Source organism: Streptomyces sp. NPDC030862 (genome assembly GCF_055571835.1).
Genome location: NZ_JBVIEN010000010.1, coordinates 225,974 through 271,633, shown reverse-complemented (window position 1 = coordinate 271,633; position 45,660 = coordinate 225,974). Strand labels below are relative to the sequence as shown.

Annotated in this window: 57 protein-coding genes (1 of these 57 running past the window's edge); 42 read left to right on the top strand and 15 right to left on the bottom strand. The window is 69.4% G+C overall.

The features are described 5' to 3' along the window. Nucleotides 1–130: 130 nt before the first annotated feature. Together ACZ42X_RS26700 and ACZ42X_RS26695 are read right to left on the bottom strand one after the other, a co-directional pair. On the bottom strand, nucleotides 131–934 hold the full coding sequence (locus tag ACZ42X_RS26700) for a hypothetical protein (RefSeq protein WP_468294977.1): 804 nt from the start codon (nucleotides 932–934) through the stop codon (nucleotides 131–133). A gap of 204 nt (nucleotides 935–1,138) precedes the next feature. Then, entirely contained in the window at nucleotides 1,139–1,618 is a 480-nt protein-coding gene (locus ACZ42X_RS26695; protein ID WP_468294975.1) for a hypothetical protein, read from the bottom strand. 520 nt (nucleotides 1,619–2,138) lie between these two features. Between ACZ42X_RS26695 and rpsJ the strand changes: the two genes are divergently transcribed. From rpsJ to truA, 31 genes are all read left to right on the top strand, one after another. Next, nucleotides 2,139–2,447, top strand: coding sequence for a 30S ribosomal protein S10 (gene rpsJ, locus ACZ42X_RS26690; RefSeq protein WP_003948644.1), 309 nt, complete (start codon nucleotides 2,139–2,141; stop codon nucleotides 2,445–2,447). A 13-nt stretch (nucleotides 2,448–2,460) separates the two neighbouring features. Continuing rightward, on the top strand, nucleotides 2,461–3,105 hold the full coding sequence (gene rplC, locus ACZ42X_RS26685) for a 50S ribosomal protein L3 (RefSeq protein WP_361421414.1): 645 nt from the start codon (nucleotides 2,461–2,463) through the stop codon (nucleotides 3,103–3,105). Between the two features lie 8 nt (nucleotides 3,106–3,113). Next, entirely contained in the window at nucleotides 3,114–3,764 is a 651-nt protein-coding gene (gene rplD / locus ACZ42X_RS26680) for a 50S ribosomal protein L4 (RefSeq protein WP_355353904.1), read from the top strand. Further along, a complete protein-coding gene (gene rplW, locus ACZ42X_RS26675; RefSeq protein ID WP_361421410.1) occupies nucleotides 3,764–4,078 on the top strand; it encodes a 50S ribosomal protein L23 in 315 nt (104 codons plus the stop codon). The genes rplD and rplW overlap by 1 nt, the downstream gene beginning before the upstream one ends. A gap of 39 nt (nucleotides 4,079–4,117) precedes the next feature. Next, nucleotides 4,118–4,954 carry a 50S ribosomal protein L2 gene (gene rplB / locus ACZ42X_RS26670; RefSeq protein ID WP_355353910.1) on the top strand — a complete coding sequence of 279 codons (837 nt, stop codon included), beginning with the start codon at nucleotides 4,118–4,120 and terminating at the stop codon, nucleotides 4,952–4,954. Between the two features lie 12 nt (nucleotides 4,955–4,966). Continuing rightward, nucleotides 4,967–5,248, top strand: a complete 282-nt coding sequence (gene rpsS, locus ACZ42X_RS26665; protein WP_041665437.1) for a 30S ribosomal protein S19 — start codon at nucleotides 4,967–4,969, stop codon at nucleotides 5,246–5,248. A 51-nt stretch (nucleotides 5,249–5,299) separates the two neighbouring features. Then, the gene (rplV, locus tag ACZ42X_RS26660; protein ID WP_030685471.1) at nucleotides 5,300–5,647 is read left to right on the top strand and encodes a 50S ribosomal protein L22; all 348 of its coding nucleotides are present in this window, start codon (nucleotides 5,300–5,302) and stop codon (nucleotides 5,645–5,647) included. Next, the gene (rpsC, locus tag ACZ42X_RS26655; protein WP_355353915.1) at nucleotides 5,647–6,477 is read left to right on the top strand and encodes a 30S ribosomal protein S3; all 831 of its coding nucleotides are present in this window, start codon (nucleotides 5,647–5,649) and stop codon (nucleotides 6,475–6,477) included. Before rplV ends, rpsC begins: the two co-directional genes overlap by 1 nt. A 5-nt stretch (nucleotides 6,478–6,482) precedes the next feature. Further along, nucleotides 6,483–6,902 carry a 50S ribosomal protein L16 gene (rplP, locus tag ACZ42X_RS26650; RefSeq protein WP_030494257.1) on the top strand — a complete coding sequence of 140 codons (420 nt, stop codon included), beginning with the start codon at nucleotides 6,483–6,485 and terminating at the stop codon, nucleotides 6,900–6,902. Further along, nucleotides 6,902–7,126, top strand: a complete 225-nt coding sequence (gene rpmC / locus ACZ42X_RS26645) for a 50S ribosomal protein L29 (RefSeq protein ID WP_015035581.1) — start codon at nucleotides 6,902–6,904, stop codon at nucleotides 7,124–7,126. Before rplP ends, rpmC begins: the two co-directional genes overlap by 1 nt. Beyond that, complete coding sequence (gene rpsQ / locus ACZ42X_RS26640) at nucleotides 7,126–7,410, top strand: 30S ribosomal protein S17 (RefSeq protein WP_039656223.1); 285 nt, start codon at nucleotides 7,126–7,128, stop codon at nucleotides 7,408–7,410. The genes rpmC and rpsQ overlap by 1 nt, the downstream gene beginning before the upstream one ends. Before the next feature lie 143 nt (nucleotides 7,411–7,553). Continuing rightward, entirely contained in the window at nucleotides 7,554–7,922 is a 369-nt protein-coding gene (rplN, locus tag ACZ42X_RS26635) for a 50S ribosomal protein L14 (protein WP_003956455.1), read from the top strand. A gap of 2 nt (nucleotides 7,923–7,924) precedes the next feature. After that, a complete protein-coding gene (rplX, locus tag ACZ42X_RS26630; protein ID WP_468294970.1) occupies nucleotides 7,925–8,248 on the top strand; it encodes a 50S ribosomal protein L24 in 324 nt (107 codons plus the stop codon). Then, nucleotides 8,248–8,805 carry a 50S ribosomal protein L5 gene (gene rplE / locus ACZ42X_RS26625; RefSeq protein ID WP_004984522.1) on the top strand — a complete coding sequence of 186 codons (558 nt, stop codon included), beginning with the start codon at nucleotides 8,248–8,250 and terminating at the stop codon, nucleotides 8,803–8,805. The genes rplX and rplE overlap by 1 nt, the downstream gene beginning before the upstream one ends. Nucleotides 8,806–8,810: 5 nt before the next feature. Beyond that, on the top strand, nucleotides 8,811–8,996 hold the full coding sequence (locus ACZ42X_RS26620) for a type Z 30S ribosomal protein S14 (protein WP_003956452.1): 186 nt from the start codon (nucleotides 8,811–8,813) through the stop codon (nucleotides 8,994–8,996). 208 nt (nucleotides 8,997–9,204) lie between these two features. Further along, nucleotides 9,205–9,603: a 30S ribosomal protein S8 gene (gene rpsH / locus ACZ42X_RS26615; RefSeq protein WP_010473942.1), complete on the top strand. Its 399-nt coding sequence runs from the start codon at nucleotides 9,205–9,207 to the stop codon at nucleotides 9,601–9,603. A 21-nt stretch (nucleotides 9,604–9,624) separates the two neighbouring features. Further along, nucleotides 9,625–10,164, top strand: coding sequence for a 50S ribosomal protein L6 (gene rplF, locus ACZ42X_RS26610; protein WP_010473939.1), 540 nt, complete (start codon nucleotides 9,625–9,627; stop codon nucleotides 10,162–10,164). Nucleotides 10,165–10,167: 3 nt separating this feature from the next. Beyond that, a complete protein-coding gene (gene rplR / locus ACZ42X_RS26605; protein WP_355353926.1) occupies nucleotides 10,168–10,551 on the top strand; it encodes a 50S ribosomal protein L18 in 384 nt (127 codons plus the stop codon). A gap of 39 nt (nucleotides 10,552–10,590) precedes the next feature. Continuing rightward, entirely contained in the window at nucleotides 10,591–11,196 is a 606-nt protein-coding gene (rpsE, locus tag ACZ42X_RS26600) for a 30S ribosomal protein S5 (protein WP_030201551.1), read from the top strand. Continuing rightward, nucleotides 11,196–11,378, top strand: coding sequence for a 50S ribosomal protein L30 (gene rpmD, locus ACZ42X_RS26595; RefSeq protein WP_010473936.1), 183 nt, complete (start codon nucleotides 11,196–11,198; stop codon nucleotides 11,376–11,378). The genes rpsE and rpmD overlap by 1 nt, the downstream gene beginning before the upstream one ends. A 1-nt stretch (nucleotide 11,379) precedes the next feature. After that, nucleotides 11,380–11,835 (top strand): 50S ribosomal protein L15, encoded by a 456-nt coding sequence (rplO, locus tag ACZ42X_RS26590; protein WP_355353932.1) that lies wholly within the window; start codon nucleotides 11,380–11,382, stop codon nucleotides 11,833–11,835. 260 nt (nucleotides 11,836–12,095) lie between these two features. After that, the gene (gene secY, locus ACZ42X_RS26585; protein ID WP_468294965.1) at nucleotides 12,096–13,415 is read left to right on the top strand and encodes a preprotein translocase subunit SecY; all 1,320 of its coding nucleotides are present in this window, start codon (nucleotides 12,096–12,098) and stop codon (nucleotides 13,413–13,415) included. Beyond that, nucleotides 13,415–14,080, top strand: a complete 666-nt coding sequence (locus ACZ42X_RS26580) for an adenylate kinase (RefSeq protein WP_468294962.1) — start codon at nucleotides 13,415–13,417, stop codon at nucleotides 14,078–14,080. Before secY ends, ACZ42X_RS26580 begins: the two co-directional genes overlap by 1 nt. Before the next feature lie 118 nt (nucleotides 14,081–14,198). Beyond that, nucleotides 14,199–15,035 (top strand): type I methionyl aminopeptidase, encoded by an 837-nt coding sequence (gene map, locus ACZ42X_RS26575; protein WP_355353941.1) that lies wholly within the window; start codon nucleotides 14,199–14,201, stop codon nucleotides 15,033–15,035. A gap of 340 nt (nucleotides 15,036–15,375) precedes the next feature. After that, nucleotides 15,376–15,597 (top strand): translation initiation factor IF-1, encoded by a 222-nt coding sequence (gene infA / locus ACZ42X_RS26570; RefSeq protein WP_003956442.1) that lies wholly within the window; start codon nucleotides 15,376–15,378, stop codon nucleotides 15,595–15,597. A 69-nt stretch (nucleotides 15,598–15,666) separates the two neighbouring features. Further along, on the top strand, nucleotides 15,667–15,780 hold the full coding sequence (gene rpmJ / locus ACZ42X_RS26565) for a 50S ribosomal protein L36 (protein ID WP_003956441.1): 114 nt from the start codon (nucleotides 15,667–15,669) through the stop codon (nucleotides 15,778–15,780). 203 nt (nucleotides 15,781–15,983) lie between these two features. Next, complete coding sequence (rpsM, locus tag ACZ42X_RS26560) at nucleotides 15,984–16,364, top strand: 30S ribosomal protein S13 (RefSeq protein WP_064069941.1); 381 nt, start codon at nucleotides 15,984–15,986, stop codon at nucleotides 16,362–16,364. A 64-nt stretch (nucleotides 16,365–16,428) separates the two neighbouring features. Next, a complete protein-coding gene (gene rpsK, locus ACZ42X_RS26555; RefSeq protein WP_003956432.1) occupies nucleotides 16,429–16,833 on the top strand; it encodes a 30S ribosomal protein S11 in 405 nt (134 codons plus the stop codon). Nucleotides 16,834–16,960: 127 nt separating this feature from the next. Continuing rightward, nucleotides 16,961–17,983 (top strand): DNA-directed RNA polymerase subunit alpha, encoded by a 1,023-nt coding sequence (locus ACZ42X_RS26550; RefSeq protein ID WP_023587013.1) that lies wholly within the window; start codon nucleotides 16,961–16,963, stop codon nucleotides 17,981–17,983. A gap of 80 nt (nucleotides 17,984–18,063) precedes the next feature. Continuing rightward, nucleotides 18,064–18,582, top strand: coding sequence for a 50S ribosomal protein L17 (gene rplQ, locus ACZ42X_RS26545; protein WP_468294958.1), 519 nt, complete (start codon nucleotides 18,064–18,066; stop codon nucleotides 18,580–18,582). Nucleotides 18,583–18,675: 93 nt separating this feature from the next. Further along, complete coding sequence (truA, locus tag ACZ42X_RS26540) at nucleotides 18,676–19,557, top strand: tRNA pseudouridine(38-40) synthase TruA (protein WP_361421382.1); 882 nt, start codon at nucleotides 18,676–18,678, stop codon at nucleotides 19,555–19,557. Here the strand turns inward: truA and ACZ42X_RS26535 are convergent. Further along, complete coding sequence (locus tag ACZ42X_RS26535; RefSeq protein WP_468294955.1) at nucleotides 19,522–20,424, bottom strand: hypothetical protein; 903 nt, start codon at nucleotides 20,422–20,424, stop codon at nucleotides 19,522–19,524. The genes truA and ACZ42X_RS26535 overlap by 36 nt on opposite strands. Before the next feature lie 47 nt (nucleotides 20,425–20,471). Here ACZ42X_RS26535 and ACZ42X_RS26530 point away from each other — a divergent pair, with 47 nt between their 5' ends. Continuing rightward, entirely contained in the window at nucleotides 20,472–22,100 is a 1,629-nt protein-coding gene (locus ACZ42X_RS26530; protein WP_468294952.1) for an ATP-binding cassette domain-containing protein, read from the top strand. A 34-nt stretch (nucleotides 22,101–22,134) separates the two neighbouring features. Here the strand turns inward: ACZ42X_RS26530 and ACZ42X_RS26525 are convergent, their stop codons facing one another. The 10 genes from ACZ42X_RS26525 to ACZ42X_RS26480 all read right to left on the bottom strand — a co-directional run bounded on the left by ACZ42X_RS26525 (nucleotide 22,135) and on the right by ACZ42X_RS26480 (nucleotide 32,431). Further along, the gene (locus tag ACZ42X_RS26525; protein ID WP_468294949.1) at nucleotides 22,135–22,989 is read right to left on the bottom strand and encodes a fumarylacetoacetate hydrolase family protein; all 855 of its coding nucleotides are present in this window, start codon (nucleotides 22,987–22,989) and stop codon (nucleotides 22,135–22,137) included. After that, a complete protein-coding gene (locus ACZ42X_RS26520; RefSeq protein WP_468294946.1) occupies nucleotides 22,986–24,191 on the bottom strand; it encodes an enolase C-terminal domain-like protein in 1,206 nt (401 codons plus the stop codon). The genes ACZ42X_RS26525 and ACZ42X_RS26520 overlap by 4 nt, the downstream gene beginning before the upstream one ends. Beyond that, a complete protein-coding gene (locus ACZ42X_RS26515) occupies nucleotides 24,184–25,080 on the bottom strand; it encodes an alpha/beta fold hydrolase (RefSeq protein WP_468294943.1) in 897 nt (298 codons plus the stop codon). The genes ACZ42X_RS26520 and ACZ42X_RS26515 overlap by 8 nt, the downstream gene beginning before the upstream one ends. Further along, nucleotides 25,077–26,774, bottom strand: coding sequence for a GH3 family acyl-acid amido synthetase (locus tag ACZ42X_RS26510; RefSeq protein WP_468294940.1), 1,698 nt, complete (start codon nucleotides 26,772–26,774; stop codon nucleotides 25,077–25,079). Before ACZ42X_RS26510 ends, ACZ42X_RS26515 begins: the two co-directional genes overlap by 4 nt. 115 nt (nucleotides 26,775–26,889) lie before the next feature. Next, nucleotides 26,890–27,411, bottom strand: a complete 522-nt coding sequence (locus ACZ42X_RS26505) for a flavin reductase family protein (protein WP_468294937.1) — start codon at nucleotides 27,409–27,411, stop codon at nucleotides 26,890–26,892. Between the two features lie 130 nt (nucleotides 27,412–27,541). Then, nucleotides 27,542–28,654, bottom strand: coding sequence for an LLM class flavin-dependent oxidoreductase (locus ACZ42X_RS26500; RefSeq protein WP_361421358.1), 1,113 nt, complete (start codon nucleotides 28,652–28,654; stop codon nucleotides 27,542–27,544). A gap of 54 nt (nucleotides 28,655–28,708) precedes the next feature. Continuing rightward, on the bottom strand, nucleotides 28,709–29,992 hold the full coding sequence (locus ACZ42X_RS26495; RefSeq protein ID WP_468294934.1) for an ATP-grasp domain-containing protein: 1,284 nt from the start codon (nucleotides 29,990–29,992) through the stop codon (nucleotides 28,709–28,711). Next, nucleotides 29,989–31,311, bottom strand: coding sequence for an aminotransferase-like domain-containing protein (locus tag ACZ42X_RS26490; protein WP_468294931.1), 1,323 nt, complete (start codon nucleotides 31,309–31,311; stop codon nucleotides 29,989–29,991). Before ACZ42X_RS26490 ends, ACZ42X_RS26495 begins: the two co-directional genes overlap by 4 nt. Before the next feature lie 2 nt (nucleotides 31,312–31,313). Next, nucleotides 31,314–31,640 carry a YciI family protein gene (locus tag ACZ42X_RS26485; protein ID WP_468294928.1) on the bottom strand — a complete coding sequence of 109 codons (327 nt, stop codon included), beginning with the start codon at nucleotides 31,638–31,640 and terminating at the stop codon, nucleotides 31,314–31,316. A gap of 44 nt (nucleotides 31,641–31,684) precedes the next feature. Further along, nucleotides 31,685–32,431 (bottom strand): SDR family NAD(P)-dependent oxidoreductase, encoded by a 747-nt coding sequence (locus tag ACZ42X_RS26480; RefSeq protein ID WP_468294925.1) that lies wholly within the window; start codon nucleotides 32,429–32,431, stop codon nucleotides 31,685–31,687. A 549-nt stretch (nucleotides 32,432–32,980) separates the two neighbouring features. Between ACZ42X_RS26480 and ACZ42X_RS26475 the strand changes: the two genes are divergently transcribed. The 9 genes from ACZ42X_RS26475 to glmM all read left to right on the top strand — a co-directional run bounded on the left by ACZ42X_RS26475 (nucleotide 32,981) and on the right by glmM (nucleotide 42,720). Beyond that, the gene (locus tag ACZ42X_RS26475; RefSeq protein WP_468294922.1) at nucleotides 32,981–34,309 is read left to right on the top strand and encodes an MFS transporter; all 1,329 of its coding nucleotides are present in this window, start codon (nucleotides 32,981–32,983) and stop codon (nucleotides 34,307–34,309) included. Nucleotides 34,310–34,569: 260 nt separating this feature from the next. Beyond that, on the top strand, nucleotides 34,570–35,718 hold the full coding sequence (locus tag ACZ42X_RS26470) for a fatty acid desaturase (RefSeq protein WP_468294919.1): 1,149 nt from the start codon (nucleotides 34,570–34,572) through the stop codon (nucleotides 35,716–35,718). A gap of 102 nt (nucleotides 35,719–35,820) precedes the next feature. After that, nucleotides 35,821–36,258 carry a cobalamin-dependent protein gene (locus tag ACZ42X_RS26465; RefSeq protein WP_468294916.1) on the top strand — a complete coding sequence of 146 codons (438 nt, stop codon included), beginning with the start codon at nucleotides 35,821–35,823 and terminating at the stop codon, nucleotides 36,256–36,258. Next, nucleotides 36,255–37,631 carry a methylaspartate mutase gene (locus ACZ42X_RS26460; protein WP_468294913.1) on the top strand — a complete coding sequence of 459 codons (1,377 nt, stop codon included), beginning with the start codon at nucleotides 36,255–36,257 and terminating at the stop codon, nucleotides 37,629–37,631. Before ACZ42X_RS26465 ends, ACZ42X_RS26460 begins: the two co-directional genes overlap by 4 nt. A gap of 54 nt (nucleotides 37,632–37,685) precedes the next feature. After that, complete coding sequence (locus tag ACZ42X_RS26455; RefSeq protein WP_468294910.1) at nucleotides 37,686–38,648, top strand: quinone oxidoreductase family protein; 963 nt, start codon at nucleotides 37,686–37,688, stop codon at nucleotides 38,646–38,648. A gap of 62 nt (nucleotides 38,649–38,710) precedes the next feature. Further along, a complete protein-coding gene (locus ACZ42X_RS26450; RefSeq protein ID WP_468294907.1) occupies nucleotides 38,711–40,006 on the top strand; it encodes an ATP-grasp domain-containing protein in 1,296 nt (431 codons plus the stop codon). A 238-nt stretch (nucleotides 40,007–40,244) separates the two neighbouring features. Beyond that, the gene (gene rplM / locus ACZ42X_RS26445; RefSeq protein ID WP_064069935.1) at nucleotides 40,245–40,688 is read left to right on the top strand and encodes a 50S ribosomal protein L13; all 444 of its coding nucleotides are present in this window, start codon (nucleotides 40,245–40,247) and stop codon (nucleotides 40,686–40,688) included. A gap of 42 nt (nucleotides 40,689–40,730) precedes the next feature. Then, nucleotides 40,731–41,249, top strand: coding sequence for a 30S ribosomal protein S9 (rpsI, locus tag ACZ42X_RS26440; RefSeq protein ID WP_031076704.1), 519 nt, complete (start codon nucleotides 40,731–40,733; stop codon nucleotides 41,247–41,249). A gap of 112 nt (nucleotides 41,250–41,361) precedes the next feature. Further along, nucleotides 41,362–42,720 carry a phosphoglucosamine mutase gene (gene glmM, locus ACZ42X_RS26435; RefSeq protein WP_468294904.1) on the top strand — a complete coding sequence of 453 codons (1,359 nt, stop codon included), beginning with the start codon at nucleotides 41,362–41,364 and terminating at the stop codon, nucleotides 42,718–42,720. A 64-nt stretch (nucleotides 42,721–42,784) separates the two neighbouring features. On the opposite strand, the gene ACZ42X_RS26430 is transcribed toward glmM, so the two are convergent. Next, entirely contained in the window at nucleotides 42,785–43,732 is a 948-nt protein-coding gene (locus ACZ42X_RS26430; protein WP_468294901.1) for a DUF389 domain-containing protein, read from the bottom strand. A 15-nt stretch (nucleotides 43,733–43,747) separates the two neighbouring features. After that, the gene (gene coaA, locus ACZ42X_RS26425; protein ID WP_468294898.1) at nucleotides 43,748–44,758 is read right to left on the bottom strand and encodes a type I pantothenate kinase; all 1,011 of its coding nucleotides are present in this window, start codon (nucleotides 44,756–44,758) and stop codon (nucleotides 43,748–43,750) included. 468 nt (nucleotides 44,759–45,226) lie between these two features. On the opposite strand from coaA, the gene ACZ42X_RS26420 reads away from it, so the two are divergent. Beyond that, on the top strand, nucleotides 45,227–45,660 hold the beginning of the coding sequence (locus ACZ42X_RS26420; protein ID WP_468294895.1) for a polymorphic toxin type 27 domain-containing protein. Its footprint extends 6,832 nt past the window's final position; the window shows 434 of its 7,266 coding nt (coding positions 1–434); the start codon lies at nucleotides 45,227–45,229; its stop codon lies beyond the right edge, outside the window.

Below are 45,660 nucleotides of genomic sequence, written 5' to 3'. Positions count from 1 at the left end.
CTCTCGGGGTTCTTCTTTTCCCCCTCTCCCCCCCTTTCCCTCCCTATGCTCCCCCCCCCTCTCCCCCCCCCTCCCCCCCCCCCCCACACCCCCCCCCCCCCCCCCCCCCCGACCCGCGGTCACGCGTGGATCACCTGGTGGTGTCGCAGTAGTCGACGCGGTTGCCCCGGAAATTCACGTTCGGGTGGACCCGGCTCAGCTCGTCCGCGACGCGATTGGTGTCGTCACCCCCGTAGTACTGCGGGTGGTCGAGCATGTAGAGCAGTTCGGGATCGTCCGGCGCGAGCTCCAGGCCGGCGTTGACACCGGCTGTCGTCTTCGTGGGCCTTTCGCCGGGGAACATGTCGCTGTACGTGTCGGTGGTGGCGTACGCGGCGGGCCATGCCTGCGGGTGGTTGCGCCAGTAACCCGGCGAGCACCACTCCTCCGGCATTTCTTGGCCGCCGCTCGTGCCGCTGGAGCCGCTCGCGCCGCTTGAGCCACTGGAACCGCTCGTGCCGCTGCTCGCGCCGCTTGAGCCGCTCGTGCCGCTGCTCGCGCCGCTGGAACCGCTCGTGCCGCTGGAGCCGCTGCTCGCGCCGCTTGAGCCGCTGGTTCCGTTCACGCCGTTGGTGCCGTTCGTACCGCCACCGATGAGGCCGACGAGTCCGCCATTGCCGATCAGGCCGATCGGGCCGAGCAGGCTCTGCTCGAGGGCGACATTCTGCTTGCAGTAACCGAACGTCTTGCCCTTGCAACTGTCGTCGAGGTATTCCGACTTCTTGACGTGCGTCTTCGCCGTCTCCTTGTCGTCGGTCCCCTTGGCCGACTCGCCGTGTCCGGACCGCGTCTCGGCGCCTGGGTGGTGCCAGCTGATCGCCTCGGACATCGTGGCCGTGCCCAACGACAGGGCAGCCACGGAAATCGCGACGACGAGGGCTCGAATGGGCCGCATGAATTTCCCTCCTTCTCGGGTAAAAGGGAAATTACGACCTTCGCGAGGCGCGAACGAAAAACGACGCGATGGGTTACGCGAATACCTGCGCCGAATGGGCCACTTTCCGGGCCTTTTCCATCGACTGGCGCCCATTCGTAGGATTTAACGCCTCGCGCCCCGCGCTCGGCCACGGCCGAGTGCGGGGCGCGTGTGCGGAGGGTGCTACTTCAGCTTGTACGAGCAGGGCGCGGCGACCGCCCCGTCACCGTTGTCCGCCACCTTCTTGCCGTCCACCGTGATCGTGCACCCGGCCGCCTTCAGCATGCCGTCCTCGCCCTGCGAGTGGCCCGGCGTGACGATCACGAGTCGGCCGACCTGCTTCTCCGCGCCCTCCGGGGTGATGGTGGCCGTCTTCTTCCAGGGCAGCGTCACCGTCTCGGTCTTCGACTCGTCGAGGGTGTACATGATCATCGTCTGACCCTTGCCGGTCACCTCGATGGTCACCTCGTGCGCCGCGCCACCCCCGGCCGCGGGCTGCTCCGCGGGCTTCCCTGCCGACTGCTCCGCCGTCGGCGTCTTCCCGGCACCCGCGTCGCCCTTGCCGGCGCCGCCGCCCTCGTCCGCGCCACCGCAGCCCGTCAGCAGTGCCGCCGCCAGGGCCAGCGCCACGGCCGTCGTCGTCTTGCGCACGATTTCCCCCATGATCCATCCGGTTTCCGGGCGGTGGACCCGCCCGGGACGGCCAGTGATCATAGTGGCGGTGGTGGGGCGGCGCCCGGCGCGGCCGGACCGCGCGCTTCCGCGTGCCGCGGTTTGACAGGCAACCCCGGCGGGGTAATCTCTTCGGCTCGATTGGCGTCGGCCGCGCCCGGTGTGGCAGACTGTCCGGGTTGCTCGGTTGAGTGCCGATGCTGCGCGCCTCCCGCCGGGAGGACCGGAAGCGAGTCCCACAGTACTCGTCGCCTCTGATCAGGGGCGGACGTACGGGAATCTTCCGGGAAGTGTCAGCGGGGCGCCGACCAGGCACCCGGTGGCCAGACGCGTCCATACGTCGATCCCCGGTCTCGCGGTCCACGGGACCGCACCCCCTCGGTTGGGAAATCCTTCGGGATATCTGCGTAGAGGGAGTGCGACACGCCCGACCGCGGGGGTCGGAGATCAGGACAGGGCGCGGACCCACCAGGTACCAGAGCGTTACGAGAGACAGGACTACTGAGTAGCCATGGCGGGACAGAAGATCCGCATCCGGCTCAAGGCCTACGACCACGAGGTCATCGACTCTTCGGCGAAGAAGATCGTCGAGACGGTGACCCGTACCGGTGCGTCGGTCGCGGGCCCGGTGCCGCTGCCCACTGAGAAGAACGTGTACTGCGTCATCAAGTCGCCGCACAAGTACAAGGACTCGCGCGAGCACTTCGAGATGCGCACGCACAAGCGCCTCATCGACATCCTCGACCCCACGCCGAAGACGGTTGACTCGCTCATGCGCCTCGACCTGCCGGCCGGCGTCGACATCGAGATCAAGCTCTGAGGTGACGCGCGAGATGGCTAAGAACATTAAGGGCGTCCTGGGCGAGAAGCTCGGCATGACCCAGGTCTGGGACGAGAACAACCGGGTCGTCCCGGTGACCGTCGTCAAGGCCGGGCCCTGCGTCGTCACCCAGGTCCGCACGAACGACATCGACGGCTACGAGTCGGTCCAGATCGCCTTCGGCGAGATCGACCCGCGCAAGGTGAACAAGCCCCTCAAGGGTCACTTCGCCAAGGCCGACGTCACCCCGCGCCGCCACCTGGTGGAGATCCGCACCGCTGACGCCTCCGAGTACACGCTCGGCCAGGAGATCACCGCTGAGGTCTTCGAGGCGGGCGTCAAGGTCGACGTCACCGGCAAGAGCAAGGGCAAGGGCTTCGCCGGTGTCATGAAGCGCCACAACTTCCGTGGCCTGGGCGCCGGACACGGCACCCAGCGCAAGCACCGCTCGCCCGGTTCCATCGGTGGCTGCGCCACCCCGGGCCGTGTGTTCAAGGGCCTCCGCATGGCGGGCCGCATGGGCAACGAGCGGGTCACCACCCAGAACCTGACCGTCCACGCCGTTGACGCGGAGAAGGGCCTGCTCCTGATCAAGGGTGCGGTTCCTGGTCCGAACGGCGGCCTCGTCCTGGTCCGTACCGCGGCCAAGGGGGCCTGAGGTAACCGATGAGCACCATTGACATCCTTTCGCCGGCAGGCGACAAGGCCGGGACCGTCGAGCTCCCCGCGGAGATCTTCGACGCGAAGACCAGCGTTCCGCTGATCCACCAGGTCGTCGTCGCACAGCTGGCCGCTGCCCGCCAGGGCACGCACAAGACCAAGACCCGTGGCGAAGTCCGCGGCGGTGGCAAGAAGCCGTACCGCCAGAAGGGCACCGGCCGCGCCCGTCAGGGCTCGACCCGCGCCCCGCAGTTCGCCGGCGGTGGCGTCGTCCACGGCCCCGTGCCGCGTGACTACTCGCAGCGCACCCCGAAGAAGATGAAGGCCGCCGCCCTCCGCGGTGCCCTCTCGGACCGGGCGCGTCACTCCCGCATCCACGTCGTCTCCGGCGTGGTCGAGGGCGAGATCTCCACCAAGGCCGCCAAGACGCTGTTCGGCAAGATCTCGGAGCGCAAGAACCTGCTCCTGGTCGCCGAGCGCTCGGACGAGGCCGCGTGGCTGTCCGCCCGCAACCTGCCCCAGGTGCACATCCTGGAGCCGGGCCAGCTGAACACGTACGACGTGCTCGTCTCCGACGACGTGGTCTTCACCAAGGCCGCCTTCGAGTCCTTCGTGTCTGGCCCCAAGGCCGCTGACAACGAGGGGAGCGAGGCCTGATGGCCGAGATCACCAGCAAGACCTTCACGGACCCGCGCGACATTCTCGTCAAGCCGGTTGTCTCCGAGAAGAGCTACGCGCTGCTGGACGAGAACAAGTACACGTTCATCGTCGACCCGCGCGCGAACAAGACCCAGATCAAGCAGGCCGTCGAGGCGGTCTTCTCGGTCAAGGTCGCCGGGGTCAACACGATCAACCGCCAGGGCAAGCGCAAGCGCACCCGCACCGGTTTCGGCAAGCGCGCCAACACGAAGCGCGCCATCGTGACCCTTGCCGAGGGCAGCCGAATCGACATCTTCGGCCAGGCCTCCTAACGGAGTGCCCTGGTCCGAATATCGGACGAGGACTGAGAAATGGGTATCCGCAAGTACAAGCCGACGACTCCGGGCCGTCGTGGCTCCAGCGTCGCCGACTTCGTCGAGATCACGCGGTCCACGCCGGAGAAGTCGCTGGTCCGCCCCCTGCACAGCAAGGGCGGCCGTAACAACACCGGTCGTGTGACCGTCCGTCACCAGGGCGGTGGCCACAAGCGCGCCTACCGCGTGATCGACTTCCGTCGTCACGACAAGGACGGCGTGCCGGCGAAGGTCGCTCACATCGAGTACGACCCCAACCGCACCGCTCGCATCGCGCTGCTCCACTACGCGGACGGCGAGAAGCGCTACATCATCGCTCCGCGTGGCCTGAACCAGGGCGACCGGATCGAGAACGGCCCCGCGGCCGACATCAAGCCGGGCAACAACCTGGCCCTGCGCAACATCCCGGTCGGTACCACGATCCACGCGATCGAGCTCCGTCCCGGTGGCGGCGCCAAGTTCGCCCGCTCCGCCGGTGCCTCCGTGCAGCTGCTCGCGAAGGAGGGCTCGATGGCCCACCTCCGCATGCCGTCCGGTGAGATCCGTCTGGTCGACGTCCGCTGCCGCGCCACCATCGGCGAGGTCGGCAACGCCGAGCAGTCGAACATCAACTGGGGCAAGGCCGGCCGTAAGCGCTGGCTGGGCGTTCGCCCGACCGTCCGTGGTGTCGCCATGAACCCGGTCGACCACCCGCACGGTGGTGGTGAGGGCAAGACCTCCGGTGGTCGCCACCCGGTTTCCCCGTGGGGTCAGAAGGAGGGTCGTACTCGTTCTCCCAAGAAGGCGAGCAACAAGTACATCGTCCGCCGCCGCAAGACGAACAAGAAGCGCTAGGAGCGGGTTTAGATGCCGCGTAGTCTCAAGAAGGGGCCCTTCGTCGACGACCACCTGATCAAGAAGGTGGATTCTCAGAACGAAGCCGGCACCAAGAACGTCATCAAGACCTGGTCCCGTCGCTCGATGATCGTCCCGGCCATGCTCGGCCACACGATCGCGGTGCACAACGGCAAGACCCACATCCCGGTGTTCGTCACCGAGTCGATGGTCGGCCACAAGCTCGGCGAGTTCTCGCCGACGCGCACCTTCCGGGGTCACGTCAAGGAAGACCGGAAGTCGAAGCGCCGCTAACCAGCGGGGTGAAAGACCATGACGAACGTGTCAGACACTGAAGGGACAACCATGGAAGCCAGGGCCCAGGCGCGGTACATCCGCGTCACGCCCATGAAGGCCCGCCGCGTGGTGGACCTCATCCGTGGCATGGACGCCACGGAGGCTCAGGCGGTCCTGCGTTTCGCCCCGCAGGCCGCGAGCGTGCCGGTGGGCAAGGTGCTGGACAGCGCCATTGCCAACGCCGCGCACAACTACGACCACACGGACGCCTCTTCGCTGTACATCAGCGAGGCGTACGTTGACGAGGGCCCGACCCTGAAGCGGTTCCGTCCGCGCGCCCAGGGCCGTGCCTACCGGATCCGCAAGCGGACCAGCCACATCACCGTGGTCGTCAGCAGCAAGGAAGGAACCCGGTAATGGGCCAGAAGGTAAACCCGCACGGGTTCCGGCTCGGCATCACCACCGACTTCAAGTCGCGCTGGTACGCCGACAAGCTGTACAAGGACTACGTCAAGGAAGACGTCGCCATCCGTCGGATGATGACGTCCGGCATGGAGCGCGCCGGCATCTCGAAGGTGGAGATCGAGCGCACCCGTGACCGTGTCCGCGTGGACATCCACACCGCGCGTCCGGGCATCGTCATCGGCCGCCGTGGCGCCGAGGCCGACCGCATCCGCGGTGACCTCGAGAAGCTCACGGGCAAGCAGGTCCAGCTGAACATCCTCGAGGTCAAGAACCCCGAGGTCGACGCTCAGCTCGTGGCCCAGGCCGTTGCCGAGCAGCTGTCCTCCCGCGTCTCCTTCCGCCGCGCCATGCGCAAGAGCATGCAGTCGGCGATGAAGGCGGGCGCCAAGGGCATCAAGATCCAGTGTGGCGGCCGTCTCGGCGGCGCCGAGATGTCCCGCTCGGAGTTCTACCGCGAGGGCCGTGTGCCGCTGCACACGCTCCGCGCGAACGTCGAGTACGGCTTCTTCGAGGCCAAGACGACCTTCGGCCGCATCGGCGTGAAGGTCTGGATCTACAAGGGCGACGTCAAGAACATCGCCGAGGTCCGCGCCGAGAACGCCGCTGCCCGCGCCGGCAACCGCCCGGCCCGTGGTGGCGCTGACCGCCCCGCCGGCCGTGGTGGCCGCGGTGGCGAGCGTGGCGGTCGCGGTCGCAAGCCGCAGCAGAACGCCGGCGCCGAGGCCCCCAAGGCCGAGGCTGCCGCCGCTGCTCCGGCTGAGAGCACCGGAACGGAGGCCTGACCGACATGCTGATCCCCCGTAGGGTCAAGCACCGCAAGCAGCACCACCCGAAGCGCAACGGTATGTCCAAGGGTGGCACGCAGGTTGCGTTCGGCGAGTACGGCATTCAGGCCCTCACCCCGGCCTACGTGACCAACCGCCAGATCGAGGCCGCGCGTATCGCGATGACCCGCCACATCAAGCGTGGCGGCAAGGTCTGGATCAACATCTACCCGGACCGTCCGCTCACGAAGAAGCCTGCCGAGACCCGCATGGGTTCCGGTAAGGGTTCGCCGGAGTGGTGGATCGCGAACGTCAAGCCTGGTCGGGTGATGTTCGAGCTGTCCTACCCGAACGAGAAGATCGCGCGTGAGGCCCTGACTCGTGCCGCCCACAAGCTGCCGATGAAGTGCAAGATCGTCAAGCGCGAGGCAGGTGAGCTGTGATGTCGGCCGGTACCAAGGCGTCCGAGCTGCGCGAGCTGGGCAACGAGGAGCTTCTCAACAAGCTCCGCGAGGCCAAGGAAGAGCTGTTCAACCTCCGCTTCCAGGCGGCGACCGGGCAGCTCGAGAACCACGGTCGGCTCAAGTCCGTCCGTAAGGACATCGCCCGGATCTACACCCTGATGCGTGAGCGCGAGCTGGGCATCGAGACGGTGGAGAGCGCCTGATGAGCGAGAGCAACGTGACTGAGAACAAGGAAGCGCGCGGTTTCCGTAAGACCCGTGAGGGTCTGGTCGTCAGCGACAAGATGGACAAGACCGTCGTCGTCGCCGTCGAGGACCGCGTCAAGCACGCGCTGTACGGCAAGGTCATCCGCCGTACGAACAAGCTCAAGGCGCACGACGAGCAGAACGCCGCGGGCGTCGGCGACCGCGTCCTCCTCATGGAGACCCGGCCGCTGTCCGCGACGAAGCGCTGGCGCGTCGTCGAGATCCTCGAGAAGGCCAAGTAATTTTGCGGCGGACTCTCCCCTCGCCGGGAGAGTCCCCGCATGCCCCTCGCTGAGGCGTCACTGCCCCAGCATTTAGTTCCGCCAGGCTCGGCAGGGCCTTTTCCAGGCCCTGCCGGGAACCGGCAGACGATCAGGAGATAGACGTGATCCAGCAGGAGTCGCGACTGCGTGTCGCCGACAACACTGGTGCCAAGGAGATCCTTTGCATCCGTGTTCTCGGTGGCTCCGGTCGCCGCTACGCGGGCATCGGTGACGTCATCGTCGCCACCGTCAAGGACGCGATCCCCGGTGGCAACGTGAAGAAGGGTGACGTCGTCAAGGCGGTCATCGTTCGCACCGTCAAGGAGCGCCGCCGCCAGGACGGCTCGTACATCCGCTTCGACGAGAACGCCGCCGTCATTCTGAAGAACGACGGCGACCCTCGCGGCACCCGTATCTTCGGCCCCGTGGGCCGTGAGCTGCGCGAGAAGAAGTTCATGAAGATCATCTCGCTCGCGCCGGAGGTGCTGTAAGCATGAAGATCAAGAAGGGCGACCTGGTCCAGGTCATCACCGGTAAGGACAAGGGCAAGCAGGGCAAGGTCATCGCGGCCTTCCCCCGCGAGGACCGCGTCCTGGTCGAGGGTGTCAACCGGGTCAAGAAGCACACCAAGGCCGGTCAGACCGCTCGCGGCTCGCAGACCGGTGGGATCATCACCACCGAGGCCCCCATTCACGTGAGCAACGTTCAGCTCGTCGTGGAGAAGGACGGTCAGAAGGTCGTGACCCGCGTCGGTTACCGCTTCGACGACGAGGGCAACAAGATCCGCGTTGCCAAGCGGACGGGTGAGGACATCTGATGGCTACCACCACCACTCCGCGTCTGAAGACGAAGTACCGCGAGGAGATCGCGGGCAAGCTGCGTGAGGAGTTCTCGTACGAGAACGTCATGCAGGTCCCGGGCCTCGTCAAGATCGTGGTCAACATGGGTGTGGGCGACGCCGCCCGCGACTCCAAGCTGATCGAGGGCGCCATCCGCGACCTCACCACGATCACCGGTCAGAAGCCGGCCGTCACCAAGGCCCGCAAGTCCATCGCGCAGTTCAAGCTGCGTGAGGGCCAGCCGATCGGTGCCCACGTCACGCTCCGTGGCGACCGCATGTGGGAGTTCCTGGACCGCACCCTGTCGCTCGCGCTGCCGCGCATCCGCGACTTCCGCGGCCTGTCCCCCAAGCAGTTCGACGGCCGTGGCAACTACACCTTCGGTCTCACGGAGCAGGTCATGTTCCACGAGATCGACCAGGACAAGATCGACCGTGTCCGGGGTATGGACATCACCGTGGTGACCACGGCGACCAACGACGAAGAGGGCCGCGCGCTCCTCCGTCACCTCGGCTTCCCCTTCAAGGAGGCGTAAGCGAGATGGCGAAGAAGGCTCTCATCGCGAAGGCTGCTCGCAAGCCCAAGTTCGGCGTGCGCGCGTACACCCGCTGCCAGCGCTGCGGTCGTCCGCACTCCGTCTACCGCAAGTTCGGCCTGTGCCGCGTGTGCCTCCGTGAGATGGCTCACCGTGGCGAGCTGCCGGGCGTGACCAAGAGCTCCTGGTAATCCCTCACTTGGGATGACCGGAGTCTCTCGGTAAGCATCTGGTCGGCAGGAGCCCTTCCCCGCATGCCGTAGGCTTGTGGGGTTGGGCGCCTGCCGCCCGTACGACTTACTACGCCGTAGGTCCCCGCACCGCACCCGTCCCGCCCATGAGTGGGGAGAGGGATGGCGCACATAGGAAACCCCGGCGAGAGAGGCCGAAGGCCAATTCATGACCATGACTGATCCGATCGCAGACATGCTTACGCGTCTGCGGAACGCGAACTCGGCGTACCACGACACCGTGACGATGCCGCACAGCAAGATCAAGTCTCACATCGCGGAGATCCTCAAGCAGGAGGGCTTCATCACGGGCTGGAAGGTCGAGGACGCCGAGGTCGGCAAGAACCTCGTCCTCGAGCTCAAGTTCGGCCCGAACCGTGAGCGCTCCATCGCGGGCATCAAGCGGATCTCGAAGCCCGGTCTCCGGGTTTACGCGAAGTCCACCAACCTGCCGAAGGTCCTCGGCGGCCTGGGCGTGGCGATCATCTCCACGTCCCACGGTCTCCTGACCGGCCAGCAGGCGCAGAAGAAGGGCGTGGGTGGGGAAGTCCTCGCCTACGTCTGGTAGTCGGGAACGGAGGAAAAGCCAATGTCGCGTATCGGCAAGCTCCCCATCACGGTTCCCGCCGGTGTGGACGTCACCATCGATGGCCGCACGGTCGAGGTGAAGGGCCCCAAGGGCACCCTCACCCACACCGTCGCCGCCCCGATCGAGATCGTCAAGGGTGAGGACGGCGTTCTGAACGTCACCCGCCCGAACGATGAGCGTCAGAACAAGGCCCTCCACGGCCTGTCCCGCACGCTGGTGGCCAACATGATCACCGGTGTGACCCAGGGGTACACGAAGGCGCTCGAGATCAGCGGTGTCGGTTACCGCGTCGCCGCGAAGGGCTCCAACCTGGAGTTCCAGCTCGGTTACAGCCACCCGATCCTGGTGGAGGCCCCCGAGGGGATCTCCTTCAAGGTCGAGTCGCCGACCAAGTTCTCGGTCGAGGGCATCGACAAGCAGAAGGTCGGCGAGGTCGCCGCGAACATCCGCAAGCTGCGCAAGCCCGACCCGTACAAGGCCAAGGGCGTGAAGTACGCGGGCGAGGTCATCCGCCGCAAGGTCGGAAAGGCTGGTAAGTAAGCCATGGCATACGGTACGAAGATCGCCAAGGGCGACGCTTACAAGCGCGCTGCTAAGGCGCGTCGCCACATCCGTATCCGCAAGAACGTCTCGGGTACGCCGGAGCGTCCGCGCCTCGTCGTCACCCGGTCCAACCGCGGCATCACCGCTCAGGTCATCGACGACATCGCGGGTCACACCCTGGCGTCGGCGTCCACCCTGGACGCGTCCATCCGCGGCGGCGAAGGCGACAAGTCGGCGAAGGCGAAGCAGGTCGGCCAGCTCGTGGCCGAGCGTGCCAAGGCCGCCGGCGTCGAAGCTGTCGTGTTCGACCGTGGCGGCAACCGCTACGCCGGGCGCATCGCCGCCCTGGCGGATGCCGCCCGTGAAGCCGGCCTGAAGTTCTGAGCCGGTTCCGCACGTAGGAAGACTAGGAAGGAAAGTCCAATGGCTGGACCCCAGCGCCGCGGAAGCGGTGCCGGTGGCGGCGAGCGGCGGGACCGGAAGGGCCGTGACGGCGGCGCTGCTGCCGCCGAGAAGACCGCGTACGTTGAGCGCGTCGTCGCGATCAACCGCGTCGCCAAGGTTGTGAAGGGTGGTCGTCGCTTCAGCTTCACCGCGCTGGTCGTGGTGGGCGACGGTGACGGCACCGTGGGTGTCGGTTACGGCAAGGCCAAGGAGGTGCCGGCCGCCATCGCCAAGGGTGTGGAGGAGGCCAAGAAGCACTTCTTCAAGGTCCCCCGTATCCAGGGCACCATCCCGCACCCCATCCAGGGTGAGAAGGCGGCGGGCGTCGTCCTGCTCAAGCCGGCGTCCCCCGGTACCGGCGTTATCGCCGGTGGCCCGGTGCGTGCCGTGCTCGAGTGCGCCGGCGTTCACGACATCCTGTCGAAGTCGCTCGGCTCCGACAACGCGATCAACATCGTGCACGCGACCGTGGAGGCCCTGAAGGGCCTGCAGCGTCCCGAGGAGATCGCGGCCCGCCGTGGTCTGCCCCTCGAGGACGTCGCCCCCGCGGCTCTCCTCCGTGCGCGTGCCGGGGCGGGTGCGTAATGGCTCGCCTCAAGATCACGCAGACGAAGTCGTACATCGGCAGCAAGCAGAACCACCGCGACACCCTGCGTTCCCTTGGTCTCAAGGGCATCAACACGCAGGTCGTCAAGGAGGACCGCCCCGAGTTCCGCGGCATGGTGCACACCGTCCGCCACCTCGTGACGGTCGAGGAGGTCGACTGACATGGCGGAGCAGAACCCGCTGAAGGTCCACAACCTCCGTCCCGCCCCGGGCGCCAAGACCGCCAAGACCCGTGTGGGTCGTGGTGAGGCGTCGAAGGGTAAGACGGCCGGTCGTGGTACGAAGGGCACGAAGGCCCGCTACCAGGTTCCGGAGAGCTTCGAGGGTGGCCAGATGCCGCTCCACATGCGTCTCCCGAAGCTGAAGGGCTTCAAGAACCCCTTCAAGACCGAGTACCAGGTCGTGAACCTGGACAAGCTGGCCGCGCTCTACCCCGAGGGTGGCGAGGTCACCGTTGCCGACCTGGTCGCCAAGGGTGCCGTGCGCAAGAACCAGCTCGTCAAGGTCCTGGGCCAGGGCGACATCTCCGTGGCGCTGCAGGTGACGGTCGACGCCGTCTCCGGCTCCGCCAAGGAGAAGATCACCGCCGCCGGCGGTACCGTCACCGAGCTCGTCTGAGACGACTCGATGGCTTGAACATCCGACCGGGGATGCCTCTCAAAAGGGGCATCCCCGGTTGGTCGTTCCTAGGGGGGCATGTCCGCCGGTAAGGTGGCGTGCACTGTGTTGCTGTAATGACTTGGGGCATGCGCCCCGGGCCGCGCGGTCGGACCCCAGGATCCGCCCCCGCGGTTTTTACTGACCACTGACTGATACGTATTCGTCGATCCTCAAGACCGTCACCTCTGACGCATAGCGCGGGGGTCGCAGGAGGCACCGTGCTCACCGCGTTCGCCCGGGCGTTCAAGACGCCCGACCTGCGCAAGAAGCTGCTCTTCACGCTCGGCATCATCGTGCTGTACCGGCTCGGGGCGCACGTCCCCGTGCCCGGGGTCAGCTACGAGAAGGTCCAGATGTGTGTGGACCAGGCCCAGCAGGGCAACAACAGCCTGTTCGGCCTCGTGAACATGTTCAGTGGCGGGGCGCTGCTGCAGATCACGATCTTCGCGCTCGGCATCATGCCGTACATCACGGCGAGCATCATCCTGCAGCTGCTGACCGTGGTCATCCCGCGTCTGGAAGCCCTGAAGAAGGAGGGGCAGTCCGGCCAGGCGAAGATCACGCAGTACACCCGCTACCTCACCGTCGCGCTGGCGATCCTCCAGGGCACCGGCCTCGTGGCCACCGCCCGTACCGGCGCCCTCTTCAGCGGCTGCACCGTGGCGCGCGAGGTCGTCCCGGACCAGTCGATCTTCGTCACCATCACCATGGTGATCACCATGACCGCGGGTACGGCGGTCGTCATGTGGCTCGGCGAGCTCATCACCGACCGCGGCATCGGCAACGGCATGTCGATCCTGATGTTCATCTCGATCGCGGCCGGCTTCCCGGGTGCCCTGTGGGCCATCAAGGAGAGCGGCAAGCTCGCCAAGGGCTGGATCGAGTTCGGCACGGTCATCCTGATCGGCTTCGTCATGGTGGCGCTCGTCGTCTTCGTCGAGCAGGCCCAGCGCCGCATCCCCGTGCAGTACGCGAAGCGGATGATCGGTCGGCGGTCGTACGGCGGTACGTCCACGTACATCCCGCTCAAGGTGAACCAGGCGGGTGTGATTCCCGTCATCTTCGCGTCGTCGCTGCTCTACATCCCGGCACTGATCGCGCAGTTCTCGAACTCCACCGCGGGCTGGAAAACCTGGATCGAACAGCACTTCGTCAAGGGTGACCACCCGTACTACATCACCGTGTACTTCCTGTTGATCGTGTTCTTCGCGTTCTTCTACGTGGCCATCTCGTTCAACCCCGAGGAAGTCGCGGACAACATGAAGAAGTATGGTGGCTTCATCCCGGGTATCCGGGCTGGTCGACCTACTGCCGAGTACCTGAGCTACGTGCTCAACCGGATCACCTGGCCGGGCTCGCTGTATCTGGGTCTGATCGCTCTCGTGCCGACGATGGCGTTGGCGGGCTTCGGTGGCGCGAACCAGAACTTCCCGTTCGGCGGGACGAGCATCCTGATCATCGTGGGTGTGGGTCTGGAGACCGTGAAGCAGATCGAGAGCCAGCTCCAGCAGCGCAATTACGAAGGGTTCCTCCGCTGATGCGAATCGTCCTCGTCGGACCGCCCGGTGCCGGGAAGGGAACGCAGGCCGCGTTCCTTGCCGCGAACCTGTCGATTCCGCACATCTCCACGGGCGACCTCTTCCGTGCCAACATCAGCCAGGGCACGGAGCTGGGCCTCAAGGCCAAGTCCTACATGGACGCCGGCGAGCTGGTGCCCGACGAGGTCACCATCGGCATGGCCAAGGACCGCATGGAGAAGCCCGACGCGGTGAACGGCTTCCTGCTGGACGGCTTCCCGCGCAACGTGTCGCAGGCGCAGGCGCTGGACGCCACCCTGGAGACCGAGGGCATGAAGCTCGACGCGGTGCTGGACCTGGAGGTCCCCGAGGACGAGGTCGTGAAGCGGATCGCGGGCCGCCGCATCTGCCGCAACGACAGCGCGCACGTCTTCCACGTGACGTACTCGCAGCCGAAGACCGAGGGCGTCTGCGACGTCTGCGGCGGCGACCTGTACCAGCGTGACGACGACTCCGAGGAGACGGTGCGCAAGCGGCTGGAGGTCTACCACACGCAGACCGAGCCGATCATCGACTACTACAAGGCCCAGGGCCTGGTGGTCACCATCTCCGCGCTCGGCACGGTCGAGGACGTGACCGCGCGCGCGATGGAGGCGCTGCGGGGCCGCGGCGAGCAGGCCGCCTAGCACCCTGCGTACGTGTCGTACACCGGCCGCGGTGCCCTTCGGGGCGCCGCGGCCGGTGTCGTACCGCCGTATCGTTGTCAGGTCACCCCGTTCTCCGTTTGGAAAGGCGTCAGCCGTCATGGTGCAGATCAAGACTCCCGAGCAGATCGCGAAGATGCGCGAGGCGGGGCTGGTCGTCGCCGCCATCCACGCGGCGACGCGCGAGGCGGCGGTTCCCGGGGCGACGACGAAGGACCTGGACGAGGTGGCGCGCAAGGTGCTCGCCGAGCACGGCGCCAAGTCGAACTTCCTCGGGTACGGCGGGTTCCCCGCGACGATCTGCACCTCGGTCAACGAGGTCGTCGTCCACGGCATCCCCAGCGAGGACGTCGTCCTCAAGGACGGCGACGTCATCTCCATCGACTGCGGCGCGGTCGTCGACGGCTGGCACGGCGACGCGGCGTACACCGCCTTCGTGGGCTCCGGTCACGCCCCGGAGCTGATCGAGCTCTCCCGGGTGACGGAGGAGTCGATGTGGCACGGCATCGCCGCCATGCGGAACGGCAACCGGCTGGTCGACATCTCGCGCGCCATCGAGACGTACATCCGCCGCCAGCCGAAGCCGGGCGGCGGCAAGTACGGGATCATCGAGGAGTACGGCGGCCACGGCATCGGCACCGAGATGCACATGGACCCGCACCTGCTGAACTACGTCTCCCGCAAGCGCGGCAAGGGCCCGAAGCTGGTCCCCGGCTTCTGCCTGGCCATCGAGCCGATGGTGTCGCTGGGTACGCCGCGCACGGAGGTCCTGGAGGACGAGTGGACCGTCATCACGACGGACGGCACCTGGTCCTCCCACTGGGAGCACTCGGTCGCCCTCACCGAGGACGGCCCGCTGGTGCTGACCGCCCCCGACGGCGGCAAGGCGAAGCTGGCGGAGCTGGGCGTCACGGCGGCGCCGGACCCGCTGGCGTGATGTCGCCGGGCGAGGCCGGCCCTGTCCGTCGGCCGGAGGCCGGCGCAGCCGTTCGAAGCATGTGAGGCGCCCTGGCGCCGAGCCCGCGAGAGCGGCGTCGAGGATGGGTCGGCGGCAAGGCGAAGCTGGCGGAGCTGGCGGAGCTGGGCGTCACGGCGGCGCCGGATCCTCTCGCCTAGGTCCGATCCTCTGGCGTAGCGATCTTCCGGCGTGGGCAGACTGAGCCCGATTCGTCTTTTCGAATGCCCTGACGTAGACTGATGCGTCGGCTCTCGTGTACCCGTGTGTCCACACACGGAGACGGAGAGTCGATCAAGGTAGCCGATTCGAAGGGCGAAGCGTGGCCAAGAAGCAAGGTGCCATCGAGATTGAGGGCACCGTGATCGAGTCCCTGCCGAACGCCATGTTCAAGGTGGAGCTCCAGAACGGTCACAAGGTCCTCGCGCACATCTCCGGCAAGATGCGGATGCACTACATCCGTATCCTCCCGGACGACCGGGTCGTGGTGGAGCTCTCTCCGTACGACCTGACGCGTGGCCGGATCGTCTACCGCTACAAGTAGATCTTGCCCGCACCGGCGCGGTGTTCTTCCGCGCGGGTGGTGGCACTGACCCGGAGAACCTCACATCCCATGAAGGTCAAGCCGAGCGTCAAGAAGATCTGCGACAAGTGCAAGGTGATCCGCCGCCACGGCCGGGTCATGGTCATCTGCGACAACCTGCGCCACAAGCAGCGCCAGGGCTGACGCACGCCATCCTGCACCTCGCAGTATCTTCGCGCGACGCGAGCAAATTCGTACATACGCAGCACCCGTCCAAGCCCCTGACAGGGCTGACGACACCTCCGGCGGGGGCCGGGGACCTGGACGTACCACTTCTTTTGATCAAAAGGGGTCGGCGGCCACGGAGCGGTGCTGCGGAAGACCCCCGAACACACAGGAGCCATTGAATGGCACGCGTTTCCGGTGTTGACATTCCGCGCGACAAGCGCGTGGAGGTCGCACTCACCTACGTCTTCGGCATCGGCCGCACCCTGGCGAAGGAGACCCTCGCCTCCACCGGTGTGAACCCGAACACCCGCGTTCGTGACCTGTCCGAGGAGGACCTGGTCAAGATCCGCGAGTACGTGGACGCCAACCTCAAGACCGAGGGTGACCTCCGTCGCGAGATCCAGGCCGACATCCGCCGCAAGGTCGAGATCGGCTGCTACCAGGGTCTGCGCCACCGCCGCGGTCTGCCGGTCCACGGTCAGCGCACCAGCACGAACGCTCGTACCCGCAAGGGCCCGCGTCGCGCCATCGCCGGCAAGAAGAAGCCGGGCAAGAAGTAGTCCGCAGCGGACGACTGTCCACGGTCTTCGCTGTAGGACCGACCACCTCCCGTAGGAGTAAGACATGCCCCCCAAGGGTCGTCAGGGCGCTGCCAAGAAGGTGCGCCGCAAGGAAAAGAAGAACGTCGCTCACGGCCACGCGCACATCAAGAGCACGTTCAACAACACGATCGTGTCCATCACGGACCCGAGCGGCAACGTGATCTCCTGGGCCTCCGCCGGCCACGTCGGCTTCAAGGGCTCGCGCAAGTCCACCCCCTTCGCCGCGCAGATGGCCGCCGAGTCGGCCGCCCGCCGCGCGCAGGAGCACGGCATGCGCAAGGTCGACGTCTTCGTCAAGGGTCCCGGCTCCGGCCGTGAGACCGCGATCCGCTCCCTCCAGGCCACCGGCCTCGAGGTCGGCTCGATCCAGGACGTCACCCCCACCCCGCACAACGGCTGCCGTCCGCCGAAGCGCCGCCGCGTCTGACGCACGGGCACGGTTGCTGCTTGTTCTGTGAGGTTCCGGGCGGTACGGCTCTTCGGGGGCGTGCCGCCCGTACCCTTGCATCAGAGGACGTCAAATAGCGGGCGTCCACGACTGAAGGAAACACACCATGCTTATCGCTCAGCGTCCCTCGCTGACCGAAGAGGTTGTCGACGAGTACCGCTCGCGGTTCGTCATCGAGCCCCTGGAGCCGGGCTTCGGCTACACGCTCGGCAACTCGCTTCGCCGTACGCTCCTCTCCTCGATCCCGGGTGCGGCCGTCACGTCCATCCGCATCGACGGTGTCCTGCACGAGTTCACCACCGTGCCGGGCGTCAAGGAGGACGTCACCGACCTCATCCTCAACATCAAGCAGCTGGTCGTGTCGAGCGAGCACGACGAGCCGGTCGTGATGTACCTGCGCAAGCAGGGCCCGGGCCTCGTGACCGCGGCCGACATCGCCCCGCCGGCTGGTGTCGAGGTGCACAACCCCGACCTGGTGCTCGCCACGCTGAACGGCAAGGGCAAGCTCGAGATGGAGCTGACCGTCGAGCGCGGTCGCGGCTACGTCTCCGCCGTCCAGAACAAGCAGGCGGGCCAGGAGATCGGCCGCATCCCGGTCGACTCCATCTACTCGCCCGTCCTCAAGGTCACCTACAAGGTCGAGGCGACCCGAGTCGAGCAGCGCACCGACTTCGACAAGCTGATCGTCGACGTCGAGACCAAGCAGGCGATGCGTCCGCGTGACGCCATGGCCTCCGCCGGTAAGACCCTGGTCGAGCTCTTCGGCCTGGCGCGCGAGCTCAACATCGACGCCGAGGGCATCGACATGGGTCCGTCCCCGACGGACGCCGCGCTCGCCGCGGACCTGGCGCTGCCGATCGAGGAGCTGGAGCTCACGGTCCGCTCGTACAACTGCCTCAAGCGTGAGGGCATCCACTCCGTGGGTGAGCTCGTGGCGCGCTCCGAGGCCGACCTGCTCGACATCCGCAACTTCGGTGCGAAGTCGATCGACGAGGTCAAGGCGAAGCTGGCCGGCATGGGCCTGGCCCTGAAGGACAGCCCGCCCGGATTCGACCCGACCGCCGCCGCCGACGCCTTCGGCGCCGACGACGACGCGGACGCGGGCTTCGTCGAGACCGAGCAGTACTGATTGCTGCCCGTAGGCGTCCGCCTGCGGGGTCCTGACCCCGGTACCTGATACGGCCGGGGCAGATCACAAGGAGAAACACCATGCCGAAGCCCGCCAAGGGTGCCCGTCTGGGCGGCAGCGCCGCGCACGAGAAGCTGCTCCTCGCGAACCTCGCGAAGTCGCTGTTCGAGCACGGCCGCATCACCACGACCGAGGCCAAGGCCCGCCGCCTGCGTCCGGTCGCCGAGCGCCTGATCACCAAGGCGAAGAAGGGCGACATCCACAACCGTCGCCTGGTGCTGCAGACGATCACGGACAAGGGCATCGTCCACACGCTCTTCACCGAGATCGCCCCGCGCTACGCCGAGCGCCCGGGTGGCTACACCCGCATCACCAAGATCGGCAACCGTCGTGGCGACAACGCCCCGATGGCTGTGATCGAGCTGGTCGAGGGCGAGATCGCGAAGAAGGCGACCGTCGCCGAGGCCGAGGCCGCGACGAAGCGCGCGGTCAAGGAGGCCGACGAGGCCAACGCCAAGGTCGACGAGGCGAAGGCCGACGAGGCCGAGGCCAAGGCTGACGAGGCCAAGGCCGAGACCGCCGAGGACTCGGCTAAGTAGCACGGCCAAGGACGCCTGAACCGCGTTCTGAACGGCTTGCGGGCCCGCCCCCCTCGTGGGGGCGGGCCCGTTCCGCTTGAGAGGATGGATCGCGTGAGCGATGAGGTGAAGCCCGGTTTCGTACGGGTGCGGCTGGACCTGTCCTACGACGGCAAGGACTTCCACGGCTGGGCCAAGCAGGCCGGCGGGCAGCGGACCGTGCAGGGCGAGATCGAGGACGCGCTGCGCACGGTGACGCGGTCGTCGGAGACGTACGAGCTGACCGTGGCGGGGCGGACCGACGCCGGGGTGCACGCGCGAGGGCAGGTCGCGCACGTCGACCTGCCGGAGGCGCTGTGGGCCGAGCACCGGGACAAGCTGCTGCGGCGGCTGGCCGGTCGGCTGGCGCACGACGTGCGGATCTGGCGCGTCGAGGAGGCGCCGGCCGGCTTCAACGCGCGGTTCTCGGCGATCTGGCGGCGGTACGCGTACCGGGTGACGGACGATCCGGGCGGTGTGGACCCGCTGCTGCGGGGCCATGTGCTGTGGCACGACTGGGCGCTGGACGTCGACGCGATGAACGCGGCCGCCGAGCGGCTCGTCGGCGAGCACGACTTCGCCGCGTACTGCAAGAAGCGCGACGGGGCGACCACCATCCGCACGCTTCAGGAGCTGCGCTGGGAGCGGCTGCCGTCCGGGGTGCTGGAGGCCACGGTCCGGGCGGACGCCTTCTGCCACAACATGGTGCGCTCGCTGGTGGGTGCCCTGCTCTTCGTCGGCGACGGGCACCGGCCGGTGGAGTGGCCCGGCAAGGTGCTGGCCGCGGGCGTGCGGGACTCGGCCGTCCATGTCGTACGGCCGCACGGGCTCACGCTGGAGGAGGTCGGCTACCCGGCCGACGAGCTGCTGGCCGCCAGGAACCTGGAGGCCCGCAACAAGCGGTCACTGCCGATCTCGGTGTCAGCCGGCGGGCGCGGGGGAGGCGGCTGCTGCTGACGCCTGGGCGCGGCCGCGGGCGTAGATCTGGTTGAAGGCGAAGGTGCCGACGTCCTCGCTGGTCTTGAAGATGACCGTGTCCGCCTCCGTCACCTCCTTGCCGCTGGTGTATCCCGCCTGGGTGAAGTAGGCGTACCGGCCGAGGGAGTTCCCGCGGCGCAGGCACACCGTCTTGACCTGGCAGAAGCCGTTGACGCCGGACCCGGCGAGGGGGGCGATACCGCCCTGCATCTGCTCCTTGGCCTTGAGCGCGGCGGCTGTGGTGTCGAAGAGCGCGACGCCGATGGTGATGGCGACGCCGTCCCTCGCGTACGTGGCGCGGATCACGCGCGTGCAGCCGTTCTTCTGGAGGACCGCGCCGAGGGCGGTCGTGGCGGCGGCCGTGCAGGTGGTGGTGGAGGCGGTGGCGCCCTTGTCGTAGACGCGGTCGCCGACCGTGAGCGTCTTGCCGGGGAAGAGGGACTCGGGGGTGAGGGGCGCCTTGTCCTTCTGGGCGGTGGAGATGAAGTCCATCGGGTTCGGCGGCGGAGGAGGAGCGACCGAGGAGAAGGACGGCTGCGGCTTGGTGGTGTCGGTGGGCAGCTCGGGGGTGGAACTGCCGGTGCCGGACGCCTTGTTGTCGTCACCGCCCTTGTTGGTGGAGACGATCGCGACCGCGATGATTGTGCCGATGGCGGCGGTGGCAAGCGCGCCGCCGCCGATGAGCAGCCAGCGCCTGCGCCGGGCGCGGGCCTCGGCGGCTTCGGCGAGCGCGCTCCAGTCCGGAGCGCCGGAGTCGTACGACTGCTGATACGGCTGATACGGCTGGTTCTGCTGATACGGCTGGTGCGGCTCTTGCGGCGGCCACTGCGATCCCCCAAAGCTCATGCCGCGCATCCTAATGCGGTTGGGACGGGGGCTCTTCCCCGGAGACAATGCGCTCCATGGGTCATGTAGAGGTCGCGCATCTGGAGTACTACCTGCCGGACGGGCGGATCCTGCTCGGCGATGTGTCGTTCAGGGTGGGCGAGGGCGCGGTGGTGGCCCTGGTGGGCGCGAACGGCGCCGGCAAGTCGACGCTGCTGAAGCTGATCGCGGGCGCGCTCCAGCCGGACGGCGGTGGGGTGACCGTCGGGGGCGGGCTGGGCGTGATGCCGCAGTTCGTCGGGTCCGTACGGGACGAGCGCAGCGTGCGCGACCTGCTGGTGTCGGTCGCGCCGGCGCGGATCCGGGAGGCGGCGGCCGCGGTGGACGCTGCGGAGCACCGCATCCTCACCGTGGACGACGAGGCCGCGCAGATGGCGTACGCGCAGGCGCTGAGCGACTGGGCGGAGGCGCGGGGGTACGAGGCCGAGACCGTCTGGGACATGTGCACCATGGCGGCGCTGGGGGTGCCGTACGAGAAGGCGCAGTTCCGTGAGGTGCGCACGCTGAGCGGCGGCGAGCAGAAGCGGCTCGTGCTGGAGGCGCTGCTGCGCGGGCCCGAGGAGGTCCTGCTGCTGGACGAGCCGGACAACTACCTGGACGTGCCCGGCAAGCGGTGGCTGGAGGAGCGGCTCGCCGAGACGCGCAAGACGGTGCTGTTCGTCTCGCACGACCGGGAGCTCCTGGCCCGGGCCGCCGAGAAGATCGTGGCCGTGGAGCCGGGCCCCGCGGGGTCGGACGTGTGGGTGCACGGGGGCGGCTTCGCGACCTTCCACGAGGCGCGGCGGGAGCGGTTCGCGCGCTTCGAGGAACTGCTGCGGCGCTGGGAGGAGAAGCACGCGCAGCTCAAGCAGCTGGTCAACACCCTGAAGAACAAGGCCGCGTTCAACGACGGGCTGGCCTCCCGCTACCAGGCCGCCCAGACGCGGCTGCGGAAGTTCGAGGAGGCGGGCCCGCCGCCGGAGCCGCCGCGGGAGCAGGACATCCGGATGCGGCTGCGCGGCGGGCGGACCGGGGTGCGGGCGGTGACCTGTGCGGGGCTGGAGCTGACCGGGCTGATGAAGCCCTTCTCGCTGGAGGTCTTCTACGGCGAGCGGGTCGCCGTCCTCGGCTCCAACGGCTCCGGCAAGTCGCACTTCCTGCGGCTGCTGGCGGGGGAGGACGTCGCCCACACCGGCACGTGGAAGCTCGGCGCGCGGGTGGTGCCCGGGCACTTCGCCCAGACCCATGCCCACCCGGAGCTGCTGGGCCGGACGCTCGTCGACATCCTGTGGACCGAGCACGCCAAGGACCGGGGCGGGGCGATGTCCGCGCTGCGGCGGTACGAGCTGGAAGGCCAGGGCGACCAGCCCTTCGACCGGCTGTCGGGTGGTCAGCAGGCGCGCTTCCAGATCCTGCTGCTGGAGCTGTCGGGCACGACGGCCCTGCTGCTGGACGAGCCGACGGACAACCTGGACCTGGAGTCGGCGGAGGCTCTGCAGGCGGGCCTGGAGGCGTACGAGGGCACGGTCCTGGCGGTCACGCACGACCGGTGGTTCGCGCGGGCCTTCGACCGCTTCCTGGTGTTCGGTGCGGACGGGGTCGTCCGCGAGTCCGCCGAGCCGGTGTGGGACGAGCGAAGGGTGGACCGGGCGCGGTAGCCGTGAGGGGCCCGGTCCACCCGCCGCGCCGTGGTCAGGGGGCCGAGACCGGGTTCGACAGCCGTACGCCGTGCGTGGCGAACCGCATCTCGACGCGGTCCCCGTCGGCCATGGTGAAGCCGCTGTGGAAGCTGCTGCGGTCCGCGCCCAGGTAGACGTAGTGCACCCGGCCGGGGTGGAGCAGGGCCTCGTGGGCGAACAGGCCGGCCATCATGTCCCGCAGGCCGTAGTGGAGCGCCTTGATGCCCGTGGTGAAGGTGCCCTCCCAGGCCGGTGCGCCGTCGCGTGCGATGGTGACCTCGCCGGTGACGTGGCGGGGCGGGGTGCCCAGGAACAGCCAGGGGGCCACGCCGGCGTCGCAGAGCTTGGCGTACGACAGATGGCCGTTGTGGCGCTTGAAGCGGCCGATGTCGGTGAGGTCGTTGCCGAAGGTGTAGCCGGCGTAGTGCGGGGTGCGGTGCTCGTCGGTGACGTAGACGAGCACGACCTCCGCCTCCTCCGTCAGCGCGACGGAGCCGGCGGGCGCGCGCAGCGGCTCGCCGGGGACCTTCAGGACGTCGCCGAGGCCCTTGAAGAACCAGTTGGGCTGCGTCTGCGTGGTGTCGTCGACCTTGACGTTGTGGGTGGCCATGAAGCCGCTGACCATGGCGTCGCCGGCCGACTCGGGCAGCAGCGGCGGACGGAAGCGTACGTCGGCGGGCGCCGCCTCGGCCGGGGTGCGGCCCTCGGTGACGGCGGCGATGAACGCCTCCGTGTCGCCGCCCGCCGCGAGCAGGGCGGCCCGCAGGTCGGTGTCACCCAGCGGGTAGAGGTGCAGGACGGTGTCCTCGGGCGAGCCGAGACCGAAGTGCCGAGCGCCCTGGTGGACGCATTCGTACAGGACCGTCAACGTGGGTTCTCCTTGCGGGTGAGGGGGGACCAGCGGCCGTCGGCCCAGGTCAGGGCCGCCCAGGGCGCGGCCGACGGGGTCAGGCGGAGCCCGAAGCCGGGTCCGGGAGGCGGGGCGAGGGTGTTGGCCCGGCGGTCCACCAGGGGGCGCGGCGAGACGATCATCTCGGGGCCGGGGAAGAACCGGTCGGACTGGCCGGCCTCGACGGTCAGGGCGTCGGGGCTGCGGAAGGCCAGCGCGCGGCCGGCGTTGATCAGCGGGCCGGTCTCCGCGACCTGCACGCCGACCTGGAAGGCGAGGCCGGCGCCGCGGGCGTAGGCGACCAGGCGGGCGGCGTTCAGCAGGCCGCCGTTCTTCGCGACGCGTACGTTGACGGCGTCGCAGGCCTCGGCGGCCACGGCCGCCCGGGCGTCCGCGAGCGTGCACACCGACTCGTCCAGCATCACGCGGATGCCGGACTCGCGGCGCAGCGTGCGCAGGGCGTCCCAGGAGCGCCGGGGCAGCGGCTCCTCGACGAGCTCGGCGCCGGCGTCGCGCAGCCGGCGCGCGTACGGCACGGCGGTCTCGGGGGTCCAGCTCATGTTGGCGTCCACCATGACGGGGACCTTCGGGCCGAGCCGGTCCCGGATGGCGCCGACCGTGCGGACGTCGCGGTCGATGTCCTCCGACGCCTTGACCTTGACGAAGTGGAAGGGGCCCCGGGTGTCGAGGAACTCGTCGACGCCCAGGCTGAGGTCGAGGACCTGCGACACGGGCAGGGTGGCGGGTGCCGGGAAGCCCTCCAGGAGGTCGGCGGCCGGGACGGAGAGCCGGTGCGCGAGGAGGTCGAGGACCGCCGTCTCCAGCAGGCAGACGAGGTTGTTGTACGCGCCGGGCCGCTCCGGGGCCTCGGGCGGCAGGTCCAGGCCCGCCGCCGCCGCGAAGCCGTCCCGCCGCAGCCGGTCGAGGAGCTCCTCCGGCGGGACCTCGCGCAGCCGCGCGAACAGCCCGTCCAGCGGGACCCGGCGCAGCTCCTCCGTGACGCTCGCGGTCGTCTCGCCCGTGACGTACGCGCGCGGCGCGCACTCCCCGAGGCCGGTCACCCCGTCGACGGTCAGGCGCAGCACGAGGCTGTCGCTGGTGGAGCGGCGGGCCGCCGGGTGGTCGAAGCCGACGCGCATCGGCAGCGCCACCCGGTACAGCCGGGCCTCGGCCTCAGACATCGCGGTCCACGGCCTGGAGCAGGGTGTAGGCGGAGGCCCAGTCGACCACGTCGTCGCGGACGTCGGTGTAGAAGAGGTAGTGCCGGTCGGTCGGGAACTTGATGATCATGCCCCGGTCGGAGACCATCCGGTTGAACACCCGGTGGGTGTCGTCGAGGTCGAGGATCGGGTCGGTCAGGCCGGAGACGAACGCCGCCGGAACCTCCGGCAGTTCGCGCCGGTCCGGGTGGTGCGGGTCCAGGTAGAGGCGCTCCAGTCCCAGCAGGGTGGCGCGGGAGCGGCGGGTGATCTCCCGCAGGGCCAGGTCGTCGTGGTCGATGAAGTGCCGGTAGCGGGGGTCGTCGGTGAAGTCACGCGACTTCAGCCCCGCGTCCCACAGCTCGGTGGACCGCTCGGCGGCCAGCGCAGCGCGCTCCTCCCCGCCGAGCAGCGAGTGCAGCCGGCCCAGCCACGTCGAGCAGTAGACGGCGGCGTCGTAGCGGACGTCGAAGGCGGAGTGGTGCAGCAGGGCGGCGAGGAAGGAGCCGCCCAGGCAGTGGCCGAACAGCGTCAGGGGGATCTCGTCGCCGATCAGCTCCCGTACGTGCGCGAGCGCGCCGGTGTAGTCGGAGATCACCGTGTCCACGCCGGGTATCTCGTGGCGCGGCCCGCCGCTGATGCCGCTGCCGCGCCGGTCGAGTACGAAGAACGCGATGTCGTTGTCGGCGAATCTCGGCCCCACCTCCCACAGCCACCCGGCGTGGCTCTGCAGCCCGTGGAAGTAGAAGACCGCCCCCTTGGTCCGCTCCCGGGGCCGCCACAGGTGGAGCGCCAGGTCGGTGCCGTCGTCGGCCGCGAGCGTGATGATCTCCCGGCGGAGGTTCTGCGGCGGCCTCTTCGTCTCGATCACCGGTGCGCTCCCGTCGCTGCCGTCGCCGCCGTCACGCCGAGGAGGTCGGCGGCGAAGTCCGTGTCCTTCTGGAAGGGCTTGTACTTGTACTGGGTGGCGTTGCCCTGCTGGCGGCGCGCTTCGGTGTAGGCGGCGATGGCGCCGTGCGGGACCGTGGCGAAGGAGAGCGGGCCGAGGCGGCCGCTGCTCCGCTTGGACGCGTACTCGATGTTGACGACGCCCAGGGCGCGGTCCACCGCCTCCGAAAGGGCCCGGTCCAGGTCGGGTCCCGGCTCGGTGGCCTCGCCGACGACCACGTAGTAGGGCGGTTCGGCCCACTGCGGTCCGCACATGTAGAGCCCGACGGGCATCCCCCGGTCGCCGAGGGCCTGCTCGATGGCCTGGGTGACCTGCACTTCGGTGATCTTCTCGCCGGTGAAGGAGTGGTAGATGTCGTCGCGCTGGACGAAGTGCACCCAGGGGGTGCCGTCCACGATCCGGTCGACGCGGTAGACGTCCCCGCTCCACAGCCGGTGCAGGCCGTTGGCCTGCGTCATGATCAGGTGGTAGTCGCGGCCCTCCTCCACCTCGTCGAAGAGCAGGGTGTCGACCCGCTCGCCCGCGTCCAGCAGCGCGCCCAGCTCCACCCCGGCCGGTACGAACTCGAAGAAGGCCTGGTTGACGGCGAGGGGCTGGCTGTCGAGGGAGTCGTCGACCGGGATGGTGGTCACGCCCTCGGTGCCGCAGCTCATGAACGGCATGGCGGCCACGCCCGGCAGCACGGTGTCCAGCCGGGACTGGTAGAGCCCGGCCGAGGACGACAGCCAGCAGCTGTAGAGGCGCAGCGAGGGCCAGACGTCCGTGAGGCTGAACTCGCCCCGGTCCAGCACGCCTTGCAGGTGGCGGGCCGCCTCGGGGTCGGGGTCGGTGTACGGCTTGCCTTCGAGGGTGCCCTCGGCGAGGTCGCGGACCAGGTCGGAGCCGTGCTCGGCGACCAGGTCCCGCAGCGATATCAGGGTGCTCGGGTTGATGGCCGAGACGAAGTGCAGGTCCTTGCCGACGAGGTGGCGGATCCGGTGGTACATCCGCCCGGCGTGCGAGGACGGCGCATCGGTGCCGAACCACGGGGCCGCGGACCACGGCGGGTTCCAGTCGCGGCTGTTGATCCGCGGGTGGCGGTTGCTGATCGCCTGGTACTGGACGCCGTACAGGAAGTCGTCGACGTCGTCGTACACGGTCTGCGTGTCGAGCGTGGCGTGCGGGTGGGCGAGGATCTCGGGGTGGTGCTCCATGTACGTGCCCCACATGGCCTGCATCGCCGGGATGCGGTAGGTCAGCAGCCAGTGCAGGGTGTACGGGATGCGCTTGGGGACGTCGGTCGTGCCGCTCGTCTTCAGCCAGCGCAGCACCGGGCTGCACGACAGGACACCGCCCTTGGTGCGGGTCTCCCGGTCGATGTCCTCGGTGAAGTCGGCGTACCGCATCACCGGGACGACGTCCCGGAAGGCCGCCGGGTCGGCGGCGACGGCGTCGTACCCCCGCTCCTTCCAGCGCAGCGAGTCGGCGCACAGGGCGATGATGTCGTTCAGGACCCGCTGCTGGGCCGCGTAGGGGTCCTTGAGGTCCGCCAGCAGGGTGGCGCGGGCCTGCCGGCACTCCTCGGCGAAGGGGCTGCGGCGCGCGTTCCAGTGCTCGTGCCAGTGCGAACTGCCCACGGCTTCGGTATCTCCCTCAACTCGTTCTGACAGTGGTGCCGGTGAACTGGTGAGTCATGGCTCCGGTGGCCGCCGAATGGCTCGGGCGACGGTCACGTCTCGGGCGACGGCCGGCTCAGGCGCCGACGGTCCTGGGGGCGACGAGCCCGCGGAACCGGCCCGCGTGGAAGACGAGCGGCTCCGCGGAGTCCGCCAGGGCGCCCTCGGCCGCCGACGCGACCACCAGTTCGTGGTCCCCGGTCGGGTGGATCGCCGTGATCCCGCAGTCCAGCCAGGCCAGCCCGTCGGCCGGGATGGGGTGCCCGGCCCTGGTGTACGCCCAGTCGCGGCCGGCGAACCGGTCGGCACCGCGCTCGCTGAACAGGCGGCACAGCTCGGCGTGGCGCTCGCCGAGGATGGTGACCGCGAAGCTCCCCGTCGCCCGGATGTCCGGCCACGTGGTCGAGGTGTACGCCGCGCACAGCGCGATGAGCGGCGGGTCGAGCGAGACGGAGGTGAACGAGTTGACGGCCATCCCCACGGGGCCGTGCGCCGCCTGTGCGGTCACGAGCACGACTCCGGTGGTGAAACGGCCCAGAATGTCACGGAACGAGCGCTGATCCAAAGGGTGTTGTACCGGCTCGGTCTGTTGCAGCATGCGATGCGTTTCCACTCGGTCCGGCGGACGGTCTTGGTCGGCGGTGAGGGCTTCGGTCACCGGCGGCGCGGGCGCCCCGGGATTGCCGGGACGCCGCGCTCGTCGGCGAGACGCAGGGGGGCGGGCGCGGCTACCGCGCCGCGCGGGCGGCGATCGCCCAGTCGACGGCCTCCTGGGGGCGGGCCGCGGCACCGGTGATCTGCGGGGCCACGTACCGGGCGAGCAGCTCCAGGCTGCGGTTGGTGTTCTCGTACGAGGTCCAGTCCGCCACGTACACCAGGAGGGTGCCGAAGCCGCCGGTGGCCTCCTGCATGCGGCGGATCCCGGCGACCACCTCGTCGACGGAGCCGACCAGGGCGCCGCCCGCCTCCACGCGGGCCTCCAGGAGCTTCTCGCGCGGGGTGCCGGGGGGCTGGACCTCGCGGCCGGCGGCCTTGCCGAAGTACTCGAAGAGCCAGCGGTCGTAGCCCTCGCGGACCTCGTCGAACGCCTGCTTGCTCGTCTCGGCGACGTGCACCGGAAGGGCGATGCGCCAGTCCTCGCGGCGGATGGTCCGCCCGAACTCGTCGGCGGCCTCCTCGGCGTGCTTCCACTGCTGGGCCAGCCCGATGTGGTCCGGCGCGCCCGGGGTCATCAGGGCGAACGGCAGCGCGAAGGAGGTCATGCTCAGCCCGTACCGGCCGACGAGGCGGGGGCTGGTCACCGAGGTGCCGGAGGTGGCCATGGCGACCTCGATCGGGCCGGGGCCGAAGCGGGGCAGCTGGAGCTTGGCGTCGTTCAGCTCGTACCAGTCCGTCTTCTGCGTGACGCGCTCCTCGCCGTTGACCAGCTCCAGGACGGTCGGCAGGGCCTCGTCGAGGCGCTTGCGCTGCACCTTCGGGTCGAGGCCGAACATGCCGGCGTCGAAGGGCACGCCCGGGCCGACGCCCAGGATGTAGCGGCCCCGGGCGAGGTGGTGCAGGTGCACCGCGCGGCTGGCGACGTGGAAGGGGTGGTGCCCGGAGAGCGGGACCACGCCGTGCGCGAGCTTGATCTGCCGGGTGCGCTGGCTCGCGGCGGCGATCATGGTCTCCGGGGCGCCGACGAGGCCCCAGCCCAGGGTGTGGTGCTCACCGAACCACGCCTCGTCGAAGTTCAGGCGGTCGGCGTGCTCCACCAGGTCGAGATTGCGGTGAATCGCCAGATGCGGGTCCTGCCCCGTCTCGTGGACGGGCGACAGGAAGAGGCCGATACGGCTGTGCACTGCTGTCCTCCAGCATGGGTGGTGTGGTGAGGAAGGCGAAGGGCCGCGTCGCGGTCAGGCGAGGCGGTAGACCGCGTCCTTCAGCTCGCGCGCCGTCTCGTAGTCGGCGACGAGCTGCCGGTCGTCGGCCGAGGTCAGGTAGATCCTCAGGGCGGCCGTCAGCAGGTCGGTGGTGGGGCGGATCCGGGCCCCGGGCGCGTACTTGACGCTGGTGAGGAACACGCTGGGCAGCGCGTTGATGCGGGCGACGACGTCCTGGTCGACCTCCGCGACGACACCGTCGAGGGTGGTGCCCGGGTTGTAGCTGTACGCGGAGCGCAGCTTGCGGTAGACCCGGCCGGCGTACTCCCGGAGGAACTCCTCCGGGCGGGTGTAGGCCAGCGCGGTCAGCCCGGCCTGGTCGTTACCCAGGCACAGCTCCTGGAAGCCGGGGTTGAGCTGGCCGTTGAGGCGCGTGGCGATCTCCACCAGGACCGGGCCCCGGTCGGTCACGATGACCTCGGCGTGGGCCGGGCCCCAGCGGACGTCCAGCGCGTCGAGGACGTCGTGGATGTAGTCGATCAGCGCCGCGACCGGCTCCTCGTCCTGCGAGACGAGGATGTCGCGGTTGTAGATGTTCTGGCCGGAGGGCAGCAGGATCTTGTCGTACTTCCAGACGCCGGAGACGTACCGCCGGCCGTCGCAGCTGACCGTGTCGACGACGTACTCCTGGCCCCTGAGGTACTCCTGGACGAGCACCTCGGTGTTGGCCGAGCCGAAGATGTCGCGGGTCCCGAGGACGCGGCGGGCGGCGGCGGCCACCTCCTCGGCGCCGTCGCAGACGAACACGCCGTCGGAGGCGGCGGAGCTGATCGGCTTGACGACGACGGGCCAGCTTCCCTGGTCCTGCGCCCACTTGACGACGAGGTCCGCGTCGTCGCTCTTGAACTGCTCCGCGCAGCGCACCCCGGCGCGGCGCAGGGCCTCGATCATCTCGTACTTGTCGCGGCGGGCGGCGGAGAGCGCGGTGCCGTTGGACTTCACGCCCAGCGCCTCGGAGAGGCGGTCCGCCAGCTGTACGGCGGACTCCTGCCCGGGCACGACGGCGACGGGGGCGTACGGGCGGAGCAGCTCGACGAGCCGGTCCTCGTCGGAGCAGACGATGTTCTCGGCGTACGCGGTGAGGTCGGGCGCGAGCATCGTCGGGATGAGCTCCGGCGTGCTCTGTACGTGGATGACGCGGGCGCCGGCGGCGGTGAAGGCCGCGGGGTAGAAGTTGCCCGCCGAATAGCCGTCCACGACGACGGCGGTCGGCTGTGCGGCGCCCGGCTGTGCGGTGCCCGGCTGTGCGGTGGTCATGCCCGCACCTCCGGGGTCTCGCGGGGTGTCTCGCGCGAGGTTTCCTTGATGAAGCGGGCCAGGCGGGAGATGCCCTCGCGGATCGCCTCCGGCGCCAGGTTGCTGAAGCCGAGCCGCATCTCCCGGTCGCCGCCGCCGTCGAGGTAGAACATGCTCATGGGCGCCCAGCTCACCCGGTAGTCCCTGGCGGAACGTTCCATCGCCGCGAGGTCCGCGGTGAAGGGGACGGTCAGGGTGAGGAAGAAGCCGCCGCGCGGGGTGTTCCAGCTGACACCGTGGTCCTCGCCGGCCGGGAAGTGCTCGGCCAGCGCCTCCAGGGTGGCGTCCAGCCGCTCCAGGTAGACCGCGGCGAGCTCACGGGTGGCGGAGCGCAGGTCGTAGTCGTGCTCGACGAGGATGCCGCCGATCACCGCCTGGGAGAGGGTGGAGGACCCGACCGTGAACATCGCCTTGGCCTTGGAGAGGCTCTGCGCGAGAGTGCGGGTGGCCCCGGTGGCGTCGGTGACCTCCTGGTCCGCGACCAGGTAGCCGAGGCGGGCGCCCGGGAAGGCCGACTTGGCGAACGAGCCGAGGTAGGCGACCCGGCGCTCGGTGTCCAGCGACTTCAGCGTCGGCATCGACTCGCCGTCGCGGGCGAAGAGCCCGTACGGGTTGTCCTCCAGGATCACGAAGTCCTCTTCGGCGGCCACCTCCAGGAGCCGCTTCCGGGCCTGCAGGGGCAGCACCGTGCCGGACGGGTTGGAGAAGTCGGGCACCAGGTAGAGCGCGACCGCGCGCTTGCCCTCGGCTCGTACGGCGCGGGCGGCCTCGGCCACGGCCTCGGGGTCGAGCCCGTCGGGGCCCTCCAGGATGCCGCGGACCGGGACGTCGAGCATGCGCGCGGCGCCCCGGATGCCGACGTACGCGGGGGAGACCGACAGCAGTACGTCGTCGGGGGAGGCGCACAGACCGCGCAGGGCGACCAGCGCCGCCTCCTGGAAACCGTGCGTGATCATGATCGCCTCGGGCGGGACATCGATGTCCTCGTCCCGCTTCAGCATGCGGGCGACCTCCTCCTGGATCAGGCCGTTGACCGGCCCGTACTGGAAGAGGAGCCGGGTGATGCGCTGCTCCGGCACACCCTTGTCCCGCAGGTACTTGATATAGCGGTCCACGTAATAGGTGAGATTTCCCAGGTCGTGGTTCCCGTCGTACGGCGCGCCCGACGAGAAGGAGAGCGCGTCCGGGAAACGCAGCGCCGTCTCGCTGAGGATCCGCATGGAATCCATCTCGGGATCGGCGATTCCCCCGTGCAGTGAGTCCTGCTGGAACGACAGCATTGTCAGCGGTTTCCTTCCGCGCTGGGGACTTCTTCCGACGGGTTCAGCGCGGATATCCAGCTGCCTTTACCCGGGTTCCATTCGCGGATGCGGGTGCTCGCCACGATTCCGCCTTTTACATAGGGCTCGTCGTCCAGAATCCGCTGGAGTTCGTCGCGGTCGGCCGCCTCATAGAGCAGGAGTCCGGCGTTCTCTCCCACGAGCGGGCCGCCGAGCAGCAGGACTCCGCTGTCGGCCAGCCGGTAGAGGTTCTCGGCATGCGCCGGATGCAGGCCCTGGCGGCCGGCCCGGTCGACGTTGTACTCGAATTCGACGACAAACTTCGCCACACCAGCTCCTTGTGCGCTTTTTCTTACGAGGGTGGGGGTGGCCCTCACATGTAGAGGCCGCCGTTGATGTCGATGACGGAGCCCGTGGAGTAGCCGGCGCTCTCCGAGCACAGGTGCAGGACGCTGCCCACGGCTTCGGACACCGTGCCGTAGCGGCCCATGGGCAGCCGCGACAGCACGGCCTTCTTGGACTCCTCGTCGCGCTGCTCGAAGGCCCGCGCCACGCGATCGGTGGCGATGGGGCCGTGGGCCACCACGTTCACCACCACGCCGGTTCCGGCCAGTTCGTAGCCCATCTGCTTGGTCATGCCGATGACGGCGGCCTTGGCCCCGACGTAAGCCGCGTTGTTGAAGTGGCTGTACGTACGCCCGCCCGCCGAGGCGAAGTTGACGATGCGTCCGTAGCCGTCCTGGACCATCCGCGGCGCGCACACCTTGATCGCGATCCAGGTGCTGACCACGTTCTCCAGGTACGTCTCCTCGAAGTGGGAGCGCTGCAGGTCGGCGTAGCCGATGACGCGGGTGTCCCCGCCGACGCCGTTGACCAGGATGGAGGGGGCGTGCTGCTCGACGACGGAGGTCAGCAGGCGCTCGGCGGCGGGGATGTCGGTGATGTCGCCCACGACCACGTCGACCTTGGTCTGCGGGGCCAGCTCGTCCGCGAGGCGCCTGACGGCCTCCTCGTTCCTGTCGAACAGGACGAGCGAGTGCCCTTCCTCGGCCAGTCCTCGGGCGGTCTCGGAGAGAATTCCACCGGCGGCACCGATCAGGAGTGCAGTACGTGCGGTCACTCTACTTCTCACCTGGCTTGTCTGGGTTCGTGACCCTGAACGGGCGGTGCAGGGCCCTTTGTGGGGGGTTGAACAGTGCCTCATGCCGGTTCGGCCGATTTGCCGTGGTGATCACATTGGCGGAATGCAGGCTTCCCGATATCCGCACATGGCAGCAGGCCAGGGGAGGGTAAACCGCCCCCCGGTCGGCACCTCCCAGACCATCACACCAACCTCAGCCCATGTCAACGCGTCAAGGCGGTTCGTTCGTCCAATGTTCGTAAAGGAGTCAACAACGCCGGGCCAGTGCCGCGGATCCCTTGCGCAAGGCCGAGATATCGTCAATCCTTGCCGACTGACGTGTCCGAGTAACGTCGGTAGCGGGCAAGGGGGTGGGTGTGGCCGAATCTTTGTGGCGAGAATTCAGCCATTGGCCCGCTCTTTTCAGCCGCTTCTGTTCTTGGCTATTTTCCGTACCCGCAAAGACTGGCGAACCGGGGCCCACCCGCCCTGCTCCGATGGAATCTCCGCACAACGGCGGTTCCGGACCAACCACCGGATGAACGGACCATGCGACCCAACTCTCCGTGGCGAATACGTGACTTCCGCACCCTTTTCACCGCGTCCGCGCTCAGCCAGCTCGGCACCAACATCGGCTACGTGGCCATGCCGCTCGTCGCCGTGGCCGCGCTGGACGCTCGCCCCGGCCAGGTGGGCGCGCTGGCCACCCTGAGCACCGTCGCCTTCCTGGTCATCGGCCTGCCGGCCGGGGCCTGGGTGGACCGGCTCAGCCACCGGCGGGTACTGATCACCGCGGACCTGTGCCGGGCGCTCCTCTTCGCCACCGTGCCGCTGGCCTGGTGGCTGGATGTGCTCACTCTCGGCCAGCTCTACGCCGTGGTCCTGCTCAACGGCTGCGCCACCGTCTTCTTCGACGTGGGTTCGCAGAGCGTGCTGCCCCAACTCGTCGGGCGGGACAGTCTCGTTCAGGCCAACGCCGACATCAACACGCTGATCGCGGCGGGCAACGTGGCCGGGCGCGGCGCGGGCGGCGGACTGGTCGCCCTGCTCACGGCGCCCGTGGCCGTACTCGTCACCGCCGGGGCGCACCTGGCCTCGGCGCTACGGCTCACCGGCATCCGGCAGACCCCGGCGGCGGGCGCCCCGGCCGGCACCTCTCCTGGACGGCCGACCGCCGGGCAACAGGCCGCCGGGCAGCCGACCGCGGGGCAGAAAGCCGCCGCACAGAAGACCGCCGGACTGCGGACCCAGATCGCGGAGGGCGTACGGCACGTCTTCGGAAACCCGGAGCTCAGGGCCCTCGCGCTCACCGCGGCGCTGGGCAACCTGGGCTCCGCGATCGTGAACACCATGCTGCCGGTCTGGTTCGTCCGCGAACTGGACCTCTCGCCCGGGGCGCTCGGGCTCTTCTGGGCGGCCGGCGGGGTGGGGCTGCTGGTCGGGGCGCGCTGCGCCCGGCCGGTCGCGACCCGCCTCGGCTACGGGCGCACCCTCGGGCTCGCCGGGCTGTGTTTCGCGCCCGCGGGGCTGCTGGTGCCCCTGGTCGACCGGGGGTTCTGGCTGTTCCTCGCCGGGACCGGATGGTTTCTGGCCATGTTCAAGGTCGGCATGGACAACGTCATCGGCGTCAGCCTGCGCCAGCGGATGACCGCCGACGTCCTGCTCGGCCGGATGAACGCCACCTTCCGGTTCCTTCTCACCGGCGCGCTCGCCGTCGGCGCCGCGGTGTCCGGCGCGCTGGGCGAGCTGGCCGGCGTACAGGCCACCCTGTGGGTCGGCGGAGTCTTCATGGCCACCGCCTTCCTGCCGGTCTTCCTTTCCCCGGTGCGCTCCCGGCGGGAGCTGCCCGAACAGCAGGCACATAACACGGCGGCGTGAATTCGCGCCGAATTGTTTATGGCAAGCCGGCGGGGAGTTGATCAAACCTTCCAATAACGTGTTGACCTTGGCGGCAATCGCCTGCGAAGATCAACGACGCACCCAGTCACAGACTTTATGTGGCACCGATTGCGGATGCGCTGGACAGCGCCCCTCCTGCCGGTGTCAATTTGATCCTGACCTTGAGGAGTGCGATGGCGGCCATCGAAAGTGGCTTCCGAACCGAAGGCATTGCGGATTACTCGGATCCTCGCGAAACCATGCGCGCCCTGCCTCGGTTCCTTCAGTATCCGCTCACGCTGTTCACGGGAAAGCCGATAGCCGGGCAGAAACCCCTGTCCTGGTGGACCCCCGGATTTCACCTGACCACCGCCGGACTGTCCATGCTGCTCGGTCTCGCGATCAGCTGCACCGGCATGGGTCTGGGCGGCTTCTGGCTGCTGCTCCTGCCGCCCGGCTGGGCCGTCACCCTGCACGGCATGCGCAACCTGCGCATGATGATCTACCACCAGTGCTCGCACCGGAACATGTACCGCAAGCGCCGTCTGGACGCCGCGATCGGCCGGGCCACCTCCAGCCTGCTGATCATCCAGAACTTCGCCCGCTACAGCCGCGAGCACGTCAGCGACCACCACGCGGCACACCACATGACGCTGCGCGACCCCACGGTCCAGGCGTTCCTGGTCAGCCTGGACCTGCACCCGGGAATGACGCGCCGGCAGATGTGGCGCCGCGTCCTGGGCAAGATCTTCTCGCCCTGGTTCCACCTCAACTTCGCGGTGGCGCGCGCCCGTTCCTTCTGGCACGACTCCGACACCAGCGAGAAGACGACCAGCGTCGCGCTCTACGGTGGTGCCGTGGCCGCCACCGTCGCCACCGGCACCTGGCCGATGCTGGTCGTCGCCTGGCTGGTGCCGCTCTTCCCGCTGTTCCAGGTGAGCAACACCCTGCGGCTGTGCGTGAAGCACACCTTCCCCGCGGCGGACGTGACCGAGCGCCGCGGCAAGGAGTACTTCGGCAGCCTGACCAACGCCATCTTCATCGGCGAGGCGGCGCCCTCCCCGGCCCTGCCGCCGGTGCGGCGCGTCGCCGCCTGGGGGAGATGGGCCGCGCGGATGCTGTTCGTGCACGCGCCCGCGCGGTACCTCGTGCTGACCGGTGACACCGTCGTCCACGACTTCCACCACCGCTACCCCTCGACGCCGAAATGGGCGAATTACATCTTCGAGCGCCAGGCGGACGCCGACAAAGGCAGCCCCGGGTGGCCGGAATACCGCCATGCCTGGGGTCTCGTGGCCGCGATCAACCTCGTCTTCGACTCGCTGTCCGTCGCGGACCCGGAGGAATACAGCGTCACCCGGCTGCGTGAGGTCAGCAAGCGCGAACTCTTCGCCGCGTTCGACGACTGACATCCGACCGGTAAGTGCCTGGTAATCAGCCGGTAAGCGACCGGTCTCCGAGTCCGCCGTCCTGAGAAGAAATTCCGTCCACAAGACTTCCGGGGGTTCTCCATGCGGCACGAAAAAGCAACCCGCACCGTCATTCTCGGTGTGGCGGCCAGCGACGCCCACGTCGTGGCCAACCAGCTCATCGCCCACGCCCTGCGCGCCCAGGGTTTCCACGTCGTCAACGTCGGCACCTGCACCTCGGTCGCCGAGTTCGCCGAAGCGTACGCCGAGCACCCCGAGGCCGAGGCGGTCATCATCGGCAGTCTCAACGGGCACGCCTACGAGGACCTCCAGGACCTGCCCGCCGCCCGCGCCCAGGGGCTCCTGGACTGCCCGGTGATCCTGGGCGGGAACCTCTCCGTGGGCAGCTACAAGGACCCGGCCCACCTCGACCGGTTCTACGGGCTCGGTGTCGACGTCATCCTGTCCGACCCGGAGCTCCTCCCGGCGACTCTGGACGACCTCCGGCTCCGTACCGCGCAGCCGACCGCCGCCTCATGAACGAAGCCCTACCACCGGCGGTGCCCCCCGAGCTCCCCACGCCCGCCGAGTCCGTCGCCTACGTCCGGCAGCTGGGGAAGCCGACCGCCGCCGAGGTGCTGCACGAGGCCCGCTCCGCCGGGCGGGTCGCGCTGCAGCCGCGCTGCGGCGTCGGCTCGCACGCCCAGATGATGACCCTGCTGCGGGACCTGGAACGGCACGCCAAGCCGGACATCCTCACGCTCACCATCGACTCGCACACCCGGCTGAAACGTTTCGACAACGCCCGGGCCGCGCTGCTGCGCAACTCGGCCGAGCTCAACGGCTACCCCCTGGTCACCCACGGCTGGCAGCGGGGCCGCGAGCTGAACGAAGCCGTGGCCGCGCCCCTGGAGGTGCGCCACGGCTCCCCGGACGCGCGCCTGCTGTTCGAGACCTCGGTGGCGTCCGGCATCACCTCCTTCGAGGGCGGCGGGATCTCGTACAACCTGCCCTACTCCAAGGCCGTGCCGCTGGGCGAGTCGCTGGCCGCCTGGCGCGAGGTGGACGCGCTCTGCGGCGACCTCGCCCGGCGCGGACTCGTCATCGACCGGGAGCTGTTCGGCACGCTCACCGCCGTGCTCGTCCCCCCGTCCATCTCGCTCGCCGTCAGCGTCCTGGAGGCCGTGGCCGCCGCACGCGAAGGGGTGCGGTGCGTCTCGGTGGCGTACCCCCAGGGCGGCCACGTCGAGCAGGACGTGGCCGCGCTGCGGGCGATCCCCGTCCTCGCGGCCCGCTACCTCCCCGAGGACGTGGAAGTCCACGCCGTACTCCACGAGTTCATGGGCGTCTTCCCCAAGGAGCGGTCGCACGCCGAGGACCTCATCCTCTACGGCGCGCTGATCGCCCGGCTCGGCGGCGCCAGCAAGCTCATCACCAAGACGTACCTGGAGGCCTACGGCATCCCCGACACCCGCGCCAACATCGACGGGCTGCTCCTCGCCTCCCGCGCCAACTCCCCGCTCCTGGACTTCATCGCGCTCGACGAGGACCGGGTGGGCCGCGAACTGGAGTGGATCCTCGGGGAGGTGGCGGAGATCGTGGAGCCGGTCCTCGCAACCGCCTGCCTCCACAAGGAGATCGAGGCGGCCTTCGCGGACGGACGGCTGGACATCCCCTTCAGCGCCAGCCGTTACGCCCGCTCCGAAGTGATCCCCCGCCGCGCCGCGGACGGTGCCATACGCTACTTGGACCCGGGGTCACTCCCCTTCTCCGACCGTACGCGCCGACGCAACGAGGCGAGCCTCGCCGCCACGGGAGGCGGCACCCGCATCGGCGACATGGTGAAGGGGCTGACGTCGGACATCAACTACTTCCTGAACGTCTTCGGCGAGAGTCCCGCAGCACCGTCCTGAACCGGCGGCGGCCGGCACCCGGCAGCCACAGCACGACCTGGAGTGGGTAAGAGCATGCAGTCCATCATCGTGACCAGCCCCGGCGGACCCTCCGCGCTCACCCTCACGGAGAGCGAGGTACCCGTCCCGGGCAGGGGCGAGGTGCTGGTCCGCAACACCGCGGCCGGCGTCAACTTCATCGACGTCTACTACCGCAACGGCAGCTACCCCGCCGAGCCCCCCTTCACCCCGGGCCAGGAGGGCGCCGGCGTGGTCACGGCCGTCGGCGAGGGCGTCACGGCCTTCGCGGAGGGCGCCCGTGTCGCCTACGCCTCCCAGCTGGGCGCGTACGCCGAGTACAGCGTGGTGCACCAGGACAAGCTCGTCCCCGTACCGGACGGCGTCGACCTGACCGCTGCGGCCGCCGTGATGCTCCAGGGCCTGGCGGCGCACTACCTCACCCACGAGACCCACCCGGTGGCCGAGGGCGACACGGTGGTGGTGCTGGCGGCGGCCGGCGGGCTCGGGCGCTTCCTGGTCCAGCTGGCGGCGGCCCGCGGGGCGACGGTGATCGCGGTGACCTCCACCCCCGAGAAGGAGAAGGCCGCGCGCGCCGCCGGCGCGCACCACGTTCTCGGGTACGACGGCTTCGACGCCGCCGTACGGGAGCTGACCGGTGGCCGGGGCGCCCGCGTCGTGTACGACTCGGTCGGCGCGGCGACGTACCGCACCAGCCTGGGCGCCCTCGGCCGGCGCGGGCTGCTCGCGCTGTGCGGCCTGTCCAGCGGCCCCGTACCGCCCTTCGACATCGAGCTGCTGCGCGGCGCCGGCTCGGTGTTCGTCACCCGTCCCACCATGAGGGACTACGTGTACGACGCCGAGTCCCTGCGCGCCGCGGCCGCCGCCGTCTTCGGCCACCTCGCGGACGGTGTCCTCACGCCGCACCTCCACGCGACGCTGCCGCTGCGGGAGGCCGCCGAGGCGCACCGGCTCCTGGAGAGCCGGGCGACCACCGGAAAGCTGCTGCTCGCGCTCTGAACTGCTCTTTTACTGCCCTTCCACCGACCGTGTCCGTACGCATCACCACTCCGGGAGCACAGATGGCCGAGCCGGCCTCCCCCCAGCTTCTCTTCGTCGGCGGCGCCGGGAACGCCACCCTCGCCGTCGACGTCGTCGAGACGGCGATACGCCAGGCCCGCAAGCGCGGACTGCGCGTCCACGTCACCAACCAGGAAGGCACCCTGGCCGCCACACCGGCGATCACGGCCCTCGCCGACGCCGCGACGGCGGTCGACTTCGAGGTGCCCGGCGCGACCGCGGCCTGGGTGCGCGAGCGGGCCGCGGCCGGCGACCGCTTCGACGTCGTCTTCGGCGTACGGGAGATGGCGCAGGAGGCGGTCGCCGAGGCCGCGGACGCGCTCGGCCGGCCGGGCAACCCGCCGCACGCCGTGCACCGGGTGCGCACCAAGGACGAGGCGCGCGCCGCCCTGTCCGCCGCCGGCTTCCTCCAGCCGCGCTTCCGGGTCTGCGCGGACGAGGCCGAGGCCCGGGCGTTCCTCGACGGCTCCACCGGGCCGTGGGTGGTCAAGCCGCGCGACGCCATGGGCAGCGAGGGCGTGACCCGGATCGAGGGTCCGGAGGACCTGGCCGCGGCGCTGGACTTCCTGCCGGGAGGCCCGGAGGGCGGGGGCTCCTTCATCGTCGAGGAGTTCGTGGAGGGGCCCGAGTACAGCGCCGAGGGCGTCTTCGTGGACGGCGTGCCGCGCGTCCTGGCCCTCACCTCGAAGGAGCTGCTGCCGCCGCCGAACTTCTTCGAGATCGAGTACGTCATCCCGGCGATCCTCCCCGAGGACACCGCCGGGGAGATCGAGCGCCAGGTCGTCGCCGCCCTCACCGCGCTGGAGCTGCGCTACGGGCAGTTCCACGTGGAGCTGTGGTGGACCGAGCGGGGTGTCGTCCTCGGTGAGATCCACGTCCGCAACGCGGGCGGCTGGATCCACCGCATGCTGGCGCACGTCATCCCCGGCCTGGAGTGGTTCGGTCTGGTGTTCGACGACGTCCTCGGGAACCCCGTCGACCCGGCCGCCCTCACGCCGGTACACGGCTCCGCGATCCGCTTCCTCACCCCGCCGCCCGGCCGGCTGGTGGCGGTCGAGGGCTGGGACGAGGTGCTGGCCCACCCGAACCTGATCCACGCGGAGCTGGCCCTCGCCCCGGGCGACGTCATCGCGGAGCACCGCTCGGTCGGCAACCGCGTGGGCCACATCGCGGTCGGCGCGGACACCTCGGAGGAGGCGCAGGCCCTGGCCCGGAAGCTGGAGGCGTCCGTACGCTTCATTACGGAGCCGGTGGCGGCCGAGCCGGCGGGCGACACGGCGGAGGCTGCGGCTCCGTAAGGGGGGAGCGGCCCGGCGGTGGGGGGCGGTTTTGACCCCGGCGGGGGCGCACGAGTATTCTTCTGGTTCGTTATGCGTATTGGCTTCGTCGTTCTCACGCGAAGGGGCCCTACGCAGGTTCCCTGGAGCAGTTACCAGTGGCTCGCATACGGGCGGTGTCCCGGCAGTGTGGGCCCCAGCTGCATGATCGCTTCAGGTGTGTCTGGACTCCATCCACTGAAGAAGCGAAGGCTACGAAGTGCGTACGTACAGCCCCAAGCCCGGCGACGTGACTCGCCAGTGGCACATCATCGACGCGCGGGACGTTGTCCTGGGCCGTCTGGCGACCACGGCTGCGAACCTCCTGCGAGGCAAGCACAAGCCCGTCTACGCGCCGCACATGGACATGGGCGACTTCGTCATCATCATCAACGCTGACAAGGTCCACCTGTCCGGCAACAAGAAGACCCAGAAGATGGCCTACCGCCACTCCGGCTACCCGGGTGGTCTGCGCTCCGTCCGTTACGACGAGCTGCTGGACAAGAACCCCGAGAAGGCCGTCGAGAAGGCCATCAAGGGCATGATCCCCAAGAACTCCCTCGGCCGTCAGATGCTCTCGAAGCTGAAGGTCTACGCGGGCGAGAACCACCCGCACGCTGCCCAGCAGCCGGTCCCGTTCGAGATCACCCAGGTCGCGCAGTAGTTCCGGCCACCCCCTAAGAACGAAAGAAATCTGAGGAGCATCGTGGCCGAGACCACTGTTGAGAACCCCATCGAGGGCGAGGAGACCTACGCCGAGGTCACCACCTTCGAGTCCGAGGTCCCCGTCGAGGGTGAGTACACCTCGGAGTCCCTGGCGTCCCGCTTCGGCGAGCCGCAGCCGGCCGCCGGCCTGGGCCGCCGCAAGAACGCCATCGCCCGCGTCCGGATCGTCCCGGGCACCGGCAAGTGGAAGATCAACGGTCGCACCCTCGAGGACTACTTCCCGAACAAGGTGCACCAGCAGGAAGTCAACGAGCCCTTCAAGGTGCTCGAGCTCGACAACCGCTACGACGTCATCGCCCGCATCTCGGGTGGCGGCGTCTCCGGCCAGGCCGGCGCCCTGCGCCTCGGTGTGGCCCGCGCGCTGAACGAGGCGGACGTGGACAACAACCGCGGCCCGCTGAAGAAGGCCGGCTTCCTGAGCCGCGACGACCGTGCCGTCGAGCGCAAGAAGGCCGGTCTCAAGAAGGCCCGTAAGGCCCCGCAGTACAGCAAGCGCTAATCACGCCTGCTCGGTCTGCTCATTCGTACGCCCCGGCGGCACCTTTCCGTGCTGCCGGGGCGTACGTCTTTACGCTTCACCTTGCTTTTTCGGAGTAACTCGGAGGACAGCTGTGGGACGACTCTTCGGCACGGACGGTGTGCGCGGTGTCGCCAACGCGGACCTGACGGCGGAGCTCGCGCTCGGCCTGTCGGTCGCGGCGGCGCACGTGCTCGCCGAAGCGGGGACGTTTGAAGGACACCGGCCGACCGCCGTCGTCGGTCGGGACCCGCGTGCGTCGGGAGAGTTCCTGGAGGCCGCCGTGGTGGCCGGCCTCGCCAGCGCGGGCGTGGACGTCATGCGCGTGGGCGTGCTGCCGACCCCGGCCGTCGCGTACCTCACCGGCGCGCTCGGCGCCGACCTCGGCGTGATGCTCTCCGCGAGCCACAACGCCATGCCGGACAACGGCATCAAGTTCTTCGCGCGCGGCGGCCACAAGCTGGCCGACGAGCTGGAGGACCGCATCGAGGCCGTGTACGACCAGCACCGCACCGGTGAACCGTGGGACCGGCCGACCGGCGCGGGCGTCGGCCGCGTCGCCGACTACGCGGAGGGCTTCGACCAGTACGTCGCCCACCTGCTGTCCGTCCTGCCGAACCGCCTCGACGGGCTCAAGATCGTCCTCGACGAGGCGCACGGCGCCGCGTCCGGCGTCTCGCCGGCGGCGTTCACGCAGGCCGGGGCCGAGGTCATCACCATCGGCGCCACGCCGGACGGCCTCAACATCAACGACGGCTGCGGCTCCACGCACCTCGACCTGCTGAAGGCCGCCGTCGTCGAGCACGGCGCCGACCTCGGCATCGCGCACGACGGCGACGCCGACCGCTGCCTGGCCGTGGACCACACCGGCGCCGAGGTCGACGGCGACCAGATCCTCGCCGTCCTGGCGCTCGCCATGCGCGAGGCCGGAACGCTGCGCGGCGACACCGTCGTCGCCACCGTCATGTCGAACCTGGGCTTCAAGCTCGCCATGGAGCGCGAGGGCCTGCAGCTGGTCCAGACGGCCGTCGGCGACCGCTACGTCCTGGAGTCGATGAAGGAGCACGGGTACGCGCTCGGCGGCGAGCAGTCCGGGCACGTCATCGTCCTGGACCACGCGACCACCGGCGACGGCACCCTGACCGGCCTGCTGCTCGCGGCGCGCGTCGCCGCCACCGGGCGGTCGCTGGCCGAGCTGGCCGGCGTCATGGAGCGCCTGCCGCAGGTCCTGATCAACGTGAAGGACGTCGACAAGACGCGCGTGAAGACCTCCGCCGAGCTGGGCTCCGCCGTCGCCGAGGCCGAGCGCGCCCTGGGCTCCACCGGGCGCGTCCTGCTGCGCCCCTCGGGCACCGAGCCGCTGGTGCGCGTGATGGTCGAGGCCGCCGACATCGAGCAGGCCCGGACGGTCGCGGGGCAGCTGGCGGACGTGGTGAAGTCCGCGCTGGGATGACCGGCCAGGTGTGACGAAGGGGGGCACCCGTCGGGTGCCCCCCTTCGCCGTAGCCCGGACCGGCTCACACGGTCTGCCTGCTCGGCCGCCGCCGGCGCTGCCGCGCCCAGAAGAACTTCTGCGCCAGCAGCGTCAGCGTCCCGGCGAGCAGGATCGCCAGCAGGTTCAGCAGCAGCTGCTCGACGGAGCCCTTCGTCTGGGCGAGGTCGCCGTAGCCGAGCGCCACCGCCGCGTTCGCCGCCGCCGGGACGGTGGTGACGGAGATGGCCACGCCCACCAGGGCGCCGGACTTGGCCGAGGTGAGCGACAGGGTGCCGGCGGCCCCCGCGAGCAGGCCCACGACGAACGAGAACCAGTCGGGCGCGTAGATGAAGCCGGTGTTGGGCCGATGGCCGTGCAGCTTGGTCTCGGTGAAAAGGCCTACCGCGTCCATCGCGAGGCTGAACGCCACCGTCAGCGCCATGGCCACGGCGAACCCCGCCACCAGGGCCACCAGGGCCCGCACCGCCAGCTTCGGGCGGCGGCGCACCAGCGCCGTACAGAGACCGGCCAGCGGCCCGAACTCCGGGCCGACGGCCATCGCGCCCACGATGAGGATGGCGTTGTCCAGGACCACGCCGCAGGCCGCGATCATGGTGGCGAGGGTCAGGAACGCCACGTACGTGACCGAGAGCGTCGACTCCTCGTGCGTCGCGTCCGACAGCTGGTCCCACAGCACCGCGTCCGAGCCCTCGCCCGGGGCGTCCTCCTGCGCCTTCTCCGCCCGCTTCGACAGCGACAGGTCGACGTTCTCGACGGCGATCGAGCCCGACGCGTCGAGGCCCAGCGCGCACAGGTCGTTGATCAGCTCGTCCGCGGCCTCGCGCGCCACGTCGCACAGGACCAGGTCGCCCGCCGGGTCCCGGGCCGCGCCGGGGATGACGACGAGGTGGGTCGTGCCGACCGTCTTCTCGATGGTGCGGACGGCGTCGTCCGTACGGTCGGGGGGAACGATCAGGCGTAGGTGCAGCACGGGTCCGCGTCCCTTTCAGAGCTTGCGGAGGGAGAGCCGCTGGACCTTGTGGTCCGGGCCCTTGCGTACGACGAGGGTGGCACGGCCGCGTGTCGGCGCCACGTTCTCCAGCAGGTTCGGCTTGTTGATGGTCCGCCAGGTCGTTTGGGCGTACGCGAGCGCCTCCTCCTCCGTCACCTGCGTGTACTTGCGGAAGTAGGAGGACGGGCTCTGGAACGCCGTCTCGCGCAGCTTGCGGAAACGATTCAGGTACCAGGCCTCGATGTCCTCGGTGCGCGCGTCGACGTACACCGAGAAGTCGAAGTAGTCGGCGAGGGCGACGCGGGTGCGGCCGTCCTTGCCCGGCAGCGCGGGCTGGAGGACGTTGAGGCCCTCGACGATGAGGATGTCGGGGCGGCGGACGGTCAGCCGCTCGCCGGGCACGATGTCGTAGATGAGGTGCGAGTAGACGGGCGCGGTCACCTCGTCCTTGCCCGCCTTGATGTCGGCGACGAAGCGGGTCAGCGCGCGCCGGTCGTACGACTCGGGGAAGCCCTTCCGCGACACCAGGCCCCGCTCCTTGAGCTCCTTCATCGGCAGCAGGAACCCGTCGGTGGTGACCAGCTCGACGCGCGGGTGCTCGGGCCAGCGGGCGAGCATCGCCTGGAGGAGTCGGGCGACGGTCGACTTGCCGACGGCGACGGAGCCGGCGACGCCTATGACGAAGGGGGTGCCGCGCTGGGAGCCGCGCTCACCGGCGTCGCCGAGGAAGGTGTTGAGCGCGCCGCGCAGGTTGGCCGTGGCGCCGACGTAGAGGTTGAGCAGCCGCGAGAGCGGCAGGTAGATGTCGCGCACCTCGTCGAGGTCGATGACGTCCCCCAGGCCCCTCAGCCGCTCGACCTCCTCGGCGGTCAGCGGCAGCGGGGTCTTGTCCCGCAGGGCGCTCCACTCCTCACGGGTGAGGTCGACGTACGGCGTGGCCTCCGCGCGGCGCTGCGCGGAGGCGCTCCGGGGCGCGGTGGCACTTCGGGACGGCGAGGTGATCACCTCGCCATTGTCGGGGCTGGAGGGCCGCTGAGGGGCGGCTGCGGGGGGTGGGGTCGGTCACGCGGCGGGGGTGGTCCGGCGCCGCCGGGGCGTGCCGGGCGGGTCCTTACGCCGGGTAACAAGATGATCAAGAGGCGGTTCCGTTTGTCCGTCGCTAGGGCTCTGTGCGCGCTTGGTGGAGATTATGTGACCTTCATTTGCGGGGGCTGTTGTGACATGGTCGCGACGTAAGCGGCAGTGCCGACTCGTGGGAGGGGCGAGCACACCGGCACTGCGCTGTGTCGGAGTGGGCCTGCTGTCATGCCCATGACTGGGCTGCCGGCCGATCGCGAGATTGCAAGGCAGACCATGTCACTGTTCCGAGACGTCGGCAGACGCCGGCGTCGCCTCCGGTCCACACTGACCGGGGCCATCAGCGCGACGGCGCTGACAACCGCTTCCGCGGTCCTGCTGGGACTGATCCAGGCCGTGCCCGCCGCAGCCGATACGGCACCCGAGGAGGACGACCCCACCTTCATACGCAACAGCGTTGGCGAGAGCCGGCGCCTCGACCGCTGTATAGCCGGCGTGGCGCTGCACGTCGGCGGTCCGAATATGAAGGCCAAGGCCATCGAGGGCCTCACCGGTACCGCCGAGCAACTCCGCGAGACGGTCGGGGACATCGGCTGGATCGGGTTCTACCCGCTGGGCGAGGCCCGCACCGCCGATGACAATGCGGTCGGCGTCTACGGCGACACACTCAGGGCCCGCAAGGAAGGCCTCGAGGCCGCCAACAAGCCCTACAACGAGTCGGCCTGGGCCAGCGACGACATGCAGCTGCACGCGCCGGAGTTCGGCGAGGACGTGCTCGGCTTCACCTTCGTCGTCCAGAGGGAACTGTCCTGGCGCCTCGGCTGGGACGG

Bases quoted from the DNA above. Each gene is read 5' to 3' on its own strand.
- ACZ42X_RS26700 (WP_468294977.1), bottom strand. From the start codon at position 934: ATGCGGCCCATTCGAGCCCTCGTCGTCGCGATTTCCGTGGCTGCCCTG.
- ACZ42X_RS26695 (WP_468294975.1), bottom strand. From the start codon at position 1,618: ATGGGGGAAATCGTGCGCAAGACGACGACGGCCGTGGCGCTGGCCCTG.
- rpsJ (WP_003948644.1), top strand. From the start codon at position 2,139: ATGGCGGGACAGAAGATCCGCATCCGGCTCAAGGCCTACGACCACGAG.
- rplC (WP_361421414.1), top strand. From the start codon at position 2,461: ATGGCTAAGAACATTAAGGGCGTCCTGGGCGAGAAGCTCGGCATGACC.
- rplD (WP_355353904.1), top strand. From the start codon at position 3,114: ATGAGCACCATTGACATCCTTTCGCCGGCAGGCGACAAGGCCGGGACC.
- rplW (WP_361421410.1), top strand. From the start codon at position 3,764: ATGGCCGAGATCACCAGCAAGACCTTCACGGACCCGCGCGACATTCTC.
- rplB (WP_355353910.1), top strand. From the start codon at position 4,118: ATGGGTATCCGCAAGTACAAGCCGACGACTCCGGGCCGTCGTGGCTCC.
- rpsS (WP_041665437.1), top strand. From the start codon at position 4,967: ATGCCGCGTAGTCTCAAGAAGGGGCCCTTCGTCGACGACCACCTGATC.
- rplV (WP_030685471.1), top strand. From the start codon at position 5,300: ATGGAAGCCAGGGCCCAGGCGCGGTACATCCGCGTCACGCCCATGAAG.
- rpsC (WP_355353915.1), top strand. From the start codon at position 5,647: ATGGGCCAGAAGGTAAACCCGCACGGGTTCCGGCTCGGCATCACCACC.
- rplP (WP_030494257.1), top strand. From the start codon at position 6,483: ATGCTGATCCCCCGTAGGGTCAAGCACCGCAAGCAGCACCACCCGAAG.
- rpmC (WP_015035581.1), top strand. From the start codon at position 6,902: ATGTCGGCCGGTACCAAGGCGTCCGAGCTGCGCGAGCTGGGCAACGAG.
- rpsQ (WP_039656223.1), top strand. From the start codon at position 7,126: ATGAGCGAGAGCAACGTGACTGAGAACAAGGAAGCGCGCGGTTTCCGT.
- rplX (WP_468294970.1), top strand. From the start codon at position 7,925: ATGAAGATCAAGAAGGGCGACCTGGTCCAGGTCATCACCGGTAAGGAC.
- rplE (WP_004984522.1), top strand. From the start codon at position 8,248: ATGGCTACCACCACCACTCCGCGTCTGAAGACGAAGTACCGCGAGGAG.
- ACZ42X_RS26620 (WP_003956452.1), top strand. From the start codon at position 8,811: ATGGCGAAGAAGGCTCTCATCGCGAAGGCTGCTCGCAAGCCCAAGTTC.
- rpsH (WP_010473942.1), top strand. From the start codon at position 9,205: ATGACCATGACTGATCCGATCGCAGACATGCTTACGCGTCTGCGGAAC.
- rplF (WP_010473939.1), top strand. From the start codon at position 9,625: ATGTCGCGTATCGGCAAGCTCCCCATCACGGTTCCCGCCGGTGTGGAC.
- rplR (WP_355353926.1), top strand. From the start codon at position 10,168: ATGGCATACGGTACGAAGATCGCCAAGGGCGACGCTTACAAGCGCGCT.
- rpsE (WP_030201551.1), top strand. From the start codon at position 10,591: ATGGCTGGACCCCAGCGCCGCGGAAGCGGTGCCGGTGGCGGCGAGCGG.
- rpmD (WP_010473936.1), top strand. From the start codon at position 11,196: ATGGCTCGCCTCAAGATCACGCAGACGAAGTCGTACATCGGCAGCAAG.
- rplO (WP_355353932.1), top strand. From the start codon at position 11,380: ATGGCGGAGCAGAACCCGCTGAAGGTCCACAACCTCCGTCCCGCCCCG.
- ACZ42X_RS26580 (WP_468294962.1), top strand. From the start codon at position 13,415: ATGCGAATCGTCCTCGTCGGACCGCCCGGTGCCGGGAAGGGAACGCAG.
- map (WP_355353941.1), top strand. From the start codon at position 14,199: ATGGTGCAGATCAAGACTCCCGAGCAGATCGCGAAGATGCGCGAGGCG.
- rpmJ (WP_003956441.1), top strand. From the start codon at position 15,667: ATGAAGGTCAAGCCGAGCGTCAAGAAGATCTGCGACAAGTGCAAGGTG.
- rpsM (WP_064069941.1), top strand. From the start codon at position 15,984: ATGGCACGCGTTTCCGGTGTTGACATTCCGCGCGACAAGCGCGTGGAG.
- rpsK (WP_003956432.1), top strand. From the start codon at position 16,429: ATGCCCCCCAAGGGTCGTCAGGGCGCTGCCAAGAAGGTGCGCCGCAAG.
- ACZ42X_RS26550 (WP_023587013.1), top strand. From the start codon at position 16,961: ATGCTTATCGCTCAGCGTCCCTCGCTGACCGAAGAGGTTGTCGACGAG.
- rplQ (WP_468294958.1), top strand. From the start codon at position 18,064: ATGCCGAAGCCCGCCAAGGGTGCCCGTCTGGGCGGCAGCGCCGCGCAC.
- ACZ42X_RS26535 (WP_468294955.1), bottom strand. From the start codon at position 20,424: ATGAGCTTTGGGGGATCGCAGTGGCCGCCGCAAGAGCCGCACCAGCCG.
- ACZ42X_RS26530 (WP_468294952.1), top strand. From the start codon at position 20,472: ATGCGCTCCATGGGTCATGTAGAGGTCGCGCATCTGGAGTACTACCTG.
- ACZ42X_RS26520 (WP_468294946.1), bottom strand. From the start codon at position 24,191: ATGTCTGAGGCCGAGGCCCGGCTGTACCGGGTGGCGCTGCCGATGCGC.
- ACZ42X_RS26505 (WP_468294937.1), bottom strand. From the start codon at position 27,411: ATGCTGCAACAGACCGAGCCGGTACAACACCCTTTGGATCAGCGCTCG.
- ACZ42X_RS26495 (WP_468294934.1), bottom strand. From the start codon at position 29,992: ATGACCACCGCACAGCCGGGCACCGCACAGCCGGGCGCCGCACAGCCG.
- ACZ42X_RS26490 (WP_468294931.1), bottom strand. From the start codon at position 31,311: ATGCTGTCGTTCCAGCAGGACTCACTGCACGGGGGAATCGCCGATCCC.
- ACZ42X_RS26475 (WP_468294922.1), top strand. From the start codon at position 32,981: ATGCGACCCAACTCTCCGTGGCGAATACGTGACTTCCGCACCCTTTTC.
- ACZ42X_RS26470 (WP_468294919.1), top strand. From the start codon at position 34,570: ATGCGCGCCCTGCCTCGGTTCCTTCAGTATCCGCTCACGCTGTTCACG.
- ACZ42X_RS26465 (WP_468294916.1), top strand. From the start codon at position 35,821: ATGCGGCACGAAAAAGCAACCCGCACCGTCATTCTCGGTGTGGCGGCC.
- ACZ42X_RS26460 (WP_468294913.1), top strand. From the start codon at position 36,255: ATGAACGAAGCCCTACCACCGGCGGTGCCCCCCGAGCTCCCCACGCCC.
- ACZ42X_RS26455 (WP_468294910.1), top strand. From the start codon at position 37,686: ATGCAGTCCATCATCGTGACCAGCCCCGGCGGACCCTCCGCGCTCACC.
- ACZ42X_RS26450 (WP_468294907.1), top strand. From the start codon at position 38,711: ATGGCCGAGCCGGCCTCCCCCCAGCTTCTCTTCGTCGGCGGCGCCGGG.